Below are 55,206 nucleotides of genomic sequence, written 5' to 3' on the forward strand. Positions count from 1 at the left end.
CGCCGAGGCCGCGCGGATCCTGCCGCGCGCCCAGGTGACGTACGAGTGGATCCCGCGCGAGCGCAACAAGCACGCTGACCGGCTCGCCAACGAGGCGATGGACGCGGGCAAGCGCGGCGAGCAGTGGGAGCCGTCGGCCTCCACGGCCGCCCTCGACCACGGCGCCGCGCGCGCCCTGGCCACCCCGCCGGCGCCGTCGGGCCCGCCCGGTGACGCGGCGAAGGGGGCCGCGGCGGTCCGTGCGGCGCTGGCCGCGTCCTCCGGAGCCACGTCCACGGCACCGGAGCTCGCCGGCACGCTGTTCGCCGACGCCGAGGCCATGGCGGACGCGATCGAGCCCTGCCTCGACTCCGACGCCCCGGCGGTGGCGACCGGTACCGGCTGGGGCCCGGACATGGGCGCCCCCGCGACCTTCGTCCTGCTGCGCCACGGCGAGACCGCCCTCACCCCGCAGAAGCGCTTCTCCGGCAGCGGCGGCAGCGACCCCGAACTGTCCCCGGCGGGTCTGCGCCAGGCCGCTGCCGTGGCCGAGTCGCTGGCGGCCCGCGGCACCGTCCAGACGGTCATCAGCTCCCCGCTGCGCCGCTGCCGGGAGACGGCCCAGGCCGTCGCGGTCCGCCTCGGGCTCACCGTGACGGTCGAAGACGGCCTGCGCGAGGTGGACTTCGGGGCGTGGGAGGGCCTGACCTTCGCCGAGGTGCAGCAGCGCTTCCCGGCCGACCTCCAGGCCTGGCTGGACTCCCCGAAGGCGGCCCCCACGGGCGGCGGCGAGAGCTTCATGGCCGCCACCCGCCGGATCTCGGCGACCCGCGACCGCCTGCTGTCCGCGCACGCGGGCCGCACGGTCCTGCTGGTCACCCACGTGACCCCGGTCAAGATCCTGGTCCGCCTGGCCCTGGGCGCCCCGCCGGAGGCCCTGTTCCGGATGGAACTCTCGGCGGCCTCCCTCTCGGCGGTGGCCTACTACGCGGACGGCAACGCCTCGGTCCGCCTCCTGAACGACACCTCCCACCTGCGGTAGCCGCCGCCCCCGCAGAGGGAAAGGCCCCCGCCGACGGAGCTCCGTCGGCGGGGGCCTTCTGCGTGCGCCCCCGCGCCCGCATCCGTGTCCCGGTCAGGGCGCGGGCTTGAAGGGGCCGAGGGCCTCCATGGCCCGGTCGAGCTCGCGGCGCATGTTATGGGCCTGGGCCCGGGCGGACTGGACCGCGCCGCCCGCCCGCCGTGCGTACGGGCGGGGCGGATGCCCGTCCGGTGGGGTCCAGTCGCCCTTGTCCCGCCGGCCGATGTGGGCCTCCAGATGCTGCAACGCGTCCTCGAGATGGCGGGCGAGTTCGCGCAGGTTCCCGGTCACGACAGCGATCTCGGCGGGGGTCGCATAGGCCTTGTGGAGGTCGGTGGTCGCTTCGGCGAGGTCGCGCATGTGCGCGGCGGCCGCGGCCGCTCGGGCAGCGTGATCGGTCATGTGGCTGAGAGTGCCGCATCGGCCGGACTGCGGGAAGGCGTGTGCACCGACTGCCGGGATCCGGCGGCGGGGGCCGCCGTTCGAGCCCGCTGTCGCCCGCCGGCGAAGGCCGGGCCGGGCCGCTGGTGAGCGGGGCGGGGGCCCCACTGCCCCGAGGGGGAGTGGAGAGGGCAGACGAGTCGGCCTGTACGCCGGGTTCTGTCGCCCGGAGACCTCGCGGTCGCCGGGGAGACGGCCATCCATCTAGGACCGGTGTTGCCACCGGCCTCGTGCGGTCTACCCGCGAACTCGGGCGGGCAGCCCTCGAGCGTTCGCGCAGACCCGTCCGGGGACGGATCCTCTTGACCTTGCTCCGGGTGGGGTTTACCTAGCCGCCTGAGTCACCTCAGGCGCTGGTGGTCTCTTACACCACCGTTTCACCCTTACCGAGGGCCGAAGCCCCTGGCGGTCTGTTTTCTGTGGCACTGTCCCGCGGGTTACCCCGGGTGGGCGTTACCCACCACCCTGCCCTGTGGAGCCCGGACGTTCCTCGGCGGGATCCGAGGATCCCGACGCGGCCGCCCGGCCGACTCGTCTGCCGTGGCGACCATGTTACCCGTGGCGACGACCTCACTTGACCTTGACGTAGCGGCAAGGTTTCTACTGGGGGCATGCGGATCGGAGAGATCGCAGCGGTCGTCGGGCTCACCACCGGGCGATCCGGCACTACCACCATGTCGGGCTGCTCCCGGAACCGGAGCGGCGCCTGGGGGCACCTCCCAGCGGTAGCTGGGGGAGGCTACCGGGCCTACAGCCTCCGTGACGCCGTCCTGCTGGCCCGCGTACGCCGGCTCACCGAGCTCGGGCTCAGCCTCGACGAGGTACGGGACGTCCTCGCGGACGACGCCGGGCGCGAACTGGCCGACGTCCTCAAGGAACTCGACGCCGACCTGGCCCGGCAGGAGGCCGAGATCCATGAGCGCAGGCGCCGGCTCGCGGTGCTGCTCGCCGCCGGGCCGGGGGAGGCCGAGCCCCTCTCGCCCGCGCTCGCCGAGCTGTTGGCGAAGGCACCCCGGACCGACTCCCCGACCGCCGCCAAGGACCGCGAACACCTGATCCTCCTCGACGCCGCGGGCGCCGGAGGCCAGGAGGTCTACGCCGCGCTCGGCCCGCTCGCCGCGGATCCCGCCGTGCTCGCGCTGTACGAGCGGCTCGACGACCTCGCCGACGCGGCCGTGGACGACCCGCGGATCCCGCCCCTCGTGGCAGAGCTGGTGGCGGCCGTCCCCGACGAGGTGTTCGCCGCGATCCCCGCCGACGGGGCGGTCGTGGCCGGGTTCAAGGAGGCGCTGCTCGCCGAGTACGCGCCCGCGCAGGCGGAAGTCGTCCGCCGCGTCATGGAGGCGTTCATCGAGAGGGGGCGGGGATGACCCGCATACGGGCGGCGCGGATCGCCGTCACCGCTGTCGTACCGGCGGAGCTGGCGCTCGTGGTGTGCCTGGCCGCCGGGGTGCGCCTGCCCGGGTGGGCACTCGCCGCCACCGAGGCGCTCCTCGTCGCCGTGCTGCTGCTGGAGGCCTGGGTCCTGCACGGCCTCTACGCCGCCGAGCGGGCCCGCGGCGCCGACCCCCGGGCGGCCCGGCGTGCGGCGGTGCGGGCCGTGGTCCCGGTGCAGGTGCGGCGGCTGGTGCTGCACGAGCTGCGCTCCACCGCCTCCCTCGGCCGGTGGGCCGTACGCGGGAGGCACGGGGTGCGCCCCGGGGACCTCGCCGCCGCGTACACCGGCCCGCAGACGGCCCTGATGTACGGGATGCTCTTCGTGTCGGTGATCGAGACGGTCGGTCTGGCCGTGCTCATCCCCTGGCCCGCGGTGCACCGGGTGGTGCTCGTGCTGGACGTGTACGGAATCCTGTTCGTCCTCGCCCTGCACGCCGCGTGCGTGACCCGGCCGCACGTGGTCCGTCCGGACGGCTCCCTGCGGATCCGTTACGGGGCCCTGTTCGACCTCGTCGTGCCGCCGGACGCGGTGGCCGCGGTCCGGGTGGACCGCCGCTATCCCGAGGGCCGGCTCGTTACGCTGTCCGAGGACGGGGTGCTCGACCTCATCGTCGGCAGCCAGACCTCCGTCACCCTCGAGCTGAACCGGCCGCTGCGCTTCACCCGGCCGCTCGGCGCCACGGGCGAGGCGCGGACCGTCCGCTTCCACGCCGACGACCCGCGCGCGCTGGTCACCGCCCTGCGCCGGCAGCCCGCCGGAGCCTAGGCCAGCGCGAAGAGGATCTTCGATGTGCCCGGGTCGGCCTCCGTCAGGCGGACCCGGATCCGGTCGCCCAGCGGCAGGGCCAGGGAAGTGGACTCGACGCGGCCGACCACCGCCGGGTCCTCCAGGTGGACCGTGCCCAACAGCGGCTCCCGGTCCCTGACCTCGATGACCGTGGCCTCGAAGGTCTCCCCGACCCGGTCCTTCAGCACGGCTGCCTCGACGAGGTCCACGGACTCCCGCTCCACGGCGTTCGCCAGCCGCGTGCCCGCCGCCATCTCCTCCGGGAGCGCGGGGAGCGCCGCGAGCACCCAGTCCGGCGGTTCGGTCCCGGCGGCCGCCGCCACGCACAGCTCGCCGGCGTACCGGTCGACGAGCCGGCGCAGCGGCGCCGTGCAGTGCGTGTACGGGGCCGCCACCGCGGAATGGATCGCCGGGTCTGGGCTGTCACCGCCGGTGAAGGCGGTGTAGCCGGCGCCGCGCAGCAGGGCCGTGCACTCCTGGAGGAAGGCGGCGTGGGCGGGGCGGTGCGGGTCGAGGGAGCGCACGAGTTCGGCGTACGGGACGTGGTGCGGCCAGTCGATCCGCAGGGCCTTCGCCGTTCGCCGGAGCCTGCCGACCGCGCCGTCGGGGGCGCTGGGCAGGGTGCGCAGGACGCCCGTACCGGTGGCCAGCATCAGATCCGCCGCGGCCATGCCGGTCATCAGGGAGATCTGCGCGTTCCAGCCGTCGGCGGGCAGCGGGGCGCGGTAGGCCAGGGAGTACGTGCCGTCGTGCTCGACGACCTCCTGCTCGGGCACGTTGAGGGAGATGCCGCCGCGGGCCTGTTCCAGGGCCTCGCGGAGCCGGCCGATGTCCTTCAGGAGGGCGAGCGGCTCCTCCGCCGTACCGGTGTCGATGGCCTTCTGGACGCCGTCGTAGTCGAGTTTGGCCCGGCTGCGGATCAGAGCGCGGCCCACGTCCACGGTCTCGACCCGGCCGTCGGGGTCCAGGTCGAACCGCCACACCAGCGCCGGGCGGACCTGGTCGGGCAGCAGGCTGGCCGCGCCCTCGGAGATTACGGCCGGGTGCAGCGGGACCCTCCCGTCGGGGAAGTAGAGGGTGGTCACGCGGCGGTGGGCCTCGGCGTCGAGCGCGCCGCCGGGGGTCACGAAGGCGGCGACGTCGGCGATGGCATAGCGGACCGTGTAGCCGCCGCCGGGGCGCTTCGCCAGGTGCATGGCCTGGTCGAGGTCGACGGAGGTCGGCGGGTCGATCGTGAAGAAGGGGACGTCCGTGCTGTCCAGGTCGGGGAGCCGGGGGTGCTCCGCCGCGTGCTCGGCCTCCGTGAGGACCGCCGCCGGGAACGCCTGCGGCACCTCCAGCTTCGTCCGCAGTTCACGCAGCGCGGCCCGCAGAGCAGCCCCGTCTGCGCCGGTCATGTGCATCTGACGGCGTGGCATGCGTCGAGCCTAGGGGTGGTGGGCCCGGACGGCACGGCGAGCGGGTGCCGCGGACGTCTACCCTGGCTCGGGGGCCGCCCCCCCCCGCGACGCCGTACTGAAGGAGAACCACCGTGCTCGTGCTGCTGCCGCCGTCCGAGGGAAAGGCCGCCGGCGGCTCCGGCGCACCCCTGAAGCCGGAGACGCTGTCGCTGCCCGGTCTGGCCCCGGCCCGTGCGGCGGTGCTGGAGGAGCTGGTCGAGCTGTGCGCGGCGGACGAGCCGAAGGCGCGCGAAGTACTGGGCCTGAGCGAGGGCCTGCGCGGCGAGGTCGCCAAGAACGTGGAGCTGTACACGGCCGGTGCCCGGCCGGCGGGCGAGATCTACACGGGCGTGCTCTACGACGCGCTCGGCCTGGCCGATCTGCCCGTGGCGGCGCGGGCCCTGGCGCAGGACTCGCTGCTCGTCTTCTCGGGGCTGTGGGGCGCGGTCCGGATCACCGACGCGATCCCCTCGTACCGCTGCTCGATGGGCGTGAAGCTGCCCGGGCTGGGCGCGCTCGGCGCGTACTGGCGGGGGCCGATGGCGGAGGTCCTGCCGGAGGCGGCCGGTGACGGGCTGGTGCTGGACCTGCGGTCGGCGGCGTACGGGACCGCGTGGAAGCCGAAGGGCGAGGTGGCGGGGCGGACCGCGACCGTCCGCGTGCTGCACTCGCAGCTGGTGGACGGGGTGGAGAAGCGGTCGGTGGTGAGCCACTTCAACAAGGCGACGAAGGGGCGGCTGGTACGGGACCTGCTGACGGCGGGGGCCGTGCCGACCGGGCCCGCGGAGCTGGTCACGGCCCTGCGGGACCTGGGGTACATGGTCGAGGCCGAGGCCCCCGCGAAGGCGGCGAAGGCCTGGTCCCTCGACGTGGTCGTGACGCAGATCCACCACTGACGCCGGCGCGGGCGCGGCGCCGTGGCCGGGGGCGCCGCCTCCGGACCCCCGCGCCTGGAACGCCTGCGGGGCCGGAGGGCGTCAGCCGCGGCCCAGGGGCCAGGCGACGGTGGCCGGGGCGCGGTCCGTGGTGTCCGCGTAGGCGGCGCAGGCGTCCGTCAGGGTTTCCAGCAGGGTGAGCGGGTCCGGGAGGGTGTGTTCGATGCCGCGGATCCAGCTCACCGCCTGGTCACCGGGCAGGGCCGCCGGCGGGACCAGGACGTAGCTGCCGCGGCAGTGCCAGCGCAGGCCCGGGTGTTCGTCCATCGTCTCGGGGTGGCAGTCCAGCGCGCACGGCCACCACTCGTCCTCGTCCTCGGGGGTGCCGCGGGTGGCGGTGAAGAAGAGCATCCGGGCCTGGTCGCCGGTGCCGCCCGATTCGGCGACGGGGCCGACCTCGATCCCGGCCTCCAGCAGGCGGGCCAGGGCGTCCGTGCCGGCTTCCAGCGGGACGTCGAGCACGTCGTGGACCATGCCGGTCGCGGTGATGAAGTTGGCCTGGGGCTCATTGCGCGCCCAGCGTTCGACCTGTGCGCGGTCGGTGGTCGACTGGGTCTGCCAGGCGAAGGAGACGGGGTGCCGTGCGGGCGTCGGACAGCCGATCCGGTCGCACGAACATCGGTAACCGGCGGGATGGGCGGCGGGGGCGAGCGGCAGGCCCGCGGCGGCGACGCCCAGGAGGAGCGCTTCGCGCTCGGCCACCGGGTCCTCGGCGGTGGGTTTCTGCCGCCGGCGCAGCCACTGGGAAATCCTGCTCTGCTCGCCGCGTTTGACGCGGCCGGACTCAGACCCCATCTACCCCTCACCTCACCGTATCCCCGGCGGACCAACCCATGGTCCCACCATCCTGAGCCCCGGGTGACCGCTCTCGATGACCGGGGGGCGGCAGAGGGGTGGCCGGAAACTCGTACAAAACAGCAGAATCAGGCCAAATACTCTCGACCGCTTCCCGGTCGCCCGCCCGTCAGCGGGCGGTGACGTTGGCCACCCCGCCAAGAACCCGGTCCACGAGCGCGTCGGTGTAGGCGTGCGTCAGGGGCGCCGTGCGCAGCAGCCAGCGGTAGGTGAGCGGCCCCAGCAGCATCTCCACCGTCAGCCGCAGGTCGGTGTCCGGCGCGAGCTGGCCGACTGCCCGGGCGGTGTGCAATCGCGCCTCGTACAGGGCGAGCTGGGGCTCCAACAGCTGCTCGGTGAAGCGGGCGCCGAGCTCGGGGTCGGTGGCGCCGGCCGCGGTCAGGGCGCGCGCGGGGGCGTCGTACTTCTCGTCGTTGAACTCGTCGACCGTCGCCCGCAGCACGTGCTTCAGGTCCGCCGCGAGGTCCCCGGTGTCGGGGAAGCCGGTCCACTCGGCCTCCGTCTCCGCGTCCCCGGCGAGGGCCAGCGAGGCGTCGAGCAGGACGGCGGCCTTCGACGGCCACCAGCGGTAGATGGTCTGCTTGCCGACGCCGGCCCGGGCGGCGATGGCCTCGATGGTCAGCCTGTTGTAGCCGACCTCCCCGACGAGGGCGAGCGCGGCGTCGAGGATGGCGCGCCGGGAGCGGTCGCTGCGGCGGGTGGCGTCAGGGGTCTTGGACATGGCCCGAAACTATCAAAGCGAGACGTCTCGTCTTTCCAGAGGTTTGCTTAAACCACCCAATCAGTTCACTGTGCTGTCCTGGTGGAGGAGAGACGATTCTCTCCAGCACTCGTCCCGAGTCGTGAAAGTCGTGAGGAGCCTTCTTTGCGCAGAGACGCCACACCCCGGCGCTACCTGATGTGCCCACCCGCACACTTCAAGGTCACGTACTCCATCAATCCGTGGATGGATCCCACGAAACCGGTGGACCTGCCCCTCGCACTGGCCCAGTGGGAGGACCTGAGGGACCGCTACCGCGCCCTCGGGCACATCGTCGAGACCCTCGAACCGGACCCCGCGCTGCCCGACATGGTCTTCGCGGCGAACGGCGCGCTCGTCGTCGACGGCCGGGTCCTCGGGGCCCGGTTCGCCTACCCGGAACGGGCCGCCGAGGCCGAGAGGCACCTCGACTGGTTCCGCGCCGACGGCTACACGGAGATCCACGAGCCGTCCCACGTCAACGAGGGCGAGGGGGACTTCGCCGTCACCGACGGCTACATCCTGGCCGGCCAGGGCTTCCGTTCCAGCCCGCTCTCGCACGACGAGGCCCAGGAGTTCTTCGGCCGCCCGGTCATCGGCCTCGACCTGGTGGATCCGCGGTACTACCACCTGGACACGGCGCTCAGCGTCCTCGACGGCGACGAGATCATGTACTACCCGGACGCCTTCTCGCCCGGCAGCCGGGCGGTGCTCAGGCGGCTCTTCCCGGACGCCCTGATCGCCGACGGCCGGGACGCGGCCGCCCTCGGCCTGAACGCCGTCTCCGACGGTCTGCACGTCCTGCTCCCGCAGGCGGCGACCGGACTGCTGGCCCCGCTGCGGGACCGGGGGTTCGAGCCGGTGCCGATGGATCTGGGCGAGCTGCTCAAGGGCGGCGGCAGCGTGAAGTGCTGCACCCAGGAGCTGCGGCCGTAGGAGCCGCTACGGCGCCGGGGGCCAGGACCGGCCCCAGTCGACGTCCCGTGCGGCCTTGTAGAGATCGCCCTGGCGCTTGGTCACATTGACCCGCGTCAGGCCCTCCTCCGCGGGGCCGCACAGCTCCAGCAGGACGAGCCCCTTGCGGATCTGCGGCTTCCGCGTGATCCGGGAGGCGGCCGGCTCCGTCGGGAAGCGGGTCGCGGCGACGTAGCTGAACTTCTCGTCCTCGTAGGGCAGCGAACCGCCCTTGACCTGCCGGTGCAGGGAGGAGCGGCTGACCCGCGCCGAGAAGTGGCACCAGTCCTGGCCGACCTCGATCGGACAGGTCCCGTCGTGCGGGCAGGGCGCGGCGATCCGCAGCCCGGCGGCGATCAGCTGGTCGCGGGCCTCCCGGATGCGCAGGTAGCCCTCCGGCGTGCCCGGCTCGACCAGCACCACGGCCTGCCCGGCCCGCGCCGCCTCGGCGACGACGGCCGTGCGCGCCTGCGGGGTCAGCTCGCCGAGCACGTACGACACCGTCACCAGGTCGGCCTCGGGCAGGCTCAGCCCCGAGCCGATGACGGCCCGCCGCCACGCGGCGCCGCGCAGCGCCTCGGAGGGCGAGGCGGCCGCGAGCTCACGGCCGAGGGCCAGCGCCGGCTCCGCCCAGTCCAGCACCGTGGTCGCGCGGGGGCCGTCCCAGGTGGCGTCCACCGCCCAGGTCGCCGATCCCGTACCGCCGCCCACGTCCACGTGCGAGGCCGGCGCCCAGTCGGGGGCCGCCTCGGCCAGTCCGTCGAGGGCGCTGCGGACGGCCTCGAAGGTGGCGGGCATCCGGTACGCCGCGTACGCCGCCACGTCGGAGCGGTCGCGCAGTACGGGTGCGTCGGTGGGGGTCTGCCCCCGGTAGCTGGCGATGAGCCGCTCGACGGCGGCCGTGGCCTGCTTCGGGGGGAGCCCGTCGAGGATTCCGCCGAGCGTGCTGCGGAGGGTTTCGGCGGTGGTGGGGGCGGAGGCGTTCACCTGCGAAGTTTAAGCTGCCGGGCCGCGCGGCCCCGCCCGGGACGGCGACGGCGTGAGCGGACCGCAGCGCCGCGAGGTGCGGTGGGTCATCGGGTGCCCGCGATCCATCGTCGGACGGCCGCGTTGGTGGTGTCGTCGAGTGCGGAGACGGCTTCGATGGCGTGCCGGTCTGCGGCGAGCGGTGGGATGCCGGCGGTGGTCAGCGCGGCAAGCAGGTCGAGGCGCCTGCGGTGTGCCGCGCCGGTCCGGCCGGCGGGCCCCTTCTGTGGGTCCGGGGTCGCCGCGGTGCTTGCGAGGCGGGCCTCCTCCTCGTCCGCGAGTCCCCGCACACCGGGGAAGCGGTAGGGGTCGAGCTCCTCCGGTGATTTCAGTGCGGGCGAGGAAGCTCGCCACGGTTTCATGCAGGGACCTCCTGGATTCTGCCTGCGGGTGGGGATGTTGCGGTGGGGCCGTGCGGGGGCGGCGCGGGTGGGTGGTGAACCGGAAGGTCTTCGGGTGTGGTGGAGGCGGGGGCGAGCACTCACGTCCGCTGCTCGTGCAGGACGTGGGCACCCGCGGCGATCACCTCGGCGAGCTGGTTGGCGACGGAGACGCTGCATCCGCCGAGCCGGACGAACCCGCGGGAGCCCACGGGCCCGTCGTTGGTCAGGGAGGGCAGGACCAGCCCTGCGAGTGCGAGGGCCGCCTCAAGACTGGTGACGGCGTCCAGACCCGCCTGGTAGGCGGCGTCCTGAAGTCGTTTGTAACGGATTCGCTCGCTATGGGAGGGCTCGTACACCATCGTTGCTGTCCTCTCGGTCGGTCGGTCGGTCGTGGGTGTGGTGCGTGGTGTGTGGTGCGTGGTGCTTCAGCGCTGCGCGATCCGGGTCGGTCCGGGTCGGTGAACCGTGCAGTCGCGCAGGTGGCAACGGAGTCCGGGCAGCCGTCGGCTCAAGATGGCGGACCGCCCGTGACTTATCGGATTCGGTTGTCGTTCCTCAGGTGAAAACGATCACTGCGGCTCTGGGAAGGACCACGTTCCCCATGCGGTTAGCGGCTGTTGCGCCTTCGCCCCCGGCGTCGTACGCACCCCCGGCTCTGCACGTGCCGGGGCTGACGCGGCAGGCTCCGGCGCTGCCCGGCGGGCCGAACCCGGCCGAGGACCGCCCGGACGTGATCGTCATGCCCCGCAAGGGAGTTTGGGGGCCGCGGAGGGCCTGGAGTTGCGGTGTCGTGGTGTTGGTTGGCGGGGCGGTCGGGTGAGCGTGATCTGGCGGACGAGCTGTTGGAAGCAGGCGAGCGCGGCGATGGCGGGAAGGGTCGCCGCGGCCTGGGCGGCAATCGTTCTCGGCGCTTGTGACACGCACAGCAGCGTGGCCAAAGTGGAGAACAACAGGACGACGGACCACGAGTGGGCGGCGCGGCGCTGGTGCAGCGCCGCCCTCAGGATGGACAGGGAGGCGACCGTCCAGGGTCCGTAGATCAGCAGCGGCCACCAGCCGACCACGTCCTGGGCGGTGCGGGGCATGGCGCTGTGCCGAAGGGCGTCACAGATCGCAAGGCCGCTGAGGGTACTCACGACGGCGGCGATGAGCGCGACCAGCACGGCCGTGCACATGCTGCCCGTCCGGATCAGGGCCACGGCCGGCGCCCTTGCCGTGACGGTCCGGCGGTGTCCGCGGGGTGCATGCGCCTCCGGCAGCCCGATGATGTCCGGCGGTCCGGCTACCAGCCCGTCGATGCTCATCGTGTCGTTCGCATCGTCGAAGACGGCCTTGCCGAAGGTCTCCGCCCGGCCGGCGGCCATGCTCTCCTGAAGGAGACAGGCGAGCTCCTCCGCCGGATCCCATTCGCTGCTCGTGGCCGTACGCTGTTCAGGATCCGGCCCCGGCCGAAACGTGCGGGCCTCCGGTGGTGTGTGGAAGCCGTTCCAGTCGGGATGGCCGAGCGGTCCGTACGGTTCATACACGGGAGTCGTGCCTCACCTGGTCGTCGGTGCAGATCCCGGACGCGGCCGCGTCGCGCGACCGCAGGTCGAACTCGCGATGGATCGCGCCGATCTCTTCCAGGAAGTCCTCGACGACCGAGGCCGAGTAATTCAGTTCGATTTCCCGACCTTCATGATGCAGAGTCGCGTTCTCGCCCTGAGTGCGGTCCGATGAAGCCGGCATGAATGTCCATTTGCCCATTCGGGCACCCCCGGGGGGAATGGCGAGATCCTTGTCCGTTGCATGACGATGAAACATTGCGCCGAGGCTTGCTCTTGTCATAGTCCACCCAACGCTCCCGGCGTCGGGCAGGGTGTGCGCCATGCGGGTGATGATGGCGTGGCGCGTGAGCGTTGACTGCCTCCGTTCATCGTTTCTACACCCCGCCCACCCCCCCCCGGAACGCGCTTCGTGCGTCGCACCCTCGGTGCATGGGTGCAGCTCGGATCGGTGATGGTGCGGCAGTGGGCCGGGTGTCGCGGCTCGGTGGTCCACCGCGGCGTCACGCTTGCGTCCGGCCCGCCGGGGCTCCGGGCCCATCAGGTAAATCGGAAAAGACTGCAATCCGGCTGCGTGCTGCACATGGCTGCAATGAGAGGGCGGGGCCATAACCCTGCATATGCCGATGCGTTGTGTCGTTGTGTTGCCGAGGGTTCGACTGCGGGCCCCGTTGCTTGAATCCGTCACCGGAAAGGGACCGCTGTGGCAGACGTGTTGATGAGGCTTGTGTTGATCTGTGCAGTACTGGGTGCGTTCTGGAGCGCACTGGCATCGTCCGGGGTGGGCCGAATGCGGCACAGGGACGTCCTCGAACTGAGGCGTCAGCAGCGCTTCAGGTATGTCCTGACCCGGAATGTGCAGGTCGGCCGGCTCTCCCGGCCGGAAGCGCCGGCGGCTGCCGAACCGGCGCGAGAACCCGGCGGCGGTGCGACGTGTGCTGCCTGCGGAGCCCTGTCCGGTTGGGAAGGCGGTGTTCCCGGCTGAGCTCCGGCGCTGCCCACCGCCTACGAGGGCCGGGTGTGGATCCGGTTGGTGTCACGGATGAACCCGCGACTCTGCTCGGGGCCGAGCGCTTGTGCCTGGAGGTGGTCGTGCATGAGGTGGTAGGGCCGGCGGTCCGCGGGCTTCTCCAGGTAGAGGTCGCTGGTGAAGCGCTCCAGGTACACGACTCCCGAGTCGCTGCCGGGGAACGAGAGGATGGAGAACTGCCCCGAGACGCCGGGGTGGGCTCCTGCTGTGTGCGAGAGGACCTGCACGGTGATGTGCGGTTGGGAGCCGAGCCGGTTCAGGTGCTCAAGCTGTTCGCGCATGATGTCGGCGGTGCCGACGGCGCGGTGTAATGCCGATTCGTCCAGAACGACCCATAAGCGGAGGAGGCGGGCGGGGTGGTGGGCGCGATGCTGGCGCCGTAGCCGCACCTCGAGCCGGGTGGCGGCCTGCTCGGCCGTGATGTGAGGGTTCGTTTGCGCGATGACCGCGGCGGCGTAGGCGGGGGTCTGCAGCAGGCCGGGGATCAGCAAGGGCTCGTACGAGTGGATGGCGACAGCCTCCGTCTCCATCCCGACGAACACGCTGTACGGGACGTCGCCGTACGCGACCCACCAGCCCTGCTGGCGGGACTGCTTCGCCATCCGCATCATCGAGGCGACGAGCGACTGGTCGGTGACCTCGTAGAGCTCGCACAGATCACGCACGTCGCGGGGGTTGATGGCGCGACGCCCCGTCTCCAGCAAGCTGATCTTGGACTGGGACACCAGGAGCCGACCCGCCACCTGCTGGGACGTCATGCCCGCGGCACGGCGTAGTTGGCGAAGTTCCGCCCCCAGGCGGCGCCTCCTGACGGTGGGGCTTCCGTTCGCCGCCATGGGCGGTCTACCTCCAACTACAGGGCCTCATGCAGAAATGCACAACCCAAGACAACTATCGCCAAAAGCATTTTGCATAACTGAACCGACGAGGCGTGCACCCGGGCTGCGAAGACCACCTGTTCGGCCCAAGGGCAACGCCCGCAGTGATGCCCCCGACGCCAGTCGGCCGCACCCCTCGCTATGTCCCTGACCAGCGGGAACCGTCACGGTGTCAACCGCTGATGTCCCCGCAGGACGGGTTGACCCATTCGGGTTTCGGCGGGCGGTCAGCGACCGGCGGGTTCCAGCGGTTCGCGGCTCTGCCGGGGGCGGCACAGGGCGAGGAAGGCGGTCAGGGCGAGGAGCGCGCACACGAGTTGGACCACGGCCATCGGGACCGCCGTGTCCTCGCCCGCGATTCCCACCAGCGGCGAGGCGATCGCGCCGACCAGGAACGAGGTGGTGCCCAGCAGTGCGGAGGCCGATCCGGCGGCGTGCGGGGTCCGCATCAGGGCCTGCGCGTTGGTGTTCGGCAGCACCACGCCCATCGCCGACATCAGGACGAACAGGGCGGCCGCGATCGGGGTCAGCCCGACCTCCCCGAACACCCCGGTCGACATCAGCAGCAGGGCCACCGTGGCGGCCGTGACGACCGCGAGCCCGACGGCCAGTACCTTGTCCAGGCTGACCCGGCCCACCAGCAGCTTGCCGTTGATCTGGCCGACGAGGATCAGGCCGACGGAGTTGAGCCCGAACAGCAGGGCGAAGGCCTGGGGCGAGGCCCCGTAGATCTCCTGGATCACGAACGGCGAGGCGGATATGTAGGAGAAGAGCGCGGCGAAGGCGAAGCCGCCGGTCAGGGTGTAGCCGGTGAAGACGCGGTCGCCGAGCAGCCCGCGCATGGTGCGCAGGGCCGAGCCGACGCCGCCGGTGTGCCGGAGCTCCGGCGGCAGGGTCTCGCCGAGGCCGCGCCAGACCATCAGGGTGAGCACCGCGCCGACGACGGTGAGGACGAGGAAGACTCCGCGCCAGTCGGCGAAGCGGAGCACCTGCCCGCCGATCAGCGGGGCGATGATCGGGGCGGCCCCGGATATGAGCATCAGGGTGGAGAAGAAGCGGGCCATCTCGTCGCCGTCGTACAGGTCGCGCACGACGGCCCGCGCGATGACGATCGCGGCGGAGCCGGCCAGGCCCTGGAGCAGTCGGAAGGAGATCAGCAGCTCGGTGGTCGGGGCGAGCGCGCAGATCGCGGTGGCCAGGACGTAGACGACCATGCCGATGAGCAGCGGCCGGCGGCGGCCCCACTTGTCGCTCATCGGGCCGATGACGAGCTGGCCCAGGGCCATACCGGCGAGGCAGGCGGTCAGGGTGAGCTGGACGGTCGCGGCAGGGCTGTTCAGGGCGTCGGTGACCTGCGGCAGGGCCGGCAGGTACATGTCCATGGACAGCGGGGGGAGGGCGGTGAGCCCGCCGAGTATGAAGGTGACCAGAAGGCCCGTGCGGCGTGCGGCCGTCAGGGGCACCGTGGCGATGGGGGCAGAGGGCGATGCGGGCGACGAGTCGTGCGAGGGGGCCGTCGCGGGGCCTCTCTCCGACATACGGGACTCCAGTCTTCTCATCTGATCTACGCACCCCTGACCGACCCATGTTCTCAGCAATCGGAACGTCCGGGGAGCGGGCCGCCGTGTGACGTAGCCTGCGGCCCCATGGACGAACGTACGAAGAAGATCGCCGTGGTCACCGGCGCCGGCTCCGGGATCGGCCGCTCGGTGGCGCTGGTCCTGGCCGCCGCAGGCTGGGCCGTGGCCGTCGCCGGCCGCCGGGCCGAGCCGTTGGAGGAGACCGCGAAGGCCGCCGGTGACGGCGCCGACGTGCTGTGCGTACGGGCCGACGTCAGCGACCCGGACGAGGTGACTGCGCTGTTCGAGTCGGTCCGCGCGCGGTACGGGCGCCTCGACCTGCTCTTCAACAACGCGGGCACCTTCGGCCCGGGCGGGGTTCCGCTGGAGGACCTCACCTACGAGGCCTGGCGCTCGGTCGTCGACGTCAACCTGACCGGCGCCTTCCTCTGCGCGCAGGCCGCCTTCCGGCAGATGAAGGGGCAGGACCCGCAGGGCGGCCGCATCATCAACAACGGCTCCATCTCGGCGCACGTGCCCCGCCCGAACTCCATCGCCTACACCGCGACCAAGCACGCCATGACGGGCCTGACCAAGTCCCTGTCGCTGGACGGGCGGCCGTACCGGATCGCCTGCGGCCAGATCGACATCGGGAACGCGGCGACCGAGATGACCGAGCGGATGCAGACCGGCATCCTCCAGGCCAACGGGCAGCTGGCCGTCGAGCCGGTCATGGACGCCGCAGACGTGGCCCGCACCGTCCTGCACATGGCGGAGCTCCCGCTGGAGGCGAACGTGCAGTTCGCGACGGTGATGGCGAGCTCGATGCCGTACATCGGGCGCGGCTGACGGCCGGGAATGACGTGCGGGCGGCCGGGGTTGAGCCCGTCATGACGACCGAAGTGCTGCGCTACACCGCCTTCTCCCACGACCCGGACGGCGGCAACCCCGCCGGGGTCGTGCTCGACGCCGCCGGCCTGGACGAGCGCGCCATGCTGGAGATCGCCGCCGGGCTGGGCTACAGCGAGACCGCCTTCCTGACCGCGCCGCCCGAGGGCTTCGGCGGCGAGGAGGGCCGGGCCTTCTCCGTGCGCTACTTCAGCCCCAAGGCGGAGGTCCCCTTCTGCGGGCACGCGACCGTGGCCACGGCCGTCGCGCTGGCCGAGCGGATAGGGCCGGGGGACCTGCTCCTCGCCACCCGGGCCGGCACCGTGCCGGTGTCCGTCACCTCCGAGGACGGGCAGTTGCGGGCCACGCTCACCAGCGTCGAGCCCCACACCGAGGAGATCGGCGCGGCGGACCTCGCCGAAGCGCTGGCCGCACTGGACTGGCCCGAGGCAGACCTGGACCCGGCGATCGGGCCCGCGATCGCCTACGCCGGAGCCCGGCACCTCGTACTCGGCGCCCGCACCCGGGCCCGGCTCGCGGACCTCTCCTACGACTTCGCCCGGCTGGAGGCCCTGATGCGCCGTCTGGACCTCACCACGGTCCAGCTGGTGCACCGGGCGGGCCCGGCACAGTTCCACGTACGGGACCCCTTCCCGGTGGGCGGCGTGGTCGAGGACCCCGCCACGGGAGCGGCCGCGGCCGCCTTCGGCGCGTACGCCCGCGAGCGCGGCCTGGTCCCCGCGGACGCCGTGCTCACCCTCCACCAGGGCGAGGACATGGGCCGCCCGGGGGTGCTCACCGTGGAACTGCGCGCCGGTGACCCCCGGGTCAGGGTGGGCGGCGAGGGCGTCCGCATCCCGTGAGCGAATCCATCGGCCCGGATTCCCGGGGCTCCGTCCCGGACCCCGCTCCTCACACGCCGGAGGGGCCGGATTCGTGAGGGTGATCGGATGCCCCGAGGCGGACCTGCCCGCAGGGCTGGCGCGGCAGGTCGCGGAGCTGGAGGCCGCGGCCTGGCCGGGGGCCGGTCCCGGGCACGACCCGGCCCTGGCCCCGCGGTCCCTGCTCCTGCTGGCCGCGGACGACACCGTGGCCGCCTCGCTGGCACTGCTGTTCAAGGAGATCCGGCTCGCGGGGCGGACGTACGGGGCGGCCGGGCTGAGCGCGGTCGTGACCCGGAGCACGCTGCGGGGCCGGGGGCTCGGCGGCCGGCTGGTGTCCGCGGCCCGCGCCGAGCTGGCGGCGGACCCGGCCGTGGACCTGGCGCTGTTCAGCTGCGACCGGCCCCTGGCGCCGTTCTACGAGGCGGCCGGCTTCCCGGTGCTGCCGGGCACGGTGCTGGTCGGCGGGACCCCCGAGGAGCCGTTGGCCACCGACGCCCCGGGCTTCGACAAGGTGGTCGTGGCGGCCTTCTTCACGGACGTCCCGGGTCCGGACCGCACCGCGTTCACCGGCGTTCGCGTCCCGCTGTACCCCGGGAACACCGACAGGCTGTGGTGAAGGGCCCGAGAGCCCTCCGCCACAGCCCGTACGGGTCCGTGCGCCGTTCGCCGGCCGTCAGCCGGTGGGAGTGGAGTCCGAGTCCGCGGGCCGCAGCTTGGGCGCGGCCGCCGGGCGGCCGCGGTCCACGAGGAACAGCGTCAGCACGGGGACCAGGTACAGCAGCCACACCGTGAGCTGGAGGACGGTGGGGTCGGGCTGGAAGTTGAAGACGCCCTTGAGCAGGGTCCCGTACCAGCTGTCCGGCGGGATCGTCTCGCTGATGTCGAAGGCCCTGTTGCCCAGGCCGCCCAGGAAGCGGGCCTCCTGGAGGTCGTGCACCCCGTACGCCAGCACGCCCGCGGCCACGACCACGAGCATGGCCCCGGTCCACCGGAAGAACTTCGCCAGATTGATCTTCAGGGTGCCCCGGTAGAAGAGGTACCCGAGCACGATCGCCGTACCGATGCCCAGCAGCACACCGATCAGCGGCGCAGAGGAACCCTCGCCGCTGGCCCGTACCGACGCCCACACGAACAGCGCCGTCTCCAGGCCCTCGCGGCCCACGGCCAGGAAGGCCGTGGCGACCAGCGCGCCCGTGCCCATGGCGAGCGCCGTGTCGAGCTTCCCGTGCAGGTCGGCCTTCAGATGGCGCGCGGTGCGCTTCATCCAGAAGACCATCCACGTCACCAGACCCACCGAGATGATCGACAGGGTGCCGCCGAGCAGCTCCTGCGCCTCGAAGGTCAGCTCCTGGGTGCCGAATTCGAGCATCGCGCCGAAGGCGAGGGACAGCGCGCAGGCGATCGCGATGCCCAGCCACACGGGACGCAGGGCCTCGCGACGGTCGGTCTTCACCAGGTACGCGACGAGGATGCAGACGACCAGGCTGGCCTCCAGCCCCTCGCGCAGGCCGATCAGATAGTTGCCGAACACGGCGGTTGTTCCTCTCCGGCGATACTTACGCGAACAGCGTCCGGCCCCACCAGTCGTCCTTGTCGCGGACGCCCGGCGGGACGGCGAAGACGGCCGAACCCACGTGCTGGATGTATTCGTTGAGCACGTCGGACCGGGCCAGATTGCGCTGGATCGGGACGAACCCCTTGCGTATGTCGCGCTGGTAGGCCAGGAAGAACAGGCCCGCGTCGAGGCGGCCCAGACCGTCCGTGCCGTCGGTGAAGGAGTAGCCGCGGCGCAGGATCGTCGCACCGTTGTTGGTGTCCGGGTGCGCGAGGCGGACGTGCGCCTCCGGCTTCATCGCCTTCAGGAAGGGCTCGTCGCGCTCCTTGGACTTGCCGACCGGGGCGCCCTCGCCCTTGTCGCGGCCGAAGATGTCCTCCTGCTCCTGGAGCGGGGTGCGGTCCCAGGTCTCGATGTTCATCCGGATGCGGCGGGCCACCAGGTACGAGCCGCCGGTGAGCCAGTCGCTGCCGTCGTCCGCGGCGACCCACACGTGCTTGTCCAGGGCGGCCCGGTCGGTCCCGGCGATGTTCCGGGTGCCGTCCTTGAAGCCCATCATGTTGCGCGGGGTCTGCTCGTCGGGCGTGGTCGAGGAGGTCTTGCCGAAGCCGAGCTGCGACCAGCGCATCGCGGTGCGGCCGAAGCCGATGCGGGCGAGCTGGCGGATGGCGTGCACGGCGACCTGGGGGTCGTCGGCGCAGGCCTGGACGCAGAGGTCGCCGCCGGAGCGGGCCGCATCCAGGTTGTCGCCGGGGAACAGCTCCAGGTCCACCAGGGCCTCGGGGCGCTTGCCCTCCAGCCCGAACCGGTCCTTGGCGAACAGGCCCGGCCCGAAGCCGATGGTCAGGGTGAGCCGGGAGGCCTTCAGGCCCAGGGCCTCACCCGTGTCGTCCGGCGGGGCCTGCGGCAGGCCGCCGAAGCCGCCCTCACCGACCGGCAGACCGGCCGTCATCAGCCGGGCCGCCGTCGTCCACTCCTTGAGGAGCTTGACCAGCTCCGCGCGGTCCTTCGTCTTCACGTCGAAGGCCGCGAAGTGCAGGCGGTCCTGGACCGGGGTCGTGATACCGGCCTGGTGCTCGCCGTGGAAGGGCACGGCCGCCCCGGTGGACGCCGCGGAGACCATGTCCGAGCCGCCGCCGAACGCCGTCACCGCACCGCCGGCCGCGGCGGCGCCGAGTGCGAACCCGGCACCGCCCCAGCCCAGCACCGCGCGCCGCGACGGCGCGCCATCCGCCTGCTGAGGCTGCTGCGCAGCCGGGTCCGACTCGGTCATCGTCTTCTCGCTTCCGCTTCTTCTCACTTCCGCTCCTACTTGGTGACCGCGGCGGCGAGCTTGGAGAGCGGCTCGGCGAGCGCGTTCACGCCGTCCGAGAGCTCCTTGCGCTCCGCCTCGCCGACCTTGTCGTACGAGGTGAACTCGTAGGTGGCCTTGTCGGCGCGGTACTTGTCCAGCAGCACGGTCAGGGCCGCGAACTGGGTGTCCAGCTGCTTGACCAGCTCCGGGTCGTTCTTCGAGGCGATCGGCTTGAGCAGCTCGTACGCCTTCTGGGCGCCCTCGACGTTGGCCTTGAAGTCGACCAGGTCGGTGCGCGAGTAGCGCTCCTCCTCGCCGGTGACCTTGCCGGTGGCGACCTCGTCCAGGAGCTCCTTGGCGCCGTTGGCGATCGAGGTCGGGGTGATCTCGGCCTGGCCGACCTTCTTCTGCCAGTCGGTCAGGTCCGTCATCAGGGTGTCGGCGAGGGCCTTCTCCCGGTCGCCGATCTTGTTGTCGGCCCACAGGGCCTTCTCCAGGCGGTGCCAGCCGGTCCAGTCCTTCTCCAGGTCCTGGCCGGCCTCCAGGCCGTCCTCGCGGACGTCCACCTTCGGGTCGATGTCGCCGAAGGACTCGGCGACCGGCTCGGTGCGCTCCCAGCCGATGCGCGAGGCGGCGTAGAGCTTCTTCGCGCCCTCGACGTCGCCGGCCTTCACCGCGTCCGCGAAGGCCTGCGCCTTGGGGAGGGTCTCCTCGGCCTGCGCGACCACGTACGCGCGGTAGGCGGCGACCGCGGCGTCCATCTCGGGGGAGCGCTTCTCGCCGCCGCCCTGGCCGGTGGCCTTGACCTTCTGGGCGATGCCGTCGCCCTTCATACCGGGCTTGCAGACGATCTCGTAGTCGCCCGCCTTGATCTCGGCGGTGATGGAGGCCTTGGTGCCGGGGCCGATGTTCTCGCGCTCGGTCACGATGCGGGCGTCCGGGAAGAGGACGTACACCTCGGTGACCTTGGAGCCCTTGTTCTCGACGTCGATCTGCACCTTGCCGGACGGGAACTCCGTCTTCGACACCTCGCAGGCGCTGTCGGACGCCGCCACCTTGATCACGTCGTCGCCGCCCGCGTTGCTCTTCTGCGAGCAGCCGGTGACAGCGGTCAGTGCGGCTGCCACGGAGGCCGCGGCGATAACGGTGAGGCGGGCGGGGCGCATGAGGGGGCTCCTGGCGTCGGACGAAGGGGCCGTCCCGAGGGGGAGAGGCCGATGAGGCGGACCTAACTTAACCGAGGCTTACCTCACCCATACCCCCGGGTGCCGTGATTCAGCTCATAGCTTTCGGCCCCGGACACGGCCCCGGACACGGCCCCGGACACGGTCCTGTCACGGGTCCTTCACGACAGTCCCATGGCACGGTCAAGCGCGGGTCAAGCCCGTACGGGGACGACCAGCGGGGCGCCGGTGCGCGGATGCGGGAGGACCTCCACCGGCTGCCGGTAGACCCGGCTCAGCAGCTCGCCCTCGAACACCTCGGCCGGCGGGCCGTGGGCGGCGATCCGCCCGTCGTGCAGGACGGCGGCCCGGTCCGCGTAGGCGGCGGCGAGTCCCAGGTCGTGCAGGACGACGACGACCGCGTCCCCCGCGGCGGCGCGGTCCCGGCAGATGCGCAGCACGAGCTCCTGGTGGCGCAGGTCGAGGGCGGCGGTGGGCTCGTCGAGCAGCAGCAGCGGGGCCCGCTGGGCCAGTACGCGGGCCAGTGCGACTCGGGCCCGCTCACCGCCGGAAAGGGCGGAGAAGGGGCGCGCGGCGAAGTCCGTGACCTCGGTGGCGGCCATGGCGAGCGCCACCGCCTCCTCGTCGGCCTCGGCGAGGGGGGTGCCGGCCCAGGGCGCGCGGCCCATCCGTACGACGTCCTCCACCGGGAAGGGGAAGGACAGCGCGGCCGACTGCGGGAGGACGGAGCGGCGCAGCGCGAGGTCCGGGGCACTCCAGTCGTCCAGCGGGCGGCCGTCGATGCGGATCTCCCCGGAGGCGGCGGGCAGGTCGGCGGCGAGCGCGCCGAGCAGGGTGGACTTGCCCGCGCCGTTCGGGCCGACGAGCGCCAGCACCTCGCCGGCCCGGGCGGTCAGGTCGATGCCGGAGAGGACCTCGCGCTGCCCGAGCCGGACGTGCAGGTCCACGACCTCGGCGACGGCGTCGCCCGGGGCGGGCCGGGCCGGGACGGTCCTTCGCGTGCGGGTGAGCAGCCCCGTCAGCCTGCTGGTCACGCCCAGCCTCCTTGCTTGCGGCGGGTGCGGCGCAGCAGCCAGAAGAAGAACGGGCTGCCGAGCAGTGCGGTCAGGACGCCGAGCGGCAGCTCGGCGGGCTGGGCGAGGGTCCGGGCGGCCAGGTCGCCCGCGACGAGCACCAGCGCGCCGGCGAGGGCGCTGCCGGGGACCAGGAAGCGGTGGCCGGGGCCGTTGGCCATGCGCAGCAGGTGCGGGACGAGCAGGCCGATGAAGGTGATGACGCCGGCCACGGCGACGGCCGCGGCGGTGAGCAGCGCGACGACCAGGATGAGGGCGAGGCGCAGCCGTTCGACGTCGATGCCCAGGTGGCGGGCGGGCCGCTCGCCGAGCGCGAGCAGGTCGAGGCGGCGGGCGTAGAAGGGGGCGACGAGCAGGCCGGCGAGGGCGCAGGGCAGGACGGCGAGGACCTTGGGCCAGGTGGCCTGGGCCAGGGAGCCGAGCTGCCAGAAGGTGATCTGGTTGACCTGCCCGCTGTCCGCGAAGAAGACGAACAGGCCGATGAGGGCGCCGGCGAAGGCGTTGACGGCGATGCCGGTGAGGATCAGGGTGACGACCTCCGTCTTCCCGCCGTTGCGGGAGAGGAGGTAGACCGAGCTGACGGTGATCAGGCCCGCGACGAATGCGCAGACGGTGATCGTCCAGTTGCCGAAGAAGCTGAGGCCGAGGCCGATGGCGGCGACCGCGCCGACGGCGGCGCCGGCCGAGATGCCGATGACGCCGGGCTCGGCGAGGGGGTTGCCGAAGACGCCCTGCATGAGCGCGCCCGCGCAGCCGAGGCTGCCGCCGACGAGGAGGGCGAGTACGACGCGGGGGAGGCGGACGTTCCACAGGACGCTCTCGCTGACGCGGTCGAGGGGGGCGCCGCCGAGGCCGAGGTGGTGCTGCACGGAGGCGAGGACGTCTCGCAGGGGGATGTCGTAGGCGCCGGTTCCGGCGGAGACGAGAGCGAGGAGGGCGAGAGCCGCGACGAGTGCGGTGGTGAGGAGGGCGGGCCTGCGGTTCCGCCGGCGCAGCTTGGGCGTTGCCGGGGTGGGCTCGGGAGCGGCGGAGGCGCCGGCAGAGCCGGTCGGCAGGTCGTTACGGGGGGCCTGTCCCGCCGTTTCGGGTTCGTGGAGGGCCATGTCAGGCGCCCTTGCCGTACAGCTGGGTGACCAGGGAGGAGAGGACCTGGTCGGTGCGCGGGCCGTAGTTGAGCAGGACGCCGTCGTCGACCGTGAGCACCCGGCGGTCCATGCCGGCCGGGGTCTGGGCGACGCCCGGGATCTTCACCAGGCCGTCGATGCCGCCGACCGATTCGAGGCCCTTGGACATGACCAGGATCGCGTCGGGGGCGGCGGCGGCCAGGGCCTCGCTGGTGATGGGGGTGAAGTCCTTGCCGAGTCCGGAGTCCTTGCCGGTGTCGATCGCGCCGGCCGCCTCCAGCAGGGAGGCGGCGCCGGAGTCCGAACCGCCCAGCAGGTAGACGGAGGCGGTGCCGCGCAGGTAGAGGAAGGCGACCCGGGGCTTCTTGCCGGAGGCGGCCGGGATGTCCTTGCGGACGGTGGCGATCCGGTCGGCGGTGCGCTGGTTCAGCTGCGTGCCGGCGTCCTTGACGCCGAGCGCGGCGGCCACCGCGTCGATCCGCTTCGGTACGTCGTCCAGCCCCTTGGCGGGGGCGATGACGAGGACCGGGATGCCGGCGTCGCGGATCTGCTGAATCGCTTCTCCGGGACCGCTGGTGGTCTCCGCGAGCACGAGCGTCGGCCGCAGCGAGAGCACGCTCTCGGCGGAGACGTCGTGGCCACGTGTCACCACCGGCAGCTGGGCGGCCTGTTCGAAGGTGGCCGTGATGTCCCGGGCGACGACCTGCTCGCCGAGGCCGAGGGTGTGGACGATCTCGTTGAGGCTGCCGCTCAGGGGGACGACCCGGTCCGCGGACGCGATCGTGACCCGGGCGCCGTCGACCGAGGGCACGGTGACCGGCAAGGCGGGCTGCGGCGCCGGAGCGAGTGGCTCCACCCGGTCCGGCGCCGCGGCTGCACCGGGGGTCGATGAGCCGGGGGTGGTGGCCGTACCTCCGCATGCCGTCAGCGCGAGTGCCAGTGCTGCCACGGCAACGGCGAGACGGGGAAAGCGGTGTGACGCGGCGGGCGTAGGCACGAAGGCACCGTCCTGATCGTCCGACTGAGGTTGTGGAGACCGGGGGGTGTCCATCCGGCCGTGGTTAGCTTAGGTTAGCCTAACCTTGCTCGCTAGACCTGAGGAGGGGGCATTCATGCCCACGAGACCCGTCCGTACGTTCGCCGTCGCCCTGTTGGCGGCCCTGCTGGGCGCCCTGCTCCCGGCGACCGCCGCCCGGGCGGGCACCGTACAGGGGGGTCGGCTCGACTGGGGCATCAAATCGTCTTTCCAGAGTTATGTCACGGGTCCGGTGGCGAAAGGCAGTTTCAAGCTGAAGAGCGGAGCCGCCACGGCCGGCGGCAGCCTGTTCCGCTTCCACTCCGCGAACGGCTCCTACGACCCGGACTCCGGCGCATTCGAGGCCTCCTACTCGGGCGGGGTGACCTTCCAGGGCCACCAGAAGCCCGACGGCGTCTACGAGCTGGACATGACCATCAGCCGCCCGACGGTCAAGATTTCCGGGGGCAGGGGCACCCTGTACGTGGACGTCTCCAGCAAGGTCAAGGACAGCGGCGCGGTCACCGACCAGTCGCAGGTCGCCTTCGCCGACCTCGGCGTCGGCGGCATCGACATGAAGGGCGGCGCCAGCCCGCTGACCCTCACCAACCTCCCGGCCACCCTCACCGCGGACGGTGCCAAGGCCTTCGCCGGCTACTACGGCGCCGGCACCCGGCTCGACCCCGTCTCGCTCTCCGCCGACGTCAAGACCGCCCCGGCCGCCGCGCCCTCGCAGTCCGCGACGCCGCAGCCGGGCGCCGGCACCGAGGCCACGCAGGCGCCCGGCGCCTTCGCCGACGCCGCCGTCGACTGGGGAGTGCGCCGCACCTTCCGCGAGTACGTCACCGGCTCGATCGGCCAGGGCAAGTGGGTCCTCGCCGAGGGCGCCCAGGACGGCGGCGCGCTGTTCCGCTTCCCCCAGGGCAAGGGCGCGTTCGACGGCGCGAAAGGCACGCTCGACGCCGCTTTCGCCGGTACGGTCCAGTTCACCGGCGCCCACCTCGACCTGACGCTCGGCAAAATGAGCGTGAAGGTGGAGAACGGCAAGGGCGTGCTGTCCGCCGACGTCACCACCGGCGGCCAGACCAAGAACGCCGTCCCGCTCGTCGAGTTCGACGCCCAGGCTCTGAAGACCGAGGGCAAGCTGGCCACCCTCACCGAAGCCCCCGCCATCCTCACCGAGGGCGGCTCGCAGGCCTTCAACTCCATGTACAAGGCCGGCACCGAGATGGACCCCGTCTCGCTCGCCGTCGCCCTGGACTCCACCGCCCAGCTGCCCGCCCTGCCCGACCTGGGCTCCACGGCCTCGTCCGCCCCCGCGTCCGCGTCGCCGTCCACCGGGCCCGCCCCGGTCGCGAAGGACGCGAAGTCCTCCAGCACCGGGCTGTTCATCGCCCTCGCCGTGGCCGTCCTGGTCCTGGCCGGCGGCGGCGGCTTCCTGATCGTGCGCAAGCGGCGTACGGCCCAGGCCTCGGCCGCCGGCTCCGGACCGGATGCCGTACGCCCCGCGGACGCGCCCACCGACGCGCCCCGGTAGGCCGCCTCCCCCTCCGTCACTCCCCTTCTCTGTTCCTTCAGGAGTACCCAGCCATGTCGTCCATCCGACGCCCGATCTCCCTCGCGGCCGCCGTCCTGACCGCCGCAGCACTCGGCGCCACCGTCTACGCCCTGCCCGCCACCGCCGCGGGCGGCCCGCCCACCGACCCGATGAAGATCACCGGTGGCACCCTCGACTGGGGCGTGCTCGCGAGCTACCGCGCCTACGTGACCGGCATGGCCAAGGGCACCATCACCGTCGCGGACGGCGCCAAGCAGAACGAGGACGGCACGCTGCGCTTCGTCGAGCCGACCGGCGCGTACGAGCCGGCCAACGGGCACGTGGTGAAGGCGGCCTTCAAGGGCAGCGTCACCTTCTCCTCGCCCGCCCCGCCGACCGGCCACGGCTTCGAGGTCAAGCTCTCGGACATCCGTATCGACACCGGCACCAAGAAGCTCACTGCGGACGTCACCAAGGGCGGCACGACCACCCAGGACGTGCCGATGGCCACCGTGGCCTTCACCGGCCAGTCGATGACCAACCTGGCGACCACGCTCACCCAGGAGGCCGCGGACGCCCTCGGTTCGGCGGGCTACAAGGACAAGCCGGGCGACCCGCTCAACGCCAAGCTGGAGTTCGAGAAGCCGGCGCCCGAGCCGGACCCGTCCACCACCACCAAGAACCCGACGCCTCCGGCCGACGACACGCAGAAGGTGCTCAGCGGCAAGCTGACGTGGGGCGTGAAGGAGTCCTTCCGCAAGTACGTCCTGGGCGCGGGCTCGATCACCCCGGCCGGCGGCGCCGCCAAGAGCGGCGACACCTTCGACTTCGCCTTCGGCAAGGGCGACCTGGACGTCAAGAAGCAGAAGCTGAACGCCTCCTTCGCGGGCAACCTCCGCTTCCAGTACGCGGCCCACGGCATAGACATGACCTTCGGCAACCCCCGGGTCGAGGCCACCGGCAAGACCGGCACCCTCTACGTGGACGTCACGAACGGCTCCGGCACCAAGACGGGCCTGCGCTTCGCCACGCTCGATCTGTCGAAGACCGACTACAAGACCAAGAACGGCGTCCTGGCGCTGAACGCGGTCCCGGCCGTCTTCACCGCCGAGGGCGCGGGCGCCTTCGCCAACGACACCACCGGCTCCATGTACAAGGCGGGCGACGCGATCGACCCGCTCACCTTCGCCGTGGCGGTGGACAAGGACGCGACCCTGCCCAGCACCGGTGGCACGACCGGCGGCTCGACGGGCGGCTCGACGGGCGGCTCGAACGGCGGCACCACGGGCGGGACGACCGGCACCACCACCGGCGGTACGGGCGGCACCGTGGGCGGCGGCAGCTCCACCGTCGGCGGCAACCTCGCGAACACCGGCGCCGAGATACCCGCCGGGGCCCTGCTCACCACCTCGGGCGTGGTGATCGCGGCCGGTGCGGGCGCGGTGTACTTCGCGCGCAGGCGTCGTACGGCCCAGGTCTGAGCCGTGCTTCAATTCCCGCGTGAACGATCTCGACGTGTTGAAGGTCTTCTGCGCGGGTGACGGCCGGTTCGGCAACCTGCTCGGTGTCGTACGCGACGGCCGCACCTGCCCCGACGACGCGTCGCGGCAGGCGCTGGCCGCCGAACTCGGCTACAGCGAGACGGTGTTCGTCGACGACCCCGAGCGCGGGGTCGTCGACATCCGCACCCCCGGCACGCGGATGTCCTTCGCGGGACATCCGCTGGTCGGGGTCGCGTGGTTGCTGGACGTGGAAGAGCTCCAGCCGCCCGCCGGATCCGTATGGGCCCGTGACGACGGGGAGTTCACCTGGATCACGGCCCTTCCCGAGTGGGTCGAGGGAAAGCGCACCGAGCGGTACGCGTCCGCCGCCGAGGTCGAGGCGCTGCCGTCCCCGCCGCCCGGCGAGGGGTGGCTGTACGCCTGGGCCTGGGAGGACGAGGCCGCCGGCCGCGTGCGCGCCCGGGGCTTCCCGCGCCGGCCCGACGGGATCATCGCGGAGGACGAGGCCACCGGCTCGGCGGCGATCCTGCTGACCGCCCAGCTGGGCCGCGCCCTGAACATCACCCAGGGCGCCGGCTCCCAGATCCTCACCGCCCCCGGCCCGGACGGCACGGTGGAGATCGGCGGCCGCGTCCGCTTCGCCCCGCAGCCGGCCTGATCCACCCCTGTTCCGTCCCGGCCCATCCCCTGGTCCGCCCCCTGCGCCACAGCCGTTCGCTGCGCGGGACTTTTTACCGACAAGGCGTCGGGAACCCATTGACTTAGGCATGCCTAAGTAGGAGGATCAGGCGTGACGGCAGCCCCGTCGCGCCTGTTTCCTCTTCCTGGAGGTCCGCCTTGGACGCCTTCTCTACGGTCATCCGCGTCGCCTCGCACGAGCAGCACACCGAGGCCGAGACGTCGACCTTCATGAGCGATCTGCTGGGTGGACGGCTCGGAGTGGACGCGTACACGCGCTACACGGAGCAGCTGTGGTTCGTGTACCGGGCCCTGGAGGACGCGGCCGAGTCCCTCAAGGACGACCCGGTGGCCGGCCCGTTCATCCAGCCGGAGCTGATGCGCGTCGCCGAGATCGAGCGCGACCTCGCCCACCTGGTGGGGCCGGACTGGCGCGAGAACGTGGTGGCCCTGCCCGCGACGCGTGCGTACGCCGACCGGGTGGCCGAGTGCGCGGCGCAGTGGCCGGGCGGGTACGTCGCCCACCACTACACCCGCTACCTGGGCGACCTCTCGGGCGGCCAGATCATCCGGGACAAGGCCGAGCGGACCTGGGGCTTCGAGCGCAAGGGCGACGGCGTCCGGTTCTACGTCTTCGCGGACATCTCCAACCCGGCGGCCTTCAAGCGGACCTACCGCGAGCTGCTGGACGCCATCGGCGCGGACGACCTGGAGAAGCAGCGCATCATCGACGAGTGCAAGCGCGCCTTCGACTTCAACGGCGCGGTCTTCCGCGAGCTGGGCGAGCAGTTCCCGCTCAGCGCGTAGCCCCTCGGGGAGTCCGAGGAACAGGTCCGGGCCCGGTGCACAGGTGCACCGGGCCCGGCGGCAGTTCTCCGGCCCTAGCGGCTACGGAAGGGTCAGGATCTCGGCACCCGAGTCCGTGACCACCAGCGTGTGCTCGAACTGCGCCGTGCGCTTGCGGTCCTTCGTGACGACCGTCCAGCCGTCCTCCCACATGTCGTACTCGTGGGTGCCCAGGGTCAGCATCGGCTCGATGGTGAAGGTCATCCCGGGCTCGATGACGGTGGTGGCGTGCGGGCTGTCGTAGTGCGGGACGATCAGGCCGGAGTGGAAGGACGAGTTGATGCCGTGGCCGGTGAAGTCCCGGACCACGCCGTAGCCGAAGCGCTTCGCGTACGACTCGATGACCCGGCCGATGATGTTGATCTGGCGACCCGGCCTGACGGCCTTGATGGCCCGGTTCAGCGCCTCCCGGGTGCGCTCCACCAGCAGCCGCGACTCCTCGTCCACCTCCCCGCACAGGTAGGTCGCGTTGTTGTCGCCGTGCACGCCGCCGATGTACGCGGTCACGTCGAGGTTCACGATGTCGCCGTCGCGCAGGACGGTGGAGTCGGGGATGCCGTGGCAGATGACCTCGTTCACGGAGGAGCACAGCGACTTGGGGAAGCCCCGGTAGCCGAGCGTCGAGGGGTAGGCCCCGTGGTCGCACATGTACGCGTGGGCGACCCGGTCGAGCTCGTCGGTGGTCACCCCCGGCGCGATCAGCTTCGCGGCCTCCTCCATCGCCTGGGCGGCGATCCGGCCGGCGATGCGCATGGCCTCGATGGTCTCGGCCGTCTGCACCTCCGGTCCGGTGTACGGAGTGGGCGCGGGCTTGCCCACGTACTCGGGCCGGCGGATGTTTCCGGGAACGGAACGGACGGGAGAGAGCTCGCCTGGTACGAGCAGCGACTGGCCAGACATACGAGCGAGTGTATCCAGCGGGGATGGGGCAGCATGGCGGGACGGAGAGGTACGAGAGGAGCCCGACGACGATGGCCCTGTTCAAGAAGCGTCAGGTGGGCAAACCCGGCGAGTGGTACTACTGCCTGGTCCACAAGAAGGTCGAGGAAGGCCCCGAGTGCCCGGCCAAGGACCGGTTCGGGCCCTACGGCACACCGGAAGAGGCGAACCACGCCATGGAGACGGCGCAGGAACGCAACCTCGAATGGCAGAACGACCCCAAGTGGAACGACAGGACCCGCGAGGACGAAGAGGGCACCACCGGCACGGGCGGGGCGTAGGCCCTACCAGCGGCTGGGCGGCGGCGCGGTCAGCCGGTCGGCCAGCCGCGCCAGCCGGTCCCGGAACCGCCGCGGGTCGCGCTGCGCCGGCAGGCCGTTCTCCCCGGCCGCCGCGCTGACCAGGTGCTGCACCGTGTCGAGATCCATCTCGCCGTCGGGCGCGGGGCCGGACGCCGTCGCCGGCACCGACAGCGCCTCGTGCGCCAGCGTGCCCAGATCCGGGTCCCCGCCGTCCAGGGACAGTACGGTGGCCCCCGCGCGCCGCGCGTCGTGGACGCGCTCCAGCAGCCCCTCGCCCGGCGCCCCGGGCGCCACCACCAGCAGCGTGTGCCCGCGCCGGGCCGCCGCCAGCCTGCCCAGCCCCACCGACAGGTGCGGCGGCTCCCCGGCCCGTACGTGGTGGCGTACGAGCGTGGGCGCCAGCTCCGGCTGACCCGACCAGGCGGCCTCGTCCACCAGGTGCGCCGCCAGATGCCAGGGCTCGTAGCCCTCGGTCCCGACCAGCAGCAGCTGCCCGCCGGCCGGTACGACCGACCGGCGCAGCGACCAGGCGAAGCGGCGCGCGGCACCCGGCCACTGCGTACCGGCGAGCACTTCGCGCAGCAGCGCGACCCTCACGGCGTCCATATCGGCATCCTGCACCATGCGGGGGACACGAGGGAGCGGTTCCTCGCCCTTCGACTGTGGGCTACCCGGCAGTACCCTCGCCCCCATGACTTCCTCAGACAACACGCAGAAGCCGCCGGCCAAGGACCCGTGGGAGCTGCCGGACGTGTCCGGCCTCGTCGTGGGCGTCCTCGGCGGCACCGGAGACCAGGGCCGGGGCCTGGCCTACCGGCTCGCCAGGGCCGGCCAGAAGGTGATCATCGGCTCCCGCGCCGCCGACCGCGCGCGGACCGCGGCCGACGAACTGGGCCTCGGCGTGGAGGGCGCGGACAACGCCGAGTGCGCGCGCCGCAGCGACATCGTGATCATCGCGGTGCCGTGGGAGGGCCACGCCAAGACCCTCGAAGCGCTCCGCGAGGACCTCGCGGGCAAGCTCGTGGTGGACTGCGTCAACCCGCTGGGCTTCGACAAGCAGGGCGCCTACGCCCTCCAGGTCGAAGAGGGCAGCGCCGCCCAGCAGGCCGCCGCCCTGCTCCCGGACTCCCGCGTCACGGCGGCCTTCCACCACCTCTCGGCCGTCCTGCTCCAGGACGAGTCGATCGACGAGATCGACACGGACGTGATGGTCCTCGGCGAGGTCCGCGCCGACACGGACATCGTCCAGGCCCTGGCCGCCCGCATCCCGGGCATGCGCGGTGTCTTCGCGGGCCGCTTGCGTAACGCCCACCAGGTCGAGTCCCTGGTGGCCAACCTGATCTCCACCAACCGCCGCTACAAGGCCCACGCGGGCCTGCGCATCACGGACGTCTGAGCCGCGTCCGGGCGCCGCGTCCGGACGCCGCGCCACGCCGGGGCGTCCGGTCCGGGCCCCTTCGGGCCGGGACCGGACCACCGGGGAACCCGGTCAGCCCCGGCGGCCGCCGCGCGCCTCGACGGCGCCCAGGTGGGCCACCACCCCTTGGTAGAAGCGGTCGACGGCATCGTCGACGCCGCGGATGAAGCCGGACTCCGTGTTGCCGCGGGTGTTGCCCATCCCCTTGATCAGCGACAGCCGGAAGCCGGTCGGCGCCGCCCCGTCCTTGGGCAGCAGGTCGCCGGGCTCGGGCCGCAGCCGCTCCAGCGTGCCGCGCGGCCCGTTCTCACCCTCCACCAGACTCTGGACGTGCAGGTCCGCCGGCGCCTCGGCCAGTACCCGCAGCAGCCGCTTCGCCGTGGCCAGCGGGTACGAGCCCTCCGGGGCGGGGACGTCCACGCAGGTGCGGACCTTGCCGGTCCGCAGATCGGCGGTGACGGCGATCACGGAACTCGTACCGTCGATGCGCAGTTCGGCCGACAGCCTCCCGTCGGCGCACAGGGCCGCGGCCGCCGCGACCCGGCGGGCCCGGGGGTCGCCGCCCTGCCGGGTGCGCTGCACGGGCAGGGCCTTCTGCCCCAACTCGCCGCCGAGGCGCAAGCAGACCTGGCGGATCAGCCGCTCCCAGCTCTCGACGACGTCGACGGCGCGCACGTCGTCGGGGCTGATGGTCTCGTCCTCGATGCCCTTGCGGACGGGCACCCAGGCGGGGCCCATGTTCTGGAACCCGTGGCAGCCCGAGTTCTCGTGCTGGAGGTACTCCAGCAGCTCCTGGAGCAGCCAGGCGTGGGCGGCGTTGCCGACCCCCTCGTGGCGGATCAGCATCTGGGCCTGGTGGGCCACCTCCGCCCACGACAGGTGCCAGAGGCTGACCTTGTGCTTGCGCCGCCCGTCGATCTTGACGTCGACCACCGGCGAGCCGTCCAGGGCCACGTCGTTGGAGAGCGTGATCACCGCCTCGTAGCCGCGCCGGGCTGCGATGTCCATGTACTGCTGGACCTGCTCGTCCTTGAGCGGGTTGCCGTGCGTCTTCGTCTCGACGAGGGCGGTCCACAGCTTGCCCGCGCGTTCCACCCGGATCACCCCGTCCGGTCGCTTGGGGGTGTCGCCGTGGGGGAGGGGGACCTCGGTGAAGGTCTGCATACGGCCGGCGGGCGCCCCGAACCCGGCGGTGAGGCGGCGGCCCAGCTCGGGGACCTGCGCCATGACGGAGAGCAGGACGGAGGTCGCCCGGACCTCGCGCTCCTTGTCGCTCTTGAGGGAGGGGACGGGGAAGAGCCGCGCGGTGCGCCAGGAGTCATTCTCGGCGAGCGACTTCTTGGCCACCTTGGGCAGGGTGACCTTCTTCTTCGTCGTGCGCGTCGCGCGTCCGCGGGTCTGGGCGGGCACGGTGGCGCTCACCTGCTCCGCCGCTGCCACGGCCACCACCGCCGACGGTGCGCCCTTCTCCGGCGCCACGGCCACGGCGGCCACCGCGACGGCGGCGACAGCCGCCGTCTTTGGCTCGGCGCCCTCGGCCGGGGTCGCGGTGCAGGCCGGGGGCTCCTCGGCGCCCTCGTCCACGTCGATGCCGAAGTCCGTGGCCAGACCGGCGAGCCCGGTCTCGTACCCCTGTCCCACGGCGCGGAACTTCCAGTCCTCGCCGCGCCGGTACAGCTCGCCGAAGACGAAGGCCGTCTCCACCCCCGCGTCCTCGATGGAGTAGCCGACGAGCGGCTCCCCCGACCGGTCTGCGACGGTCATCCGCAGGTCGTCCAGATCGCCGAAGCGCGCGCCGCCGTACTGGCTGGCCGCCACCACGATCCGCGCCACGTCCTCGGGGACGGCGGTGAGGTCCACGCTGATGCGGTCCTCGTCGCCGTTCGCGGTCGGCGTCTTGCCGAGGAGCTGGACGCTGCCGTCCGCGGCGGCGGGGTTGTTGTAGAAGTAGAAGTCGTTCTCGCTGCGGATCTTGCCGTTCTCGTCCAGGAGCAGCACGGAGACGTCGGCGTCGCCGGCTCCGGTTGCACTGGTCCAGCCCAGGCTCACGACGACCGCTCCGGCGTCCTCACTGAGGGCGGTCAGGCTGACGTTCGCGCCCTTGGAGATCTCCTGCATGCGTGTTCCCCCCCACTCGCCCGGTGTCGTCCGTCGCGGGCCGAGCAGGCCGGGCCGTTCGTTCTGTCCCGCGCGGCATTACGGCGCGTTACCGCCGAACCGTAATGCCCAGGGGCACCCGAGGTCAGGTGAAGCCGAAAACGAGCCCGATGCGATCGACGGCGTCCTTACGACAGCACTGCGGGGCATGGGGGACACTGGAGGGGCTCGGCCCCGTTCAGTGTTTTCGAGGAGCTCTTCCCATGCCCCGCCTTGCCGTCTTCGCCGTTGTCGTCTGCGTCTGTGCGGTGGCCGCGGCCGTCGTCGCCTTCGTGGAGGGCAGCTTCCTCGGGATCGTGTGGGTGCTGCTGGCCGGCCTCACGTCCAACATGGCCTGGTACTACCTGCGCAAGGCGAAGGCCGAGAAGGCCGCCGCCGCGCGCAACGCCGTCTAAGGCGACTACGCGGAAGCCGCCCGTGCGCGCGTGGCGATGCTTCCTCCTGGACCGGAACGAACGGCGGCCGAGGAGATCGGCTTCCACCTGCCGGCCCCGAGCAGCTGGCCGGTCACACCGAGTACTGCTGCCACAGCTTCACGGCCGTCTTGGGGTTGGACGCGGAGTTGGACTTGTTCGGCATCAGGCAGCGGTACTGCTTCCCCTGGTAGGAGACCCGGTCGTTCTCCGCGTACTGTCGGTTGACTTTCCAGTCCGAAAATCCTGCTGCCATGTCGCGGTACCTTTCATCGGGCCGACCCACTGCCGTGCCCGCCCGAATCCTCGCACGTCGAAGCCCTGGTCGGTCCGGAGCGGGCGCCGTCTCGCCGGGCCGGCGCCGGCGGCACGTGGCCCGCCCCAGCGCAGACCTGGCCAATCGGAGGATCCTCAGAAACGGCCTAGCCCTGCGGGACGGCGCAGCGGGGGTCCGTGTCGCGCCAGAAGTTGTAGAGCTCGCGGCCGCAGTAGGACTCGACGTCCGAGACGCCGAGTGCGGACATCAGGCCGTCCACCGCGCCGAAGAAGAACGCGTTGACCCCCGGGATCCACAGCAGCGCGAACACGGCCAGCAGGCCGAACGACGCCAGCGGCTCCAGCTCGCGGCGCACCCGGTACGACAGCCAGGGCTCGATGACCCCGTAGCCGTCGAGGCCCGGTACCGGCAGGAAGTTCAGGATCGCCGCGGTGACCTGGAGCATGGCGAGGAAGGCGAGCGCGTAGCGGAAGGCGAGCGGCACGCCGTCGAGGGCGCCCAGCCAGAACGGGGCCGTGCACACGAGGGCGAAGGCCACGTTGGTCAGCGGGCCCGCCGCCGAGATGAGGCTGTGCTTCCAGCGGCCCTGGATCCGGTTCCGCTCGATGAAGACGGCGCCGCCGGGCAGGCCGATGCCGCCCAGGATCACGAAGACCACCGGCAGCACGATGCTGAGCAGCGCGTGCGTGTACTTGAGCGGATTCAGCGTCAGGTAGCCCTTGGCGCCCACCGTGAGGTCGCCGCCGTGCAGGGCGGTGCGGGCGTGCGCGTACTCGTGCAGGCACAGGGAGACGATCCACGCCGAGGTCACGAAGAGGAACACGGCGAGACCGGCGCTCGCCGAGTACCCCGTCCACACCGCCCATCCCGTGACGGCCATGATCGCGGCGATGCCGAGGAATACCGAACTGATCCGCCGCTCGCCGCGGCCGCCCTGATGACCCATGCGGGCAACCTATCCCGGGGCCCTGGCGTAAAACGGTGTGGGGTCGGGTCCGGTTGCGGGGACAATGGGCCGGTGCGTTACGCGATCCTCGGAACCGCCCAGGCCATCCACGACGACGGGACCCCCGTGGCCGTCGGCGGAGCGCGCCTTCGGGCGCTCCTGACCGCTCTCGCGCTGAGGCCGGGGCGAGTGGTGCCGGCCCGGCTGCTCGTGGCCGAGGTGTGGGACGCCGACCCGCCGGCCGAAGCCGTGGCGGCCCTGCAGGCGCTCGTCGCCCGGCTGCGGAGGGCGCTCGGGCACGCGGCCGTGCTGTCCGCGGAGGGCGGCTACCAGCTGGCCGCCGAGCGGGAGGACATCGACCTGTACCGCTTCGAGCGGCTGGTGCGGGTCGCGGGTGCGGCGCCCGACCCGGCCGAGGCGGCGGCCCGGTACGAGGAGGCCCTCGCGCTGTGGCGCGGCCCCGCCCTGGCCGATCTGCCGGACCCGGGCGCGGAGGCCGCCCGCTGGGAGGCCGTACGGACGGACGCGCACCGGGGGCGGCTCGCCGCGGCCCTGGCGCTGGGCGAGGCGGAGCGGTCCCTGCCGGAGCTGACCGCGCTGTGCGCACAGCAGCCGCTGGACGAGCCGCTGCACACCCTGCGCATCCGGGCCCTGCGCGACGCGGGCCGGCCGGCGGAGGCGCTGGCCGCGTACGACAGCGTCCGCCGGGAGCTGTCCGACCGGTTGGGCACCGATCCCGGCCCGGAGCTGCGCGCCCTGCACACCGAACTGCTGGCCTCGGATCCCGGGCCGCGCCCCACGGCCGCGACCGCCCCCGCCCCCGATCCCGCCCCCGTGTCCGCCGGCAACCTGCGCGCCCGGCTGACCACCTTCGTCGGGCGCGAGGACGACATCCGCACCATCGGCGAGGACCTGGCGCGGGCCCGCCTCGTCACGCTCCTGGGACCCGGCGGCGCCGGCAAGACGCGGCTGTCCCAGGAGGCCGCCGAGGCCCAGGACGAGAGCGCCTGGCCCGACGGGGTGTGGCTCGTCGAACTGGCTCCCGTCGACGGGCACGGCGACCCCGACGATGTCGCCGAAGCCACCCTCGCCGCGCTCGGCGCCCGCGAGACCAAGCTGCGCGCCGCCGCCGCCGAGGAGCTGCGGGCCTTGACCGAACGCGCCGGGGACGACCCCCTCGACCGGCTCGCCGAGCACTGCGCACGGCGCCGGCTCCTGCTGCTGCTCGACAACTGCGAGCACGTCATCGGCGCGGCAGCCGCTCTCGCGGAACGCCTCCTCACGCACTGCCCCGGCGTACGGATCCTGGCCACCAGCCGCGAACCCCTCGGCGTCCCGGGGGAGTCCCTGCGCCCGGTGGAACCGCTGCCCGACCCGATCGCGCTGCGGCTGCTCGGCGACCGCGGGGCCGCCGCCCGCGCCGGGTTCAGCGTGGCGGAGGACCCGGCGGCGGCCGCCGAGATCTGCCGCCGCCTCGACGGGCTGCCGCTGGCGATCGAGCTGGCGGCCGCCCGGCTGCGGCTGCTCACCCCGCGGCAGATCGCCGACCGCCTCGACGACCGCTTCCGGCTCCTGACCAGCGGCAGCCGTACGGTCCTGCCCCGCCAGCAGACCCTGCGCGCCGTCGTCGACTGGTCCTGGGACCTGCTCGACGAGTCCGAACGCACCGTCTTGCGCCGGCTGTCCGTCTTCGCCGGCGGCTGCGACCTGGCCGCCGCCGAGGCCGTCTGCGCCGAACCTTCGGACCCCACCCGCTACGACGCCGCCGACGTCCTCGGCTCCCTCGTCGACAAATCCCTCGTCGTGGCCGCCCCCGGCCCCGACGGCCGCGGCATGCGCTACCGCCTGCTGGAAACGGTCGGTGAGTACGCCGCCGAGCGCCTCGCCGAGAGCGCCGGCGACCGCGAGGCCACCGAGCACCGCCACCTCGTCCACTACCGCGAACTCGCCCGCACCACCGAGCCGCTGCTGCGCGGCCACGGCCAGCGGGAGGCCGCCGACCGCCTCGCCACCGAGTACGAGAACCTGCGTACCGCCCTGCGCCGGGCCATCGCCGTCCGCGACGCCGACGAAGTCCTGTGCCTGGTCCACTCGCTGGGCTGGTACTGGCACATGCACGACCTGCGCTCCGAGTCCCGGCACTGGGCCGAGGCCGCCGCGGCGCTGGGCCCCAACCCCTTCGAAGCGCCCTTCACCCCCGCCGAGCCCGTCTACGAACGGCTCGTCGACACACCGCCGCCCTACTCCGGCGAAACCCGCACCGAGGGCTGGCGCGCGCTCAACCTGGTGCTGCTCGCCTCCCGCGACCAGACCAACGAGACCTGGAACAGCCCCTCGGTGCGCGTCCTGATCGACGGGGTGCTCGCCACCTACCGGCCCGGACTCCCGCAGACCTGCCGGACCCCCGCCTCCCTGTGGATCTACGCCGTCATGATCGCCGGCGACCCCGGCCTGCTCCAGCAGGTCGTCGACGCGACCGTCGCGACCGCCCGCGAGCTCGGCTACCGCTGGGAGCTGGCCTCCGGGCTCCAGCTGCGCGCCAACATCCTCGCCAACCGGGCCGACTGGGCCGGGGACGCCTCGCGCGACGCCGACGAGAGCCTGGCCCTGTTCCACGAACTCGGCGACGCCTGGGGCTGCGCCGAAGCGCTGTCCGCCCGCGCCGAGGCCCGCGAGAAGCGCGGCGAGTACGCGCTGGCGGCCCGCGACTACCACGAGGCGATCGCGTACGCCGAACGCCTCGGCGCCATGGCCCAGGTGACGGTGCTGCGCGTACGAATGGCGGGAACGCTGACCGAGGCCGGCCGCATCGAGGAGGCCGAGCGGATCCTCACCGAGATCACCGCCACGGTGCAGCGGTACGGCAACGAGGCCATGCCCGCCGCCCGGATGTTCCTCGCGGGCATCCTCGGCCGCACGGGACGGATCCCCGAGGCGCGGCGCCAGCTGCAGCTGCTGCGGGACGAGTTCGCCTTCGGCGCGTTCGCCATCTTCGACGGCTTCCTGCTGGGCACGATGGCCTGGCTGGACAACCGGCAGGGGCTCTACGAGGAGGCGCTCGACCGGCTGCGCCGGGCGATGGGCACCGCCCTGGACCCGATGGCGCGGATGGTGGCCCCGCAGATGCCGGCGGTCTACCTGTTGACCGCGGCCCTCTCACTGGTCTCGCTCGGCGGGCCACGCCGGGAGTACGACGCCGCCCGGCTGCTCGGCGCCTACCACGCGCAGCTGCCGCCCGGGCACTTCCCCGTGACGACCGAGCGCGAGGACTTCGCCGGCGCCCAGGAGCTGGCACGGGCGGCGCTGGGCGACGCCGACTACGAGAAGGCCTACGCCGAAGGCGGCGGCCTCTCCCTGGAGGAGGCCACCGCCCTCATCTGATCCGGCCCCCGGCCGGTGTCCGTCCGGGACGCGATCCGGAACGGATCGGTCCGCGGATCAGGTCTTCTGGCGGAACTTCCGTACCGCGAGCGGCATGGTGATCGCGGTGATGGCGACCGACCAGGCCAGGGTCATCCACACCGAGTCGCCCACCGGCGCCCCGTTGATCAGTGCCCGGGCGGCGTCGGCCAGGTTGGACAGCGGGTTGTAGTCCGTGAAGGCCTGCAGCCAGTCAGGCATCGTGGTCGGCGGGGCGAAGATCGAGCTGCCGAACTGCAGCGGCATCAGGACCAGCATCGCCATGCCCTGGACGGCCTGCGCGGTCTTCATGGTGAGACCGAGCAGGATGAAGATCCACATCAGCGCACTGCCGAAGACGGCGGACAGCCCGATGGCGAGGAACAGGTCCAGCACCGAGGACTTGATCGACAGGCCGAGGATGAAGCCCACGGCGAGCAGGATCGCGATGGCCACCATCATCCGGCCGAGCTCGACCACGATCTTGGCGAGGAGCACTGAGGACCGGGCGATCGGCATGGACCGGAACCGGTCCATCACACCCTTCTTGAAGTCGTCGTTGACCCCGGTGCCCACCGCCATCGCGATGTTCATGCCCATCATGGCCATCAGGCCCGGGACGACGTAGTTGACGTATTCCGCCTGGTTGCCCTTGCCGGAGATCGCGCCGCCGAAGACGAACACGAACAGCAGCGTGAAGATGATCGGCATGAACAGGACGTCGAACATCGACTCGGGGTCCTGCTTGATCTGCAGGGCGTTGCGGCGCACCAGCGCGCCGATGTGCCGCAGGTTGGCGCGCAGTCCGATCCGGCCCTCGCCGGACCGGCCGTTCACCGGGGCCGGACCGGGCGCCGTCGGCGCGGGCTTCGTCGTGGTTACGGTGCTCATGCCGCGACCTCCTCGGTCTGCTCGGTGGGAACGGAGTCCTCGATGGAGGTCGGCCTCTGGCCGGTGATGGCCAGGAACACCTCGTCGAGGCTGGGCAGGTAGGTGCCGAGGTCGGCGATCGCGTACCCGCGGCCGGCCAGCAGGCCGACGACGGCCGTCAGCTGCTCGTCGCTCAGGATCGGGACCAGCAGCACGCCCTCGTCCGGTACGGCCTGGCTGCCGGCCACGCCGTCCAGCCCGGCCTCGGCCAGCGCGCGGGCCATGCCCGGCAGGTCCGATGCGGACACCGGGCGGATCTTCAGGGTGCGGCCGCCCACACGCGCCTTCAGCTCGTCGACCTTGCCGTTGGCGATGACCTTGCCGCGGTCGATGACCGTCAGCTCGCTGGCGAGCTGCTCGGCCTCCTCCATGTACTGGGTGGTGAGCAGCACGGTGGCCCCCTCGGCGACCAGGCGCTGGACCTCGTCCCACACCTCGTTGCGGGTGCGGGGGTCCAGACCGGTGGTCGGCTCGTCGAGGTAGAGCACGGCCGGGTTGCCGATCAGGGAGGCGGCGAGGTCGAGCCGGCGGCGCATACCGCCGGAGTAGTTCATGGCGGCCTTCCTGGCCGCGTCGGTCAAGGAGAACCGCTCCAGCATCTCGTCCGCGCGGCGGCGGGCGTCCTTGCGGGAGAGGTCGAGCAGCCGCCCGATCATGTAGAGGTTCTCCCAGCCGGAGAGCTTCTCGTCGACCGAGGCGTACTGGCCGGTCAGGCCGATCGTGCGGCGCAGCTGCCGCGGCTGGCGGACCACGTCGTAACCCGCGACGACGGCGGTGCCGGCGTCGGGGGTGATCAGGGTGGAGAGGCAGCGGACCAGCGTCGTCTTGCCGGCGCCGTTGGGGCCGAGGACCCCGAGGACCGTGCCCTCCCGGACGTCCAGGTCGACACCGTCGAGGGCCTTGGTCTCGCCGTAGTGCTTGACCAGCCCCCGCACCTCCACGGCGTTGGGCTTGTTGTCGTTTCGCGTCATGCCCCTATAGGAGCAGCCGCCACTGACAAAGCACCGACAGCCGACCGACAAACGTACGACAGACATACGACAACCCGCCGACACGAGGTCGGCGGGCTGCCGCGGCGATCGCCCGCGCGATCAGTGGAAGGCGTGCTCCGCCTGCGGGAACGTTCCGCCGACCACGTCCTCGGCGAAGGCCCTCGCCGCGCCCGTCATGGTCTCGCGGAGCTGCGCGTACTGCTTGACGAACTTCGGCATCTTCCCGCCGGTCAGGCCCATCATGTCGGTCCACACCAGCACCTGCGCGTCGCACTCGGCGCCCGCGCCGATACCGACCGTCGGGATGTGCAGGGAGCGGGTGACCTCGGCGGCCAGCTCGGCCGGAACGAGCTCCAGCACCACCGCGAACGCGCCCGCGTCCTGCGCCGCCTTCGCGTCGCTCAGCAGCCGGTGCGCGGCCTCGTCGCCGCGGCCCTGCACCCGGTAGCCCATGGCGTTGACCGACTGCGGGGTCAGGCCCAGGTGGGACATGACGGGGATGCCGGACTGCACGATCAGCTCGGTCTGGGCCAGCGAGCGCTCGCCGCCCTCCAGCTTGACCGCGCCGACCCCGGCCTCCTTGACCAGACGGGTGGCGCTGCGCAGGGCCTGCACGGCCCCTTCCTGGTAGGAGCCGAACGGCATGTCGCCGATGACCAGCGCACGGCTCGTGCCGCGTACGACGGCCGCCGAGAGCATGGTCATCTGGTCCATCGTCACCGGGACGGTGGAGTCGTAGCCGAGGTGGCAGTTGCCCATGGAGTCGCCGACGAGGATGACCGGGATACCGGCCTCGTCGAAGACGGACGCGGTCATCGCGTCGTAGGCGGTGAGCATGGGCCACTTCTCGCCGCGTTCCTTGGCGAGGGTCAGGTCGCGGACGGTGATGCGCCGGGTGCCCGTGCCTCCGTACAGGGTGGGTGCGTCCGACGGAGATCCTGTTGCGGGTTCGCGGGCAGGCGAAACGGCAGGCGTCATTGCAACTGCTCCTTGTGTCATCTCGAGGCGCCCTCACGGCGTCCCCGGACTCACCCCCCATGGTGACATCCGGGTGGCCGAAGGCGGAAGTGGTCCGCCGTGCGAGCCGGGACACGGGATCCAATGTGCGCGTTTCGTGACAAGCGGAACCCCCTGCGCACGGTCGTTCGTCCTCCCGGACGTACGACCGTGACAGGCGGTCGTGACGTACGGCACGGAAGGCTCCGCTTCATCGCCTAGGGTCAAGGGGCGGGGACGGAGCGCGAGCACGGCAGTGAGGGCAGTGGTATGGCACAGGCGTACATGACGGAGTCGGGGAACGGCGGCTCGGAACCCGAGCCCTCCGGAACCCGCCTCCGGCGCCGGCTGGCCGCACTGCGCACGGACCCGGGCATCTGGCGGCGCGGACTGGTCCTCGCCGGGATCGCCACGCTGATCTCACTCGTCATGATCTTCCACGCGGACCTGCCCAACGACGTGGGCAACCTCGGCAGCCTCACCGAGACCTTCCTGCCCTGGCTGGGCCTGGCCGTCCCGCTGTTGCTGGCCGGGGCCGTCTACCGCAGGTCCGCGACCGCGCTCCTCGCGATACTGCTGGCGGCCGCGGTCTGGACGAACCTCTTCGGCGGCCTGGTCACCGACAAGTCCGGCGCCGGCGGCAACCTGGCGGTGACCACCCACAACGTCGACGCCGACAACCCCGACCCGCGCGGCACCGCCGAGTCGATGGCCCGGTCCGGGGCCGACATCCTGGCCCTGACCGAGCTCAAGGGCAGCGTCGTCCCCGTCTACGAGAAGGCCCTCGCGGCCACGTACAAGCACCACTCGGTCGAGGGCACCGTCGGCCTGTGGAGCAAGTACCCGATCCACGCCAGCGCGCCCGTGGACATCCGGATGGGCTGGACCCGGGCCATGCGCGCCACCGTCACCACCCCGCAGGGGGAGGTCGCCGCCTTCGTCGCGCACCTGCCCTCGGTCCGGGTCAAGCTGAACGCCGGTTTCACCGCCAACCAGCGCGACGACAGCGCCGACGCCCTGGGCGCCGCGCTCGCCTCCGAACCGCTGCAGAAGGTCATCCTGCTCGGCGACCTCAACGGCACCATGAACGACCGCGCCCTGTCCGAGGTCACCTCGCAGATGCGCTCCACCCAGGGCGCGGCCGGCGACGGCTTCGGCTTCAGCTGGCCGGCGCAGTTCCCGATGGCCCGGATCGACCAGATCATGGTCCGCGGGATCAAGCCGGAGGCCTCCTGGACCCTGCCGCGCACCGGCAGCGACCACCTTCCCGTCGCGGCCCGGCTCACCGTCAAGCCCTGACGGACGCGGGGCGCCGGCGGATGCCCGGCGGATGCGCGGCGCCGACGGACGCACGGCGGGCGAAGGCCCCGGCCGCCCTCCTCGGAGAGGGGCCGGGGCCTTCGCCGTATCCGCTACGCCCGCTCGCGCCAGCCGTTCGTGATGGGCAGCCGGCGGTCCTTGCCGAAGCCCTTCGCGGAGATCTTCGTGCCCGGCGGGTACTGGCGCCGCTTGTACTCCGCCGTGTCCACCATCCGCAGGGTCCTGGCCACCAGCTCCGGGTCGAAGCCCGCCGCCACGATCGCGTCCATGCCCTGGTCGCGGTCCACGTACATGGCCAGGATCGCGTCGAGCACCGGGTAGTCCGGCAGCGAGTCCGTGTCCACCTGGCCCGGGCGCAGCTCGGCGCTCGGCGGCTTCACGATCGAGTTCGCCGGGATCGGCGGGATCTCCTCGCGCTCGGCGGCCGCCCGGTTGCGGTACTCCGCGAGCCGGAAGACGTCCGACTTGTAGACGTCCTTGATCGGGCCGTAGGCGCCCACCGAGTCGCCGTACAGAGTGGAGTAGCCGACGGCCAGCTCCGACTTGTTGCCCGGGGCCATCACGATGTGGCCCTCCTGGTTGGACAGGGCCATCAGCAGGGTGCCGCGCAGCCGCGACTGGAGGTTCTCCTCGGCCAGACCGGTCAGGCCCAGCGAACCCATGTAGGCGTCGAACATCGGCTCGATGGAGACGGTCCGGAAGTTCAGCCCGGTGCGCTCGGCCAGGTCGGCCGCGTCGCCGCGGGAGTGGTCCGAGGAGTACTTCGAGGGCATCGAGACGCCGTACACGTTCTGCGCGCCGATCGCGTCGCAGGCGATCGCGGCGACGAGCGCGGAGTCGATGCCGCCGGAGAGCCCGATCAGCACGGAGCGGAAGCCGTTCTTGCGGACGTACGCGCGCAGGCCCACGACCAGCGCGTCGTAGACCTCCTCGTCGTCGTCGAGCCGGTCGGCGTACCCGCCGGTGACGACCGGGTCGTACGGCTCCACGGGCTCCTCGGAGAGGATCACGCGCTCGATGCGCAGTCCGTCGTCCACCACGCCCTCGGGCGCGTCGGCGCGGGCCGCGGGCAGGTCGAGGTCGACCAGGACGCAGCCCTCGGAGAACTGCGGGGCCCGGGCGATGACCTCACCGTCGGCGGCGACGACGATCGAGTCGCCGTCGAAGACCAGCTCGTCCTGGCCGCCGATCATCGCCAGGTAGGCGAGGGTGCAGCCGGCCTCCTGGGCCCGCTTGCGGACCAGTTCCAGGCGTTGGTCGTCCTTGTTGCGCTCGTACGGGGACGCGTTCACGGAGATCAGCAGCCCGGCCCCGGCGGAGCGGGTGGCCGGCACCCGGCCGCCGTCCTGCCAGAGGTCCTCGCAGATGGCCAGGGCCACGTCGACGCCGGCCACCCGGATCACCGGCTGGGTGTCGCCCGGTACGAAGTACCGGAACTCGTCGAACACGCCGTAGTTGGGGAGGTGGTGCTTGGCGAAGCGCAGGACGACCCGCCCGCGGTGCAGCACGGCGGCCGCGTTCTCGGGGGAGCCGGCCGGGCGGCCCAGCCGGGGCGTGGCCCGCTCGGTGCGGTCGAGATAGCCGACGACGACCGGCAGCTCGCCGAGACCCTCGGCCGCCAGCCGCTCGGCGAGCTCGCGCAGCGCCGTACGGGAGGCCTCCACGAAGGAGCCGCGCAGGGCGAGGTCCTCGACGGGGTACCCGGTCAGCATCATCTCCGGGAACGCCACCAGGTGGGCGCCCTGCTCGGCGGAGTGCCGGGTCCAGTGGACGACCGAGTCGGCGTTGGCGGCGATGTCGCCGACGTGCGAGTCGATCTGATTCAGAGCGAGTCGAAGTTGAGGCACGGGGCCCAGTGTAATCGTCTTTCTGACGCGATGTCCTGGACCCCGCTGGTTTCCGGCGTTGTGACGCCCCGTCAGTCGATGGATCCGGCGTACTTCACGTCGTCGAGCAGGGTCCCGGCGGAGATGTCCGCGGTGATGCCCTTGGTGCCTTCGGGCACCTCGAAGGCCACGACCCCGCTGGCGGATTCGCCCGGGAGGATGGAGCCGCGGATCAGCTTCGGTACGTTGCCGCCGCCGTCGTAGACGGTGTCCGCGGTCATCCCCTGGTCGTCGCGGACGTTGGGCATGGCGTAGATCACCTCGTGCGGCGCGGTCGAGCCGTTGGTGATGGTGACGGTGAGCTGAATCGCGTTCTTGACCTTCTCGCGGGCGACGATCCCCTTCGGCTCGTACTTCTTCGGCGCCGAGAGGCTCACCTTGACGCCGTTCGGGTAGGTGAAGGTCTCGCCGAACGGCAGCGCGCTGGTCAGGCCGGGGACCTGGGAGGGCGACGGGGACTTCGACGGCCAGGGCTCGCCACTGGCCTCCGGTCCGTCCAGGTCGTGGCCCCAGTCCTCGTCCTCGATCTGCTGGTCGAAGCGGTCGGAGGCGTTCTCGACGACCACGGCGGTGAGGAAGAAGCCGCCGACGGAGGCGAGCATGCCGACCACACCGAGAACGGTGCCGACGACGGCCATCGACTTGTTCGGGGCGCCCTTGTCGGCGCGGACGATGCCGCCGATGCCGAGGCCCACACCGACGGCGGCGGTCGCGGCGCCGGCCCAGAACAGGAACGGGATGACCGCGAGGAGGATGCCGAAGCCGCTGACGACGAGGGCGGCGATGGCGAGGCCGTTGCCGGGCGGCTCGGTCGGCGCATAGGCGCCGTACGGGGCTCCTCCGGGGTAGCCGGGGACGGGCGCGCCCCACACGTTGCCGGGAGCGCCGGGAGCGCCGGGAGCGCCGGGAGCGCCGGGAGCGCCGAAGTCCGGGGCCGGGTCGGCCTGAGCGGCGGGGGTGGGCGAGGGCGGGGCGAAGGGCGACGGGGCGGGGGTCTGCTCCGGGGTGACCGCGGCGGGGGCCTCGGTGGTCGCGGCGGGCGTCTCGGGAGCCGTCGGGGCCTCGGGGGCCGGCTCCGGGGCGGCCGGGGACTTCTCCAGCGAGAGCGGCTGAGCGGGCGCCGGTATGGAGTCCGTCTCGGGTATCGGCGTGCCCTCCGGCTCGGTCGGCGGACCGGCGGGGGTGCTGGGCGGGTTCGGCGGGGTGCTCATACCGGCGGCGTCGTCCTTCTTTCGCGACAGTCGTGATCACGGCAAGGGTGCCATGCCCACGACCACCGCCCATCCGAATTCCCGCCCGGCCCGCGCCCCCCCCCCGCGGCCCCCGGCGCCGGGGGCCGCGGGGGAGGGACCTACAGCTGGTAGCCGAGCACCGTCATCATTCCGGACTCCGAGTGGTACACGTTGTGGCAGTGCGTCATCCACAGACCGGGGTTGTCCGCGTCGAAGTCCACCGTCAGTCTGCGGCCCGGCAGGAGGATCGCGGTGTCCTTGCGCGCCCCGCCCGGCTGCTCGCCCAGCGCGAAGGTGTGCCCGTGCAGGTGCACCGGGTGCCACATGGGCGTCGCGTTGGCGAAGACCACCCGGACCCGCTCGCCGGCCTTCACCGGGTGCCGCTGGTCGGGGGTGTACGGCTTGCCGTCGAAGGCCCAGTTGTACCTCTGCATGGAGCCGGTCAGCCGGATCTGCACCGTACGGTCCGGATCGCGCGGGGCGAGCGCGGCCGACTCGGCGGCCCTGAGCGCGTCCGCCATCAGCGGCGGCGCATCCAGCTCGGCCGGCCGGGTCGCGGCCGTGGGCGCCGTCCCCGACCCGGTGCGCAGTACCGCGAGCGCCGACCCCTCCTTGCCCTCGGCCAGCGCGGTGAGCGGGAACACCCCGTCCTTGGCAGTGACCAGGACGTCGTACCGCTCGCCCATGCCCAGCAGCAGTGAGGCGGTCGTGGTCCGCTCCACCGGATAGCCGTCGGTGTGGGTGACGTCGAGCTCGTGGCCGCCGAGGGCGATGCGGAAGGCGGTGTCCCCGCCGGCGTTGATGATGCGCAGCCGGATCCGGTCCCCGGGGCGGGCGGTGAGGACCGACGGGTCGGCCGCCACCCGCCCGTTGATCAGGTAGTGCGCGTAGACCACGTCACCCGCGTCCCCGCCGAGGTAGTCGCTGTGGCCGCCCATGGCGACGTAGGAGCGCTTCCCGCTGCCGCCGGTGGAGGAGGAGGGGGAGGGGGTCCCGCCGTGGGCGGCGTGGGCTCCGGCGTTGCCGTCCATGCCCTTGCGGAGTTCGGCGAGGACGGCGTCCGGGGTGGCGCCGTCCACCCCGTCGATCCAGTCGTCGAGGACCACCACCCACTCCTTGTCGTAGGAGAGGGGCTCCTTCGGGTCCTCGATGATGAGCGGGGCGTACAGGCCGCGGTCCTGCTGCACGCCGGTGTGCGGGTGGAACCAGTACGTTCCCGGGTTCGGGACGGCGAACCGGTACGGGAAGGACCCGCCCGGGGCGATGTCCCGCTGGGTCAGCCCCGGGACCCCGTCCATGTCGTTGCGCAGGGCGAGGCCGTGCCAGTGCAGGGAGGTGGCCTCGGGGAGGTTGTTGGCCAGGGTGAGGGCGAGCGTGCCGCCCGCGGTGGCCCGGACCTCCTGGCCCGGGAGCCGGTCCCCGTACGCCCAGGAGCGGACGGTGATCCCGGCGCCGAGGTCGAGCGGGGTGGCGGTGGCGGTCACCTTGGCCTCGGTGACGGGTCCGGTGGCCTTGCGGGCGGCCTCGGCGGCCCGCACCTCGGGCCCGGCCGGGTCCACGTACCCCTCGGGCACGTCGGCGGCGGAGCCGCCGTGGTTCATCGAGCCGTGGCCGGTGCCGGAGCCCCCGGCGGAACCTGTCGTACCGGAGCAGGCGGTGAGCGGCCCGGAGCCGAGGACGGCGGCCGCGGAGGCACCGAGCACGCTGCGGCGGGTGGGAAGAGAGCGCATGGAAGCACCTCGTGGGTGTGGTGGTACGGACGCATGGGCACGGTTCGGCGCCGCCCCCGGGGCATGCGCGGGCATGCGGGGGCGACGGCCGGGGCCGGGCCTAGATCCGCAGGACCGCCAGCCGGGTGAGGAGCTCGCGGGGGGCGGGCGGGTCCGGACCGCCGCCGGACCGGCCCGGTATGCGGGCCGCGCCCCCGAGCGGCGCGGCCGCGCGCGATCCGGACCGGCCGGTGCCGATGAGCACCACGACGAGCCCCGCGAGCACGGCGAGGCAGACCGACATGGGGTCCATCTCGGTCGCGGGCATCGCGTGACCCCACGAGGGGAGCGTGGGGGAGGGTGCGTCGGCGGCCGGGGCCGCGGTGTGGCGAGTGCCACCGTGCCCGGTCGGGACGGCCGGCCCCGCCGAGGCAACGGAGTGGGCCGGGGGCACGTCCTCCATGGCGTGGGACTCGGTCGGATGGCCCAGGGTGTGCATGGTGACGATGCCCAGCAACAGCGCGGCGAGCAGCAGCAACCGGGCCCCCGGGGCGGCTCGCCGAGCACTGCGCGTCATGACGGGAACCCTACCCGGGGTGGGTATCCGATCGGAGGACCGACCCCGGTTCTGCTTAGGATTAGTAACACTATGTCCCGATACGGACTCTCCCCGCGGACCGCCTGGCCGGTCGCCACTCTGATCGGCCTCGCCGCGGCCGCGTACACCGCGTGGGTGCTCGAAGTCGTCGTCTCCACGGGCCTCAACCCCATCGAGACGTACGTCAGCGAACTCGCCGCCCAGGACCAGCCGCTCGGCGGACTCTTCCGGGCCACCGACTTCACCGCCGGGCTGCTGGCCTTCGCCGGTGGACTGCTGGCGCTCCTGCGGCTGCGCAAGCACACCGCATCGCGCCGCCCCTGGGCCGTCATCGGCTGGGCCGGGGTCACCCTCTTCGGCGCGGCCACCGCCGCCGACGCCTGGCTGCCGCTGAGCTGCACCCCCACCGTGGATCCCGTGTGCGCGGCCCGGGAGACCGCCGGACTGGTCCCCGCCACCCATCAGGCCCACGCCGTCAGCAGCGGCCTCGCCATGACCGGAGCCCTCATCGGCCTGGTGGCCCTCACCGTGGCCGCCCGCCGCTACGGCTGGTTCGCCCCGCTCGCCCGCTACGGCCCCGGGATCGTCATCGTCGAACTGCTCGCCACCGTCTGGACCCTGACCGCGATCGCCCTGTTCACCGCCGGGCGCGGCACCTGGGCCCTCGGCGCCGGCCAGCGGCTCCAGGTGCTGCTGGTGGCGATCTGGCTGGGCCTGCTCGCCTACTCCGTCCACAAGGAGGGCCGCACGTGATGCCGTACCCGAGGCCGTACGCGGCGCTGCGGGCGAGGCCGACCGCGAGCGGTACCGGCGGCCGGTTCGTCCGGGTGGCCGGGGTCCCGCTGCACGTCCTCGTCGAGGGCAGCGGGCCCGTGTGCGTGCTCAGCGCCGGGCTCGCGATGGCCTGGTTCGACTGGGACCCGGTCGTCGCGCCGCTCGTCGCCGCGGGCCGCACCGTCGTCCGCTTCGACCGCCCGGGCCACGGCCTCAGCGGACCCGCCACCGAACCGCCCACCACGGCCGGGGAGGCCCACCGGATCGCCGCTCTGCTGGACGCGTTGGACGCGCTGGGCCGGCCGGGGCAGTCGGGCCGACCGGGGCAGTCGGGTCCTCCCGGGCTCACCGGCTCCGACGCCTCGCGGGTCACCGTCGTCGGGCACTCCATCGCCGGGTTCCACGCCGAGGCCTTCGCCCGCCTGTACCCCGAGCGCACCGCCGCCCTGGTCCTGGTCGACGGCAGCGTCGAGGAGGCCCCCCGTACGGCCGTCCCCGCCCGGCTGCGCACCGCCGCCGCCCGGGCCCTCGGCCGGGCCGTGAGCGCCGCCGGACTGCCGGCCGCGCTGGGGCCGCTGGCCCGGCGCGCCACCGTACGGGCCTCCCGCACCGGCGGCCCCGACCCGGCCGCACGCGACCTCGTACGCCGCTGCTACCGCACCGGCCGCGTCTGGCGCGGCGCCCTGCTGGAGAACTCCCGCTACCCGGACATGGCCGCCGAGCTGCAGGCCCTGCGCCGGGCGCACCCGCTGGCCGCCCCCACGACCGTCCTCGCCGGCCACGACGGCTCGGCCGGCCGCGGGGCCCTGCGCTGGCTGTCCCGCCAGGCGGACCTCGCCGACCTGCTCGGCGCCCGCTTCGAGGTGGCCGAGCCCGCCGGACACCTGGTCATGCTGGACCGCCCGGACGAGGTGGTCCGGGCGGTCCTGGGAACGGCGGGTCCGGCAGGCACCTCTTCGCAGGCAGGGTCGGGTCAGGCGCGCGCGTAGACCTTCTCCACGAAGGTCGCCATCTGGTCGTCGGAGAGGTGCTGGGCGAGGTCGGCCTCGCTGATCATGCCCACCAGCTTCTTGTTCCGGATCACGGGCAGGCGGCGGATCTGATGGCTCTGCATCTCGTCCAGCACGTCCGTGACGTCCGCGCCCGCGTCGATCCAGCGCGGAGTGCCCTGAGCCATGTCACCGCACGTGACCTTCGCCGGGTCGTGGCCCTTGGCCACGCAGTTCACGACGATGTCGCGGTCGGTGAGGATGCCGCACAGCCGCTCCTCGGCGTCGCTGATGGGCAGGGCGCCCACATTCAGCCGGGCCATCAGCTGGGCGGCCCGGTCCAGGGTCTCGGTGGCGGGAATCCACTGGGCCCCGGGGTGCATGATGTCTGCGGCGGTGGTCATCGCTGAACCTCCTGAGCACGCCTTGCGACACCGGGCGCGGACGCGTCCGGCGGGGCGTCCCCGCACGGCGGAATGCGCCCGTACGCCGGAGTAACGCCCGTACGGGTGAGAGGGCGCCTCCCACCACCGTACGGGCGTGTCCCGTCACCCGCGCGGCGCGGCCCCGCGCTGCTCCAGCATGTCCGCCATCAGGGTGAGCTCCGAGCGCTGCGCGTCGACCATGCCCTGCGCCAGCGACCGCTCGACCGGGGTCTCGCACTGCCGCGCACAGCCCTCGGCCATCGTGACGCCGCCCTTGTGGTGGTCGGTCATCAGCTGGAGGAAGAGCACCTCCGCGTCCCGGCCCGAGGCGGCGCCCAACCGGTCCAGCTCCTCCTTGGTGGCCATGCCCGGCATCAGCGCGCCGTTGCCGGCCTCGTGCGCGGCATGCTCGCCGTGTTCGCCCGCGGCGCCCATCCAGGACATCGGCGGCTCGTCGGCCACCACCTTCGGCAGCCCCCACAGGTCGAGCCAGCCGAGCAGCATGCCCCGCTGGTTGGCCTGGGTGTTGGCGATGTCGTAGGCCAGGGTGCGCACCGGCTCGTCCTGGGTGCGATCGCGCACGATGAAGGACATCTCCACCGCCTGCTGGTGATGCACCGCCATGTCCCGGGCGAATCCGGCGTCCGGCGACCGCAGGCCCGGCGTACGGGGCGCCGCGGAAGCCGTCGTACCGGAGCCGGCGCCGCTGCCGCCGTTCGCGGCGGCGACCGTGGCCGCCGCCGCGAACAGCAGGGCCAGCAGGACGGCCGTGCCCGCGACCCAGTACGTACGGGGGACGGGACGGGCCCCGCCGACCGGGCGGACCGGGCGGACCGGGCCGCTCACTTGCCGGCCAGCCCGCTCGTGCAGGCCGCGCCGGGCTCCGGGGTCTGCTCGCCCTGCACGTACTTGGTGAAGAACTGCGTCACCCGGGGGTCGTCCGCGCTGTCCACGGTCAGCTGCTTGCCCCACGCGCTGAGCATGATCGAGCCCGTCTGCTCCTTGATCGGGCTCATCAGCGTGTAGGGGGTCTTGCCGACGGTCGCGGCGAGCTTGTCCACGTCGGCCTTGGGGGCCTTCTCGTTGTACGTCACCCAGACCGCGCCGTGCTCCAGCGAGTGCACGGCGTTCACCTCCGGCAGCGGGCTCTTGTAGACGTCACCGTTGCAGTTCATCCAGCGGGGGTGGTGGTCACCGCCGACCGGCGGGTTCATCTCGTACTTCACCGGGGTCTCGACGTGGTTGCGGCCGAGCTTCTTCGCGTCCCACAGCTGCTCGCCCTCGACCGGCTTCTTGCGGATCTCCTCCGACTCCTTGCGGAGCTTGTCCGCGGCCACCTGCTTGCGCTCCTCGGCCTGCTTCTGGTCGATCAGCACCCAGGTGCCGAAACCGACCAGGCCGACGACGATCGCCGACGCGGCGGTGATCGCGATGGCCTTGTTGCGCCGCTCCCGGATCTGGTCGGCGCGGCGCATCTCGGCTATGCGCGCCTGCCGGGAGTTCGGGTCGGTGTTCTGGTTCCTGCCGGACTTGCTGGCCATGTGCCCTGGTTCCTTCTGCTGAGGGGGGTGGATGAAAGCGAAACCAAACCGGACCTGTCAGGTCCGCAGCACCTGGAGGGCATGCAGGTCGGGGGCGCGCGCCAGAGCCTCGTAGGGCCGGATCCGCGACGCCCCGGCCGCGGGCGCGACGGGCGGCAGCTCACCGCCCGCGACGGTCGCGGCGGGCGGCGGAACGGGCAGCACGCCCGGGGCGACGCGCGCGAGGGGCGAGCAGCCGGGCAGATCGTAGGGAGACACGCAGACGGCATGTGCCGAACCGTGTCCCTGCGCCGCCACCTGGGTACCGGGCGGCACGTGCGACTCGCCCGAGCGCGCACACAGCAGCAGCGCGGCGGACAGCACCCCGAAGACCGTCAGCAGGACGGCACGCCGAAGACCGGGACGTCCGCGACGCCCCGACCGCGTGTGCTGCCGGCCCCCCATGGGCGCAGATGGTAATGCTCATGACCGGCCCCAGGTCAGTGCGGGGGTGCCGCGAGCTTTCCAGGGTGCGTAATGTGGCCGAAACCACGGTTGGTGATACTGGGCGCGCCCGACTGTGACCCGACTGTCGAGGCGGTGGTGCACAGGCCGTCTGAACTGCGAGGATGAAGGCATGGACAAGCAGCAGGAATTCGTCCTCCGGACGCTTGAGGAGCGCGACATCCGCTTCGTGCGCCTGTGGTTCACCGACGTACTGGGCTTCCTGAAGTCCGTCGCGGTCGCGCCCGCGGAGCTGGAGCAGGCCTTCGACGAGGGCATCGGTTTCGACGGCTCCGCGATCGAGGGCTTCGCGCGGGTCTACGAGTCCGACATGATCGCCAAGCCGGACCCGAGCACGTTCCAGATACTGCCGTGGCGCGCGGAGGCCCCCGGGACCGCCCGGATGTTCTGCGACATCCTGATGCCGGACGGCTCGCCGTCCTTCGCGGACCCGCGCTACGTCCTCAAGCGCATCCTGGCCAAGACCTCCGACCTGGGCTTCACCTTCTACACCCACCCGGAGATCGAGTTCTTCCTGCTGAAGGACAAGCCGCTGGACGGGACCCGCCCGGTCCCGGCCGACAACTCCGGCTACTTCGACCACACCCCGCAGAACGTGGGCATGGACTTCCGCCGCCAGGCGATCACCATGCTCGAATCGATGGGCATCTCGGTGGAGTTCAGCCACCACGAGGGCGCCCCCGGCCAGCAGGAGATCGACCTCCGCTACGCCGACGCGCTCTCCACGGCGGACAACATCATGACGTTCCGCCTGGTGATGAAGCAGGTGGCGCTCGAGCAGGGCGTGCAGGCCACCTTCATGCCGAAGCCGTTCTCGGAGTACCCGGGCTCGGGCATGCACACCCACCTCTCCCTCTTCGAGGGCGACCGCAACGCCTTCTACGAGTCGGGCGCCGAGTACCAGCTCTCGAAGGTCGGCCGCTCCTTCATCGCGGGCCTGCTGCGCCACGCCGCGGAGACGGCGGCGGTCACCAACCAGTGGGTGAACTCCTACAAGCGCATCTGGGGCGGCTCCTCCCGCAGTGCGGGCGCGGGCGGCGAGGCCCCCTCGTACATCTGCTGGGGCCACAACAACCGCTCGGCCCTGATCCGCGTCCCGATGTACAAGCCGGGCAAGACGGGCTCCTCCCGCGTCGAGGTCCGCTCGATCGACTCGGGCGCCAACCCCTACCTCACCTACGCCGTCCTCCTGGCGGCCGGCCTCAAGGGCATCGAGGAGGGCTACGAACTCCCGGCGGGCGCCGACGACGACGTCTGGGCCCTCTCCGACGCGGAACGCCGCGCGATGGGCATCGAACCCCTCCCGCAGAACCTCGGCGAGGCCATCGCCCTGATGGAACGCAGCGAACTGGTCGCCGAAACCCTCGGCGAGCACGTCTTCGACTTCTTCCTGCGCAACAAGAAGCAGGAGTGGGAGGAATACCGCTCGGAGGTCACGGCCTTCGAACTCCGCAAGATGATGCCGGTCCTGTAAGCACAGCTCAGAGCCCCATCGGGGCATGCACGACCCTCGGGGCCGTTGGTCGATGACCAACGGCCCGGAGCCGTCTCATGCACCTTGGGCCGTCCTGGGCTGTCCTTGGCGGTCAGCCGCGGAGCGCGGGGCGAGTTCGGCCTGGTTGCCTCAGTCCGTCAAGCCAACCCGTTCCGACCACTTTTCGTACCTCCAGGCAAGCGCCTCCCTGTGGGGCTGACGCGCGAGGTCTCGCAGGTGAGGCGTTGCGATGTGCAGATCCTCGATCGAGGGCCCCCCGGGACGGGTCACGACTTCCAGAGTGTCGGGGTGGATGGCGAACAGGTGGGCGTCGAAGGCTCGGTGGAGCCCGGCGTTGAGAGGGAGCCCATTTCGAGGATCGTCCGAACCGTCCTCCGGTACCGGGCGGAGGTGCGCGGCCTCGATCATCTGCGGTACTGCGACGCCCGTCAGCGGGCAGCGGGGCCCGTATCGCTGGAAGACCCGCAACTTGAATCGAGCTTGGTCGGGGCGGTCCTGGACATTCCGCTGTCGCCGACCTCGGCGGTTGCCTGCCAGCTGAAACGTTTCCTCGTCGGAATCGTCACGCTGCAGAACCGTCCGAGGGGCCTCCTCCCCGTATGTGATGAGGAACTGCTCGCTGCGGTCCTCCCAGCCTTCCACCCAGGCGAGTCGGACGGCCCGGACCGGTGAACTCGGGGTCGGCTTGGCAATGACGAAGACCGGGAGTTTGAGGTCGGCAGCCGTCTTGGTCGCGTCGATCTCCGACGCGTCCCGGCCGGGCTGTCGGCCGGTGTTCGGGTAGTGATACAGAACGGAGTGTTCCCCGAGGTCATCCGGATAGTGGGCGCCCGAGTGCAACACCCCCACCGTGATGCCACCCTCACGAAGGAGCGATGTGCGTCGAGAATCGACCCAGATACCTTGGCCGCCTCCGTAGGCGCCGAAGTCCCTCAATACCTGCGGAGGCAACCGCCCCAGGTCGTAAGAGGATTGCAGGTGGTCCCAGATCGCCAGGCGCCATGTCAGCTCCCCGTCGACCGTAGCGGGGAGGCTGTCCACGATGGAGAAACCGAGCCGCTCCAGCAGCCGATTGCTGTGCAGCTGCCCGCCGCTGATGGTGTGGTCGGCGCGTGCCCCGTGCTGATAGCGGTACGCGACGTTCGCGACGGCCTTGGCGTCGTAGAGTGCGCCGTCGAACTGCAAGAAGTACCGGCTCGCTTCGCTGAAGCCGTGGTCGTCCAGGAAGGAGGTTCGCCCGTTGTCACGGTACTCCTCGAGTGCCTTCTTGACGGATTCCGAGTCGGACAGGATTGGACTGGTCACGCATCCCCCACTT

53 protein-coding genes, 1 other RNA gene and 1 pseudogene (1 of these 55 running past the window's edge) are annotated in these 55,206 nt (G+C 72.3%); 20 read left to right on the forward strand and 35 right to left on the reverse strand.

The window, feature by feature from the left end; translation table 11 throughout:
• On the forward strand, positions 1-1,021 hold the 3' portion of the coding sequence (locus ACIQZO_RS00595; protein ID WP_403617909.1) for a bifunctional RNase H/acid phosphatase. The gene continues 302 nt to the left of window position 1, outside the view; the window shows 1,021 of its 1,323 coding nt (coding positions 303-1,323); its start codon lies beyond the left edge, outside the window; it ends in the stop codon at positions 1,019-1,021.
• Between the two features lie 93 nt (positions 1,022-1,114).
• Here ACIQZO_RS00595 and ACIQZO_RS00600 read toward each other — a convergent pair whose 3' ends face one another.
• Together ACIQZO_RS00600 and rnpB are read right to left on the reverse strand one after the other, a co-directional pair.
• A complete protein-coding gene (locus ACIQZO_RS00600) occupies positions 1,115-1,462 on the reverse strand; it encodes a hypothetical protein (RefSeq protein ID WP_403617911.1) in 348 nt (115 codons plus the stop codon).
• A gap of 171 nt (positions 1,463-1,633) precedes the next feature.
• Positions 1,634-2,035, reverse strand: an RNA gene (gene rnpB, locus ACIQZO_RS00605) — RNase P RNA component class A.
• Between the two features lie 77 nt (positions 2,036-2,112).
• Between rnpB and ACIQZO_RS00610 the strand changes: the two are divergent.
• A pseudogene (locus ACIQZO_RS00610) lies at positions 2,113-2,871 on the forward strand (MerR family transcriptional regulator).
• Positions 2,868-3,704: a hypothetical protein gene (locus ACIQZO_RS00615; protein WP_403617913.1), complete on the forward strand. Its 837-nt coding sequence runs from the start codon at positions 2,868-2,870 to the stop codon at positions 3,702-3,704. The pseudogene ACIQZO_RS00610 and the gene ACIQZO_RS00615 overlap by 4 nt, the downstream one beginning before the upstream one ends.
• On the opposite strand, the gene ACIQZO_RS00620 is transcribed toward ACIQZO_RS00615, so the two are convergent.
• Positions 3,701-5,143, reverse strand: coding sequence for an RNB domain-containing ribonuclease (locus ACIQZO_RS00620; protein WP_403617915.1), 1,443 nt, complete (start codon positions 5,141-5,143; stop codon positions 3,701-3,703). The two genes, ACIQZO_RS00615 and ACIQZO_RS00620, sit on opposite strands and share 4 nt — an antisense overlap.
• Positions 5,144-5,256: 113 nt before the next feature.
• On the opposite strand from ACIQZO_RS00620, the gene yaaA reads away from it, so the two are divergent.
• Positions 5,257-6,060, forward strand: a complete 804-nt coding sequence (gene yaaA / locus ACIQZO_RS00625; RefSeq protein ID WP_403617917.1) for a peroxide stress protein YaaA — start codon at positions 5,257-5,259, stop codon at positions 6,058-6,060.
• 81 nt (positions 6,061-6,141) lie between these two features.
• On the opposite strand, the gene ACIQZO_RS00630 is transcribed toward yaaA, so the two are convergent.
• The gene (locus ACIQZO_RS00630) at positions 6,142-6,894 is read right to left on the reverse strand and encodes a bifunctional DNA primase/polymerase (RefSeq protein WP_403617919.1); all 753 of its coding nucleotides are present in this window, start codon (positions 6,892-6,894) and stop codon (positions 6,142-6,144) included.
• Positions 6,895-7,063: 169 nt separating this feature from the next.
• A complete protein-coding gene (locus ACIQZO_RS00635) occupies positions 7,064-7,675 on the reverse strand; it encodes a TetR/AcrR family transcriptional regulator (protein ID WP_403617921.1) in 612 nt (203 codons plus the stop codon).
• Positions 7,676-7,756: 81 nt separating this feature from the next.
• On the opposite strand from ACIQZO_RS00635, the gene ddaH reads away from it, so the two are divergent.
• Positions 7,757-8,629: a dimethylargininase gene (gene ddaH, locus ACIQZO_RS00640; protein WP_403617923.1), complete on the forward strand. Its 873-nt coding sequence runs from the start codon at positions 7,757-7,759 to the stop codon at positions 8,627-8,629.
• A 6-nt stretch (positions 8,630-8,635) separates the two neighbouring features.
• Here the strand turns inward: ddaH and ACIQZO_RS00645 are convergent, their stop codons facing one another.
• The 7 genes from ACIQZO_RS00645 to ACIQZO_RS00675 form a co-directional block, all read right to left on the reverse strand.
• The gene (locus tag ACIQZO_RS00645) at positions 8,636-9,634 is read right to left on the reverse strand and encodes a small ribosomal subunit Rsm22 family protein (protein WP_403617925.1); all 999 of its coding nucleotides are present in this window, start codon (positions 9,632-9,634) and stop codon (positions 8,636-8,638) included.
• Between the two features lie 86 nt (positions 9,635-9,720).
• On the reverse strand, positions 9,721-10,035 hold the full coding sequence (locus ACIQZO_RS00650) for a hypothetical protein (protein ID WP_403617926.1): 315 nt from the start codon (positions 10,033-10,035) through the stop codon (positions 9,721-9,723).
• 119 nt (positions 10,036-10,154) lie between these two features.
• The gene (locus ACIQZO_RS00655) at positions 10,155-10,415 is read right to left on the reverse strand and encodes a hypothetical protein (protein WP_403617928.1); all 261 of its coding nucleotides are present in this window, start codon (positions 10,413-10,415) and stop codon (positions 10,155-10,157) included.
• A gap of 378 nt (positions 10,416-10,793) precedes the next feature.
• Positions 10,794-11,420, reverse strand: a complete 627-nt coding sequence (locus ACIQZO_RS00660) for a hypothetical protein (protein ID WP_403617930.1) — start codon at positions 11,418-11,420, stop codon at positions 10,794-10,796.
• Between the two features lie 154 nt (positions 11,421-11,574).
• The gene (locus ACIQZO_RS00665) at positions 11,575-11,925 is read right to left on the reverse strand and encodes a hypothetical protein (RefSeq protein ID WP_403617932.1); all 351 of its coding nucleotides are present in this window, start codon (positions 11,923-11,925) and stop codon (positions 11,575-11,577) included.
• Positions 11,926-12,605: 680 nt separating this feature from the next.
• Positions 12,606-13,466 (reverse strand): helix-turn-helix domain-containing protein, encoded by an 861-nt coding sequence (locus ACIQZO_RS00670; protein ID WP_403617934.1) that lies wholly within the window; start codon positions 13,464-13,466, stop codon positions 12,606-12,608.
• Positions 13,467-13,735: 269 nt separating this feature from the next.
• The gene (locus tag ACIQZO_RS00675; protein ID WP_403617936.1) at positions 13,736-15,046 is read right to left on the reverse strand and encodes a Bcr/CflA family multidrug efflux MFS transporter; all 1,311 of its coding nucleotides are present in this window, start codon (positions 15,044-15,046) and stop codon (positions 13,736-13,738) included.
• A gap of 108 nt (positions 15,047-15,154) precedes the next feature.
• Between ACIQZO_RS00675 and ACIQZO_RS00680 the strand changes: the two genes are divergently transcribed.
• From ACIQZO_RS00680 to ACIQZO_RS00690, 3 genes are all read left to right on the forward strand, one after another.
• Entirely contained in the window at positions 15,155-15,916 is a 762-nt protein-coding gene (locus ACIQZO_RS00680; RefSeq protein WP_403617938.1) for an SDR family oxidoreductase, read from the forward strand.
• Positions 15,917-15,957: 41 nt separating this feature from the next.
• On the forward strand, positions 15,958-16,818 hold the full coding sequence (locus ACIQZO_RS00685) for a PhzF family phenazine biosynthesis protein (RefSeq protein WP_403617940.1): 861 nt from the start codon (positions 15,958-15,960) through the stop codon (positions 16,816-16,818).
• Between the two features lie 73 nt (positions 16,819-16,891).
• A complete protein-coding gene (locus ACIQZO_RS00690; protein WP_403617942.1) occupies positions 16,892-17,455 on the forward strand; it encodes a GNAT family N-acetyltransferase in 564 nt (187 codons plus the stop codon).
• A 57-nt stretch (positions 17,456-17,512) separates the two neighbouring features.
• Here ACIQZO_RS00690 and efeU read toward each other — a convergent pair whose 3' ends face one another.
• The 6 genes from efeU to ACIQZO_RS00720 form a co-directional block, all read right to left on the reverse strand.
• Positions 17,513-18,370, reverse strand: coding sequence for an iron uptake transporter permease EfeU (gene efeU / locus ACIQZO_RS00695; protein WP_403617944.1), 858 nt, complete (start codon positions 18,368-18,370; stop codon positions 17,513-17,515).
• A gap of 25 nt (positions 18,371-18,395) precedes the next feature.
• On the reverse strand, positions 18,396-19,667 hold the full coding sequence (gene efeB / locus ACIQZO_RS00700) for an iron uptake transporter deferrochelatase/peroxidase subunit (RefSeq protein WP_403619156.1): 1,272 nt from the start codon (positions 19,665-19,667) through the stop codon (positions 18,396-18,398).
• Between the two features lie 35 nt (positions 19,668-19,702).
• Positions 19,703-20,854 (reverse strand): iron uptake system protein EfeO, encoded by a 1,152-nt coding sequence (efeO, locus tag ACIQZO_RS00705; RefSeq protein ID WP_403617946.1) that lies wholly within the window; start codon positions 20,852-20,854, stop codon positions 19,703-19,705.
• A gap of 212 nt (positions 20,855-21,066) precedes the next feature.
• Positions 21,067-21,894: a heme ABC transporter ATP-binding protein gene (locus ACIQZO_RS00710; RefSeq protein WP_403619159.1), complete on the reverse strand. Its 828-nt coding sequence runs from the start codon at positions 21,892-21,894 to the stop codon at positions 21,067-21,069.
• An 8-nt stretch (positions 21,895-21,902) separates the two neighbouring features.
• Positions 21,903-23,048, reverse strand: coding sequence for a FecCD family ABC transporter permease (locus tag ACIQZO_RS00715; protein ID WP_403617947.1), 1,146 nt, complete (start codon positions 23,046-23,048; stop codon positions 21,903-21,905).
• A gap of 1 nt (position 23,049) precedes the next feature.
• On the reverse strand, positions 23,050-24,066 hold the full coding sequence (locus tag ACIQZO_RS00720) for a hemin ABC transporter substrate-binding protein (protein WP_403617949.1): 1,017 nt from the start codon (positions 24,064-24,066) through the stop codon (positions 23,050-23,052).
• 115 nt (positions 24,067-24,181) lie between these two features.
• Between ACIQZO_RS00720 and ACIQZO_RS00725 the strand changes: the two genes are divergently transcribed.
• The 4 genes from ACIQZO_RS00725 (at position 24,182) to ACIQZO_RS00740 (ending at position 28,608) form a co-directional block, all read left to right on the forward strand.
• Complete coding sequence (locus tag ACIQZO_RS00725; RefSeq protein ID WP_403617951.1) at positions 24,182-25,621, forward strand: HtaA domain-containing protein; 1,440 nt, start codon at positions 24,182-24,184, stop codon at positions 25,619-25,621.
• Between the two features lie 53 nt (positions 25,622-25,674).
• A complete protein-coding gene (locus ACIQZO_RS00730; RefSeq protein WP_403617954.1) occupies positions 25,675-27,102 on the forward strand; it encodes an HtaA domain-containing protein in 1,428 nt (475 codons plus the stop codon).
• A 19-nt stretch (positions 27,103-27,121) separates the two neighbouring features.
• Positions 27,122-27,781, forward strand: coding sequence for a PhzF family phenazine biosynthesis protein (locus ACIQZO_RS00735; protein ID WP_403617957.1), 660 nt, complete (start codon positions 27,122-27,124; stop codon positions 27,779-27,781).
• Between the two features lie 179 nt (positions 27,782-27,960).
• Positions 27,961-28,608, forward strand: coding sequence for a heme oxygenase (biliverdin-producing) (locus ACIQZO_RS00740; protein ID WP_403617959.1), 648 nt, complete (start codon positions 27,961-27,963; stop codon positions 28,606-28,608).
• An 81-nt stretch (positions 28,609-28,689) separates the two neighbouring features.
• On the opposite strand, the gene map is transcribed toward ACIQZO_RS00740, so the two are convergent.
• Positions 28,690-29,547 (reverse strand): type I methionyl aminopeptidase, encoded by an 858-nt coding sequence (map, locus tag ACIQZO_RS00745; RefSeq protein WP_403617962.1) that lies wholly within the window; start codon positions 29,545-29,547, stop codon positions 28,690-28,692.
• A 71-nt stretch (positions 29,548-29,618) separates the two neighbouring features.
• Between map and ACIQZO_RS00750 the strand changes: the two genes are divergently transcribed.
• A complete protein-coding gene (locus ACIQZO_RS00750) occupies positions 29,619-29,867 on the forward strand; it encodes a hypothetical protein (RefSeq protein ID WP_403617964.1) in 249 nt (82 codons plus the stop codon).
• Between the two features lie 3 nt (positions 29,868-29,870).
• On the opposite strand, the gene ACIQZO_RS00755 is transcribed toward ACIQZO_RS00750, so the two are convergent.
• Entirely contained in the window at positions 29,871-30,494 is a 624-nt protein-coding gene (locus tag ACIQZO_RS00755; protein WP_403617967.1) for a hypothetical protein, read from the reverse strand.
• A gap of 85 nt (positions 30,495-30,579) precedes the next feature.
• Between ACIQZO_RS00755 and npdG the strand changes: the two genes are divergently transcribed.
• Positions 30,580-31,284 carry an NADPH-dependent F420 reductase gene (gene npdG, locus ACIQZO_RS00760; protein WP_403617970.1) on the forward strand — a complete coding sequence of 235 codons (705 nt, stop codon included), beginning with the start codon at positions 30,580-30,582 and terminating at the stop codon, positions 31,282-31,284.
• A 93-nt stretch (positions 31,285-31,377) separates the two neighbouring features.
• Here the strand turns inward: npdG and ACIQZO_RS00765 are convergent, their stop codons facing one another.
• Complete coding sequence (locus ACIQZO_RS00765; protein ID WP_403617973.1) at positions 31,378-33,423, reverse strand: TerD family protein; 2,046 nt, start codon at positions 33,421-33,423, stop codon at positions 31,378-31,380.
• A 242-nt stretch (positions 33,424-33,665) separates the two neighbouring features.
• Here ACIQZO_RS00765 and ACIQZO_RS00770 point away from each other — a divergent pair, with 242 nt between their 5' ends.
• Complete coding sequence (locus ACIQZO_RS00770) at positions 33,666-33,857, forward strand: hypothetical protein (RefSeq protein WP_189963809.1); 192 nt, start codon at positions 33,666-33,668, stop codon at positions 33,855-33,857.
• 112 nt (positions 33,858-33,969) lie between these two features.
• Here ACIQZO_RS00770 and ACIQZO_RS00775 read toward each other — a convergent pair whose 3' ends face one another.
• Both ACIQZO_RS00775 and ACIQZO_RS00780 read right to left on the reverse strand, forming a co-directional pair.
• Positions 33,970-34,131 carry a carbohydrate-binding protein gene (locus ACIQZO_RS00775; protein WP_403617976.1) on the reverse strand — a complete coding sequence of 54 codons (162 nt, stop codon included), beginning with the start codon at positions 34,129-34,131 and terminating at the stop codon, positions 33,970-33,972.
• Positions 34,132-34,297: 166 nt separating this feature from the next.
• On the reverse strand, positions 34,298-35,098 hold the full coding sequence (locus tag ACIQZO_RS00780) for a site-2 protease family protein (RefSeq protein WP_403617980.1): 801 nt from the start codon (positions 35,096-35,098) through the stop codon (positions 34,298-34,300).
• Positions 35,099-35,170: 72 nt separating this feature from the next.
• Here ACIQZO_RS00780 and ACIQZO_RS00785 point away from each other — a divergent pair, with 72 nt between their 5' ends.
• The gene (locus ACIQZO_RS00785) at positions 35,171-38,479 is read left to right on the forward strand and encodes an AfsR/SARP family transcriptional regulator (protein ID WP_403617983.1); all 3,309 of its coding nucleotides are present in this window, start codon (positions 35,171-35,173) and stop codon (positions 38,477-38,479) included.
• A gap of 57 nt (positions 38,480-38,536) precedes the next feature.
• Here the strand turns inward: ACIQZO_RS00785 and ACIQZO_RS00790 are convergent, their stop codons facing one another.
• The 3 genes from ACIQZO_RS00790 to panB form a co-directional block, all read right to left on the reverse strand.
• Positions 38,537-39,388, reverse strand: coding sequence for an ABC transporter permease (locus ACIQZO_RS00790; protein WP_403617986.1), 852 nt, complete (start codon positions 39,386-39,388; stop codon positions 38,537-38,539).
• Positions 39,385-40,398 (reverse strand): ATP-binding cassette domain-containing protein, encoded by a 1,014-nt coding sequence (locus ACIQZO_RS00795; RefSeq protein WP_403617988.1) that lies wholly within the window; start codon positions 40,396-40,398, stop codon positions 39,385-39,387. Before ACIQZO_RS00795 ends, ACIQZO_RS00790 begins: the two co-directional genes overlap by 4 nt.
• Positions 40,399-40,518: 120 nt before the next feature.
• On the reverse strand, positions 40,519-41,397 hold the full coding sequence (gene panB, locus ACIQZO_RS00800; protein ID WP_403617990.1) for a 3-methyl-2-oxobutanoate hydroxymethyltransferase: 879 nt from the start codon (positions 41,395-41,397) through the stop codon (positions 40,519-40,521).
• Positions 41,398-41,685: 288 nt separating this feature from the next.
• On the opposite strand from panB, the gene ACIQZO_RS00805 reads away from it, so the two are divergent.
• Positions 41,686-42,714 carry an endonuclease/exonuclease/phosphatase family protein gene (locus ACIQZO_RS00805; RefSeq protein WP_403617992.1) on the forward strand — a complete coding sequence of 343 codons (1,029 nt, stop codon included), beginning with the start codon at positions 41,686-41,688 and terminating at the stop codon, positions 42,712-42,714.
• Positions 42,715-42,827: 113 nt separating this feature from the next.
• Here the strand turns inward: ACIQZO_RS00805 and ACIQZO_RS00810 are convergent, their stop codons facing one another.
• From ACIQZO_RS00810 to ACIQZO_RS00825, 4 genes are all read right to left on the reverse strand, one after another.
• Positions 42,828-44,582, reverse strand: coding sequence for an NAD+ synthase (locus ACIQZO_RS00810; RefSeq protein WP_403617995.1), 1,755 nt, complete (start codon positions 44,580-44,582; stop codon positions 42,828-42,830).
• A gap of 71 nt (positions 44,583-44,653) precedes the next feature.
• On the reverse strand, positions 44,654-45,832 hold the full coding sequence (locus ACIQZO_RS00815) for a DUF4352 domain-containing protein (protein WP_403617998.1): 1,179 nt from the start codon (positions 45,830-45,832) through the stop codon (positions 44,654-44,656).
• Positions 45,833-45,972: 140 nt separating this feature from the next.
• The gene (locus ACIQZO_RS00820; RefSeq protein WP_403618001.1) at positions 45,973-47,583 is read right to left on the reverse strand and encodes a multicopper oxidase family protein; all 1,611 of its coding nucleotides are present in this window, start codon (positions 47,581-47,583) and stop codon (positions 45,973-45,975) included.
• A 100-nt stretch (positions 47,584-47,683) separates the two neighbouring features.
• Positions 47,684-48,139 (reverse strand): hypothetical protein, encoded by a 456-nt coding sequence (locus tag ACIQZO_RS00825; protein ID WP_403618004.1) that lies wholly within the window; start codon positions 48,137-48,139, stop codon positions 47,684-47,686.
• A 72-nt stretch (positions 48,140-48,211) separates the two neighbouring features.
• Here ACIQZO_RS00825 and ACIQZO_RS00830 point away from each other — a divergent pair, with 72 nt between their 5' ends.
• On the forward strand, positions 48,212-48,913 hold the full coding sequence (locus ACIQZO_RS00830) for a DUF998 domain-containing protein (protein ID WP_403618007.1): 702 nt from the start codon (positions 48,212-48,214) through the stop codon (positions 48,911-48,913).
• Entirely contained in the window at positions 48,913-49,923 is a 1,011-nt protein-coding gene (locus ACIQZO_RS00835; RefSeq protein WP_403618010.1) for an alpha/beta fold hydrolase, read from the forward strand. Before ACIQZO_RS00830 ends, ACIQZO_RS00835 begins: the two co-directional genes overlap by 1 nt.
• On the opposite strand, the gene ACIQZO_RS00840 is transcribed toward ACIQZO_RS00835, so the two are convergent.
• From ACIQZO_RS00840 to ACIQZO_RS00855, 4 genes are all read right to left on the reverse strand, one after another.
• Positions 49,908-50,327 (reverse strand): CBS domain-containing protein, encoded by a 420-nt coding sequence (locus tag ACIQZO_RS00840; RefSeq protein WP_403618013.1) that lies wholly within the window; start codon positions 50,325-50,327, stop codon positions 49,908-49,910. The genes ACIQZO_RS00835 and ACIQZO_RS00840 overlap by 16 nt on opposite strands.
• 144 nt (positions 50,328-50,471) lie before the next feature.
• Complete coding sequence (locus tag ACIQZO_RS00845) at positions 50,472-51,194, reverse strand: DUF305 domain-containing protein (RefSeq protein WP_403618016.1); 723 nt, start codon at positions 51,192-51,194, stop codon at positions 50,472-50,474.
• Entirely contained in the window at positions 51,191-51,889 is a 699-nt protein-coding gene (locus ACIQZO_RS00850; protein ID WP_403618019.1) for a DUF3105 domain-containing protein, read from the reverse strand. Before ACIQZO_RS00850 ends, ACIQZO_RS00845 begins: the two co-directional genes overlap by 4 nt.
• A 57-nt stretch (positions 51,890-51,946) precedes the next feature.
• Positions 51,947-52,333, reverse strand: coding sequence for a hypothetical protein (locus ACIQZO_RS00855; RefSeq protein ID WP_403618022.1), 387 nt, complete (start codon positions 52,331-52,333; stop codon positions 51,947-51,949).
• Positions 52,334-52,505: 172 nt separating this feature from the next.
• Here ACIQZO_RS00855 and glnA point away from each other — a divergent pair, with 172 nt between their 5' ends.
• Positions 52,506-53,867: a type I glutamate--ammonia ligase gene (gene glnA / locus ACIQZO_RS00860; RefSeq protein ID WP_403618025.1), complete on the forward strand. Its 1,362-nt coding sequence runs from the start codon at positions 52,506-52,508 to the stop codon at positions 53,865-53,867.
• Positions 53,868-54,017: 150 nt separating this feature from the next.
• On the opposite strand, the gene ACIQZO_RS00865 is transcribed toward glnA, so the two are convergent.
• Positions 54,018-55,193: an HNH endonuclease gene (locus tag ACIQZO_RS00865; RefSeq protein ID WP_403618028.1), complete on the reverse strand. Its 1,176-nt coding sequence runs from the start codon at positions 55,191-55,193 to the stop codon at positions 54,018-54,020.
• Positions 55,194-55,206: the final 13 nt, after the last annotated feature.

The sequence above is a fragment of the Streptomyces sp. NPDC097617 genome, assembly GCF_044761485.1.
In the GTDB taxonomy this organism is placed as follows: Bacteria; Actinomycetota; Actinomycetes; order Streptomycetales; family Streptomycetaceae; genus Streptomyces.

Bases quoted from the DNA above. Each gene is read 5' to 3' on its own strand.
- ACIQZO_RS00600 (WP_403617911.1), bottom strand. From the start codon at position 1,462: ATGACCGATCACGCTGCCCGAGCGGCCGCGGCCGCCGCGCACATGCGC.
- ACIQZO_RS00615 (WP_403617913.1), top strand. From the start codon at position 2,868: ATGACCCGCATACGGGCGGCGCGGATCGCCGTCACCGCTGTCGTACCG.
- ACIQZO_RS00620 (WP_403617915.1), bottom strand. From the start codon at position 5,143: ATGCCACGCCGTCAGATGCACATGACCGGCGCAGACGGGGCTGCTCTG.
- ACIQZO_RS00630 (WP_403617919.1), bottom strand. From the start codon at position 6,894: ATGGGGTCTGAGTCCGGCCGCGTCAAACGCGGCGAGCAGAGCAGGATT.
- ACIQZO_RS00635 (WP_403617921.1), bottom strand. From the start codon at position 7,675: ATGTCCAAGACCCCTGACGCCACCCGCCGCAGCGACCGCTCCCGGCGC.
- ACIQZO_RS00650 (WP_403617926.1), bottom strand. From the start codon at position 10,035: ATGAAACCGTGGCGAGCTTCCTCGCCCGCACTGAAATCACCGGAGGAG.
- ACIQZO_RS00655 (WP_403617928.1), bottom strand. From the start codon at position 10,415: ATGGTGTACGAGCCCTCCCATAGCGAGCGAATCCGTTACAAACGACTT.
- ACIQZO_RS00660 (WP_403617930.1), bottom strand. From the start codon at position 11,420: ATGGCCGCCGGCCGGGCGGAGACCTTCGGCAAGGCCGTCTTCGACGAT.
- ACIQZO_RS00665 (WP_403617932.1), bottom strand. From the start codon at position 11,925: ATGGCGCACACCCTGCCCGACGCCGGGAGCGTTGGGTGGACTATGACA.
- ACIQZO_RS00670 (WP_403617934.1), bottom strand. From the start codon at position 13,466: ATGGCGGCGAACGGAAGCCCCACCGTCAGGAGGCGCCGCCTGGGGGCG.
- ACIQZO_RS00675 (WP_403617936.1), bottom strand. From the start codon at position 15,046: ATGTCGGAGAGAGGCCCCGCGACGGCCCCCTCGCACGACTCGTCGCCC.
- ACIQZO_RS00680 (WP_403617938.1), top strand. From the start codon at position 15,155: ATGGACGAACGTACGAAGAAGATCGCCGTGGTCACCGGCGCCGGCTCC.
- ACIQZO_RS00685 (WP_403617940.1), top strand. From the start codon at position 15,958: ATGACGACCGAAGTGCTGCGCTACACCGCCTTCTCCCACGACCCGGAC.
- efeB (WP_403619156.1), bottom strand. From the start codon at position 19,667: ATGACCGAGTCGGACCCGGCTGCGCAGCAGCCTCAGCAGGCGGATGGC.
- efeO (WP_403617946.1), bottom strand. From the start codon at position 20,854: ATGCGCCCCGCCCGCCTCACCGTTATCGCCGCGGCCTCCGTGGCAGCC.
- ACIQZO_RS00715 (WP_403617947.1), bottom strand. From the start codon at position 23,048: ATGGCCCTCCACGAACCCGAAACGGCGGGACAGGCCCCCCGTAACGAC.
- ACIQZO_RS00725 (WP_403617951.1), top strand. From the start codon at position 24,182: ATGCCCACGAGACCCGTCCGTACGTTCGCCGTCGCCCTGTTGGCGGCC.
- ACIQZO_RS00730 (WP_403617954.1), top strand. From the start codon at position 25,675: ATGTCGTCCATCCGACGCCCGATCTCCCTCGCGGCCGCCGTCCTGACC.
- map (WP_403617962.1), bottom strand. From the start codon at position 29,547: ATGTCTGGCCAGTCGCTGCTCGTACCAGGCGAGCTCTCTCCCGTCCGT.
- ACIQZO_RS00750 (WP_403617964.1), top strand. From the start codon at position 29,619: ATGGCCCTGTTCAAGAAGCGTCAGGTGGGCAAACCCGGCGAGTGGTAC.
- ACIQZO_RS00755 (WP_403617967.1), bottom strand. From the start codon at position 30,494: ATGGACGCCGTGAGGGTCGCGCTGCTGCGCGAAGTGCTCGCCGGTACG.
- npdG (WP_403617970.1), top strand. From the start codon at position 30,580: ATGACTTCCTCAGACAACACGCAGAAGCCGCCGGCCAAGGACCCGTGG.
- ACIQZO_RS00765 (WP_403617973.1), bottom strand. From the start codon at position 33,423: ATGCAGGAGATCTCCAAGGGCGCGAACGTCAGCCTGACCGCCCTCAGT.
- ACIQZO_RS00770 (WP_189963809.1), top strand. From the start codon at position 33,666: ATGCCCCGCCTTGCCGTCTTCGCCGTTGTCGTCTGCGTCTGTGCGGTG.
- ACIQZO_RS00775 (WP_403617976.1), bottom strand. From the start codon at position 34,131: ATGGCAGCAGGATTTTCGGACTGGAAAGTCAACCGACAGTACGCGGAG.
- ACIQZO_RS00780 (WP_403617980.1), bottom strand. From the start codon at position 35,098: ATGGGTCATCAGGGCGGCCGCGGCGAGCGGCGGATCAGTTCGGTATTC.
- ACIQZO_RS00790 (WP_403617986.1), bottom strand. From the start codon at position 39,388: ATGAGCACCGTAACCACGACGAAGCCCGCGCCGACGGCGCCCGGTCCG.
- ACIQZO_RS00795 (WP_403617988.1), bottom strand. From the start codon at position 40,398: ATGACGCGAAACGACAACAAGCCCAACGCCGTGGAGGTGCGGGGGCTG.
- panB (WP_403617990.1), bottom strand. From the start codon at position 41,397: ATGACGCCTGCCGTTTCGCCTGCCCGCGAACCCGCAACAGGATCTCCG.
- ACIQZO_RS00805 (WP_403617992.1), top strand. From the start codon at position 41,686: ATGGCACAGGCGTACATGACGGAGTCGGGGAACGGCGGCTCGGAACCC.
- ACIQZO_RS00815 (WP_403617998.1), bottom strand. From the start codon at position 45,832: ATGAGCACCCCGCCGAACCCGCCCAGCACCCCCGCCGGTCCGCCGACC.
- ACIQZO_RS00820 (WP_403618001.1), bottom strand. From the start codon at position 47,583: ATGCGCTCTCTTCCCACCCGCCGCAGCGTGCTCGGTGCCTCCGCGGCC.
- ACIQZO_RS00825 (WP_403618004.1), bottom strand. From the start codon at position 48,139: ATGACGCGCAGTGCTCGGCGAGCCGCCCCGGGGGCCCGGTTGCTGCTG.
- ACIQZO_RS00830 (WP_403618007.1), top strand. From the start codon at position 48,212: ATGTCCCGATACGGACTCTCCCCGCGGACCGCCTGGCCGGTCGCCACT.
- ACIQZO_RS00835 (WP_403618010.1), top strand. From the start codon at position 48,913: ATGCCGTACCCGAGGCCGTACGCGGCGCTGCGGGCGAGGCCGACCGCG.
- ACIQZO_RS00840 (WP_403618013.1), bottom strand. From the start codon at position 50,327: ATGACCACCGCCGCAGACATCATGCACCCCGGGGCCCAGTGGATTCCC.
- ACIQZO_RS00850 (WP_403618019.1), bottom strand. From the start codon at position 51,889: ATGGCCAGCAAGTCCGGCAGGAACCAGAACACCGACCCGAACTCCCGG.
- ACIQZO_RS00855 (WP_403618022.1), bottom strand. From the start codon at position 52,333: ATGGGGGGCCGGCAGCACACGCGGTCGGGGCGTCGCGGACGTCCCGGT.
- glnA (WP_403618025.1), top strand. From the start codon at position 52,506: ATGGACAAGCAGCAGGAATTCGTCCTCCGGACGCTTGAGGAGCGCGAC.